The sequence below is a fragment of the Actinomycetota bacterium genome (assembly GCA_030682655.1).
GTDB lineage: Bacteria > Actinomycetota > Coriobacteriia > Anaerosomatales > JAUXNU01 > JAUXNU01.
This window is the reverse complement of sequence record JAUXNU010000174.1, coordinates 1-57,671: the sequence shown is the minus strand read 5'-3', so window position 1 is coordinate 57,671 and position 57,671 is coordinate 1. Positions and strand designations below refer to the sequence as shown.

Sequence of the window (57,671 nt, the reverse complement as noted above, 5' to 3'; positions counted from 1 at the left end):
ACTCGGCCGGGTCGGATCGTCCGTCACGCGACTCGCTCATAGACGACCTTCCCCGACTCCAGAGCGGTCGCCAGCACAGTGCCAGAAACGTGACCGCGACTCGCGATCTCGGCGGGGTCGGTGGGAACCGCATCGACCGGCACTGCGAAATGACCCAGGGCCAGTAGCATCGCAACCATAGTCGCGTGCTTGTCGGTCACCTCAGGCAGAACCACGAGCAGGTCGAAGTCGCTGGACTCATCTCCCTCTCCGGTCGCACGAGAACCGAACAGGATGATCTGCAGCGGGTCAAAACCGGACACAAGGCACTCGATGATCTCGGGTGGCACGTCGGACGACGGCCTGGCAGCCCTGGCGGCCGCGATTCGGTCCTCGGCTTCGAGAGCTGGCAGCACCAACGTCCGCACGATTTCGTGCTCGCGGTCGAGGGAATTGAGCACCGCTCGTCCAGCCGCTACGCGCACGATCACACCAAGTTCGAAGAGGTGATCTAGTGCACGGGCCGCTCCGCCGGGGCTGAGTCCTGTGGCTTGTGCGATCTGCCTGCCACTGAGTGGTTCTTCGCTACGCGCGAGCAACCGCAGCACGGCGTTGCGCCCAGGACCCCCGAACAACGAATCGATGATGTCAGTGTCGGCGTTCACGCTATGTATACTGTGGTATACATAGCGGACTCGTCAACCTGCGCCGCCCCTAGTCCTCCACGAGTCCCATGCCGTGCTGCTCGTCGCGCGCTTCGCGGCCCATGAGCGCGTCGCCGGCATCTGCCAGCCGCCCGCCCTCGTGAAGTATCGAGTGCACCTGCTCGGTGATAGGAAGCTCCACGCCCTCGCGCTCGCCAAGCGCCTTGATCGAGATACAGGCCACGGCACCTTCGGCGACCATGTGCGTCTCGGCTTCGTAGCTGGCGACGGTGCCGCCGCGGGCCACGTGCTCGCCGAGTCCTCGGTTGCGACTGTGCTGGGAGGTGCAGGTGGCGATCAGGTCGCCCACGCCCGCAAGCCCCATGTATGTGAGCGACTTCGCGCCCAGCCGCTCGCCCAGCCGCGCCATCTCCGCAAGACCGCGCGTCATGAGTGTCGCCTTGGTGTTGTCGCCGTAGCCAAGGCCGTCGGACATGCCTGCGGCCACCGCGATCACGTTCTTGGACGCGCCGCAGAGCTCGACGCCGACCACGTCCGGGTTCGTGTACACGCGAAACGTCGGAGCCATGAAGATGTCCTGGAACAGCTGGCCGATGCTCTCCTCATACGCCGCCACGACCGTCGCCGACGGGATCCCTCGGCTGACTTCCTCGGCGTGGTTGGGTCCGGAAAGACCCGCAAGGCGCTTCTCGTTGCCAAGGACGTCGGCAAGCACCTCGGTCATGAGCATGAAGGTACCGTTCTCGAGACCTTTGGAGAGGATGACGGCGGGCGTGTCGCTCGGCAGGTACGGCCGCATCGCCTCGGCTGTGGAGCGTACGCCCATGCTCGGCGTCACCATGACAACGGCCTCCGCGCCGCGAAGCGCCTCTTCGATGTCGGGGGTGGCAAACGTCGTGTCCGGAAGCACGACGTCGGGCAGGTAGATCGGGTTGTGGTGTTCGGCGTTGATTCCCTCGGCGATCTCGGGTTCGCGCGACCACAGCCGCACCGCATGACCCTTGTTGCCAAGGAGCCACGACACTCCCGTTCCCCACGAACCCGCACCGATGACCGAGATGCGCACCCTAGCCCCTGTCCTCCGTGGCAGGTGTCTCCCGCCGCCTGTAGCTGATCTTGGCTTCCTCGCGTCGCCAGATACGTACCATGTTACCCCGATGGCGCCATAGAACGATCGCGGCCGCGAAGAAGGACATCGCCACGAGGGCGGTCCGGTCGCCGTAGAGGGCGATCGTGAGCGCGGGATACGCAGCGGCAACAACGATCGAAGCAAGCGAGACCATCCGTGAAGCGGCGATCACGCCGGCGAACACGAGGAGAAGGATCAGCAGCGCGAGCGGCTCGATCACCAGCAGTCCGCCGGCCGCAGCTGCGACACCCTTCCCGCCTCGGAACTTGATGTAGGGCGAGTACGAGTGCCCGAGGACCGCCGCGATCATCGCACCGATCAACACCCAATCGTGGACCATCGCGCCCATGTGCGTCGGATGCAGCAACATCGCGATGGCGACGGCCGCAGCGCCCTTGGCGATATCGAGGACCACGACCGCCAGGCCCGCCTTCCACCCGAGCACCCGGTAGACGTTGGTTCCACCGAGGTTCCCGGACCCGTGTTCCCGCAGGTCGGTCTTGTAGAAGACCTTGCCCACAATCAGGGCGAACGGAATCGCGCCGAGGAGGTAGGCCAAGACATACGCCGCCCAGAATCGGAGTACCAGTCCGATCATCGCTAGTCCTTCTGACGGAACTTGAGTATCACCGGTGTGCCGGTCAGGTCGAAGGCCGCACGAAGTCTGTTCTCAACGTACCGCTTGAAGTTATCATCCGCGAGTCTCGGATGATTGGCAAAGAAGGTGAATCCGGGCGGCGATGTGCGCGTCTGGGTCACATAGTGCACACGCAGTGTCTTGCCCCCCTTGTTCACGGTGTGGCCAAAGTCGCGCATCTCGGTAAGGACCCTGTTCAGTGCACTCGTCGTGAGCTCGCAGGTGTAGTTCGCGTACACCTTCTCGATGGCCTGGTAGACGCGCGGGACCTTGGAACCGGTAAGTGCGCTGAGTCGAAGCATTGGCGCATAGCCGACGAAGCCGAGTCGTGTCTCGACCTGGTCCGCCAGGTCGTCGCGTTCCTCGACGCTACCAACGGTGTCCCACTTGTTCAAGATCACGATGAGCCCGCAGCCGCGCTCCTCGGCGAATCGCGCGATGCGCTGGTCCTGGTCGGTCACCCCGACCGTGCAGTCAACCATGAGCAGCGCAACGTCTGCACGATCGATAGCGCGCATGGCGCGCACGAACCCGTAGTACTCGACGTCCTCCTCGATCAGCGATTTGCGGCGGAGTCCCGCAGTGTCCACGAACCGGTACGCGCGTCCATCGGTCTCCACGAGAACGTCCAGGGCGTCGCGAGTCGTGCCCGCGACGTCACTTACGATCGCGCGTTCAGTCCCAACGAGGCGGTTGAGCAGCGAGGACTTCCCGGCATTCGGGCGACCGATGATCGCGACGTCGATCGCGTCGGACTCGACGTGCGGCTCCGTCTCCGGAAGTGCGGCAACGACCGCGTCAAGCAGATCGCCCGTCCCGTGGCCGTGTGTTGCCGACACCGGCCACGGCTCGCCGATCCCTAGCGCCCAGAACTCGTGTGCGGCGGTATCGTCATTGGGCGTGTCCATCTTGTTGACCACGAGGAAGATCGGCTTCTTCGCGCGCTTGAGCTTGCGCGCGACCTCTTCATCGGCGGCCATCACACCTGTCTTGCCGTCCACAAGGACGATCACGACGTCCGCTTCCTCGGCCGCTACCATCGCCTGGGCGGTGATGGACTCGGAGAACGGATCGTCCTTGCCGGTCTCGATCCCGCCGGTGTCGATGAGCATGAAATCGCGACCGTTCCAGTCCGAACGGTGGTAGCTGCGATCGCGCGTCACGCCACGCTCCTCATGCACGATGGCATCTGAGCCCTGTACAAGGCGGTTCACAAGCGTCGACTTGCCGACATTCGGTCGGCCAACGACAGCGACTATAGGAAGGGCCATGGGGGTGTCACCGGGTTTCGTGTTCAGGCTTTGGACTGCCAAGGAGAACCCCGGCCAGTCCCGCAGCGTCACAGGATACCACGCATATGTTCGCGCCGGAGTCCTGTATGAGGTCGTCCAGAGTGACGTCGTCGAGCGTGAGACCATCCGCGTTGAAGATCACGTCGGGTAGCAGGTAGGCTCTGCCGCCGGTGGCGTCTGCACGAATCGCCGCAACGATGTCGGACGCTGCGAGCAGCCCGGCCACACTGACGTTCCCGCCGAAGAAGTCGTTTCGCACCTCGATCACGATGACATCGGCGACAGGTTCGCCCAGCGAGGCGACGGCGTCGCGCAGAAGAGGCGCGGCAAGCTCGCCGGTGAGGATCCGGGTGCCGGCGAGGTCGGGCTGCGCGCAGGATGCAGCAGCGGCGGCCTCCGCGAACTCGTCGACGAACGCTCGTGCCAGACCGATGCCGTTCTCGTACTGCGGGAACTCGTCGTAGACCTCCCACGCGGGCAACGTGTGTCCTGCGTTCAAGAAGAACTCGTCGGCTGCGTACACGTGGCCCACGCCGTCTCGCTTGCGGAAAGCCGCCTGCCAGCGCTCGATCTGCTCGATCACGGCGGCAGCGGCCGACGCGCTTTCGAATGACTCCGTGTAGCGGGTCTGGTGGCGCGTGTAGCCAAGTGGTACCACGCCCACCGAGGCCACGCCCTCGCGCTCGGCAAGCCACGTGAGGGTCTGCTCCAGAATCTCGCCGTCGTTGACGTCGGGAACGAGCACGATCTGCACGTGCAGGTCGATTCCGGCATCGAGCAGCTCGTCGAAGCGCGCTAGCGCGCTGTCGCTGCGCGCACCCATAAGCCGCGCACGCACGCCAGCGCCGATCGCGTGGAGCGACACGTACAGCGGCGACAGGTGCTGCCCGGCAATGCGCTCGACGTCTGCGTCGGTGAGGTTCGTGAGCGTGATGAAGTTGCCGTGCAGGAACGACAGGCGGTAGTCGTCGTCGCGAACGTAGAGGGCGGGTCGCAGCCCGCCTGGAAGCTGTGTCATGAAGCAGAACTCGCACCGGTTGTCGCACGTGCGGACGGCGTCGAAGATCTCCTCGGCGAAGTGGATACCCCACGGAGCGGCGGCGGCGCGCGAGAGGGCCGTGTCGATGCGGCCTGCGCCCGCTCGCTCAAGTGTCACGCGGACGGCCGGGCCGTCGGTGAGCCACTGCCACTCGATGATGTCGGTGATGGGCGTGCCGTCAACTGCGAGGAGCACGTCATCGGGCTGAATGCTTGCCCGATCGGCCGGTGAGTCTGCGGCCACGCGGTCGACGCAACCACCCTGCGCGGCGTGGGCGCCGCCGCCGTAGTCCGCGCGCCGAGACATCGCTACCCGAGTTTCTCGATCGCGGCGATGACACCGGCCATCTGGACGTCCGGTGTCGACGCTCCCGCGGTCACGCCCACCGACTCCGCTTTCTCGAACCACGAAGCTTCGAGCTCATCGGCGGTTTCGACGTGATAGGTTCGGGGGTTGACGGCCATACAAATCTCCGCGAGTCGGCTGGTGTTGCCCGAGTTGTGCCCGCCGACTACAACGGTCACGTCGACGGTGAGTGCGAGCTCCTCGGCGGACAGCTGTCGCTTGGCGGTGGCGCTGCAGATCGTGTTGCACACGCGCAGCTCGTTCACGCGCGGAAGAAGCGCCATCACGACGCCTTCGAGGCGCGCGAGCGACTGCGTGGTCTGCACGACGACCCCGACCTTGCGCGACGGCAACCGTTCGGGCAGGTCGGCGGCGGACTGGACGATCAGGGCCGTGCCTCCGGCGTGCGCCATGATCCCCTCGACTTCGGGATGATCCTCTTCCCCCACGATGATGACGCTGTAGCCGTCCTCGGCCAGCTCGCGGGCACACGTGTGGGCGGCGGACACGAACGGGCATGTCGCATCCACGACGTCGAGCCCGCGCTCCTCGGCCTCGCGGATGATCGCAGGATCGACGCCGTGCGAACGCACTACGAGGATGCCCTCGGTGACCTCGTCGAGAGTGGCGGCAACCTCCACGCCCTGCTCTCGAAGCGCGGCAACAGCCTGGGGATTGTGGATGAGCGGGCCCAGGGTCTTGACGTGAGTGCCCTTGGCTGCCGCCTCGCCCGCCAGACGCAGCGCGCGTTCGACCCCGTAGCACACTCCCGCATGCCGGGCGACTTCCACCCGCATCGTCTACAACCTCCTCGCGCGCTCGAGCTCGACTGTGATGCGTCGCATCGTTTCGGCCGTCATGGCTTCGATGCGCTCCTTGCGTCCCGCCTCGGCAAACTCCTCGGCCGAAACGGGCTGTCCGAGACTCATGGTAACGCGTGGGAAGCGAATCATGCGCGTTCCGCGCGGTCTGATGGCGTCCGTGCCTGCGATACCGACCGGCACGATCGGCACGCCCGCGCGCATCGCGATGAACGCGGCGCCGCCCTGGACGGTGGCGTCCCCGCTGGTGTTTCGGGTGCCCTCGGGGAAGATGCCCACCAGCTCGCCACGGGTCAGCAGCTCGGTTGCGTTGCTGATGGCCTCGCGGTCGGAGCGTCCGCGTCTGACCGGAAAGGCCCAAACGCGCGGGGTAGCCCAAGCGAGCAGCGGGTTCGACCACAGCTCGCTCTTTGCCATGAAGTGCAATGGGCGCCGCATGGCGCACCAGAGCAGGACGGGATCGCCGTATGAGATGTGGTTCCCGGCAAGCACCGCTCCCCCATCCGGGAGGTTCTCCCGGCCAAGGACCCGAACGCGGAACATCGCAAGCAATAGTCTCCCGACCGTGGCGTGCAGACACCGTCCGAACAAGAATGTCCGCGGATCTGCGAGCGGAGACGGCGCACTCACGAGCGGGCCTCGACAAGCGCAGCGATGAGTTCGACCACGTCATCGACTGACATTCCGGTGGTGTCGATGACGGTCGCGTCCTCGGCCACGGTGAGCGGGCTCGCCGTGCGACCGGTGTCGGCGGTATCTCGAGCCGCGATTCCCTGGTGCACGTCCTCGCGGGCGATGGTCGCGCCGCGATCGACGAGCTCCAGGTGCCTGCGGCCTGCGCGCTCGTCTTCGGAGGCGGTCAGGTAGACCTTCACGGCCGCATCGGGAAAGACGACGCTTCCGATGTCTCGCCCCTCGGCGATGATGTCCTGGCCGGCGGCGATCTCGCGCTGGCGGGAAACCATCGCCTCGCGAACGCGTAACATGCGCGCGACCGCGCTCACCGCGGCGTCCGTTGCGGGCGTGCGGATCGCCAGCGTGACGTCGACGCCGTTGGCCAGCACGCGCGTGGCCAGAGGCGAGTCGCCCTCGTGTTCGAACCGGATATCGGCGCGCTCGGCGATCGTCGCTACGGCATTCTCGTCGCCAAGTGCGAGACCGCGGCTGAGCGCCACGTGCGCGACCGCTCGGTACATCGCGCCGGTGTCGAGGTAGTGCATCCGGAGTCTCTGCGCGAGGGCCCGGGCGACGGTTGACTTGCCTGAACCCGCTGGGCCGTCGATAGCGACGATCATGCGTCCTCACCTGGTCGGGCGTCCGGTACTTCGCACTCACGAACTCGCCGCGTGCCGGCACATGATATCACGCACCCAAGCCACACCGCGCTGCCCCGGCACCACCTGCGATGTCTACCTGGAGCCCAAAGCAGCCAGGTCTTCCAGGAACCGCGGATAGGACACGTCAACGGCCTCGAAGCGATTCACCGTCACGCCACTCTCGCTGACAAGCCCGGCGACCGTCCACGCCATCGCAAGCCGGTGGTCCCCGCTCGAATCGACCTCCGCCTGCCCGAACGCACCAGGACCGATGACCTCAAGCGCATCACGCTCTATCGACACGCCTACGCCAAGGAGACCGAAGGTGTCGTATATCGCCTGCAACCTGTCGGACTCCTTCACGCGGAGCTCTGCGACACCTTCGAACCGGGTCGTCCCGCTCGCACGTGCGGCCACAACCGCGAGTATCGGCACCTCATCTACCAGGGACGGAACCTCCTCGGCGGTCACGGTGGTCGACTGCAGGTCCGGCGTGTGGCGCACGGTCAGCGTGCCCGCGAGCTCGCTGCCCGACGACTCGTCGCCCGCGACGTCGATGTCGGCACCCATGCGCTCGAGCACGCGCAGGAAGCCCGTCCGCGTCGGGTTCAGCGCCACCCCGGTCAGCACTACCTCGCTGCCCGGCACGAGCAACGCAGCTGCCACAAGAAACGCCGCCGAGGACGGATCGCCCGGCACGGCCAAATCTGACGCGCGAAGCACGACAGGGCCGTTCACGGTCGCGGAATGAGCGACAGCGTCGACATCCACCGCCACACCGAAGTCGCCCAGCATGCGCTCGGTATGGTCGCGGCTCGGAGCGGGCTCCCGGACCGTGGTGTGCCCGGGCGCGCACAGCCCGGCAAGCAGCACCGCCGTCTTGACCTGCGCGCTTGCGACCGGGCTCTCAAACGAGATGGGGGCCAGTCCTCCACCCGTCACCGTGACGGGCAGCATGCCGTCGCGCGTCGTGAACACCGCGCCCATTCTCGAAAGCGGCTCGGTCACTCGCAGCATAGGACGCTTCGACAGCGACTCGTCGCCGTACAGCGTCGCGGTCATGGGCCAACCGGCCAGCATGCCAAGGAGAAGTCTGGCGGTCGTACCGCTGTTGCCGCAGTCGATCGGCGTCGTTGGCTCCACGGGACCCAACTCTCCCCAACCCGTCACGGTCACACTGAGACTTCCGTCCTCGGCAGTGACCGCGCCGACCTCTGCGCCAAGCGCTTGGACGGCACCGATCGTGGAACGCACGTCAGCGCTGTCGAGTACCCCGGAAAGGCGACTTCTTCCCTCCGCCATCGCAGCAAACAGCACGGCGCGGTGCGAGATGGACTTGTCGCCGGGAACGCGCACCGTTCCGCGAAGCGGCGCGGCGGACTCTCGGGCGTTGTGCTTCATCGTCGTCTACCTCTCTGTGCCGGCGTCTAGTGGCCGGAGGCGCGGGTCGTAGCCCCGCGAACGCAGATCCTCAGTGAGCGCAAGCATGTCGCCCTCGTCCGTCAGGACCAGCACGAGCACCGCACTGTCCTCGGACTGGTGGTCGATCTCGATCGCCTCGATGTTGCAGCGCGCACGGCCCACCGCCGAGGTCACCTCGCTGATGACGCCGGGCCGGTCGATCACCGGGATGAGCAGCTCAGACAGGGCCTCCGTAGCCGGGACCCACTGCGCCGGCAGCGAACGCCGCACGTCGGCGGCCCGGGCAAGCCAATCACGTATCGCCTCGGTATCGGCCGTACGCAGCATCTCCGCAAACTCGCCAAGGACCTCGCGAAGCTCGTCGATGCCGGCAGACAGCGCGGGCGCATTGTCGATGCAGATCCCCGTCCACAGGTCCGCGCTTCCCGCAGCTATGCGCGTCGTGTCCTTGAAGCCACCCGCGGCCAGACGCAGGAGCTCGTCGCCCTCACCGGCATGAGCCTTGGCAAGCTCAACCAGTGCCGACGCCGTGACATGTGGCACGTGGCTGATGATCGCAACCGCCTCGTCGTGTTCACGGGCGTCAACGGACACCACGCGCGCGCCGAGGGACGCGACGTACGAGTGCAGGCGCCGGTACGCGTCCATGTCGGTCGTGGGCGTGGGCGTCAGCACGTAGTACGCACCCGCGAACAGGTCGGCGCGCGCAGCTTCGACTCCGCTGCGCTCCGAACCCGCCATCGGGTGCCCGCCGACGAACGCCGCCGCATCGCCAAGGAATCTCTCTGCAGCGTCTATGACATGCCCCTTGGTGGACGACACGTCCGTGACGACCCCATCGAACTCGTTCTCGCCAAGGATGCGGAGCCACTCCTCGGCCACGCGGGCAGGAGTCGCCAGTACGACGAGGTCCACTCCACCCGGGCCGAACCATCCCTGTTCGATCGCCTCCTGAGGAGTCGCAGCGTCATCGATGATGTGCTGGCCCCGGGCGTACGACAGCGACTCCGTGTCCGGATCCACGCCAAACACCTGCGGAGGCGACGGCAAAGCTTTCGAGGCCGCGGCGAACGACCCGCCCATCAGGCCAACGCCGACTATCGCGATCCGCCGAAAGCCCATCAGTTCCACCCGAAGTGCGCGCCCTGCAACTCGACGAGCGGCGCGAGATCGCCCATCAGTGCTGCGAAGTCTTCCGGGACCAGCGACTGCGGGCCGTCACATTTGGCATGCTCGGGGTCGGGATGCACCTCGACCATGAGTCCATCGGCTCCAGCGACGATAGCCGCCCGGCACATGACCGCTACCAGGTCGCGGCGTCCCGTGGCATGGGACGGATCGGCGATGACCGGCAGATGCGTGAGCTGTTTGAGGGCGGCGACAGCGGCAAGGTCGAGGGTGTTACGCGTGTACGTCTCGAAGGTGCGGATTCCTCGCTCACACAGGATGAGGTCGCGGTTGCCTCCCTTGAGGACGTACTCGGCAGCCGAGAGAACCTCTTCGATCGTGGCAGACAGGCCCCGCTTCATCAGCACCGGCTTTCCCATGGTGCCAAGCTCGTCGAGCATCATGAAGTTCTGCATGTTGCGTGCACCGACCTGCAGCACGTCGGCGTATTCGGCAACGGTGGACGCATCGCGCACGTCGAGAACCTCGGTGACGACGGGCAAGTCAACCTCGTCGCCGGCCGCGCGCAGCAGCTTCAGGCCTTCGACGCCCATTCCTTGGAATGCATACGGACTGGTACGCGGCTTGTATGCACCGCCGCGCAGCATGGTCGCCCCAGCAGCCTTCGCCGCTCGCGCGACGGTCATCATCTGGTCTTCCGACTCGACCGAGCACGGACCCGCGATCACCGCAATGGCTCCGCCCCCGATGGAGGCGTGCGGGCCGACCCGGACCACCGTGTCCTCGGGCTGGAAGTCACGGCTGACGAGCTTGTAGGGCTTGAGGACCCGGATGACTTCCTCTACGCCGGGCAGGCCCTGAAGATCGAGCGCATAGACGGTCTCGCGGTCGCCGATAACGCCGATGATCGTCTTGACCTTGCCACCGGACAGGTGGGCTTGAGCGCCGGCCTCTTCCAGGAGTTCGACGACGTGATCGATCTCTTGCCGGGACGCGTGGTCCCGCATGACTACCAGCATGATCTACCCCTCACTCAACCAACGGACGTCCGGACAGGTCCGCCGCGCGAGCGCCAGGGTCAGAACCCGCCCAGCCGCTCGGCCACGGCCTCGAAGGCAGCAATCGTGATCTCCGTGTCCTCCGGAGTACCTACCCCGAGTCGCAGAGCAGGAGCGGTTCCGAAGTCGCGCGCGATCACGCCCTCCTCGAGGAGAGCCTGGAACACCTCGACCGGCCGCTCCGTCATGAAGTAGACGAAGTTCGTCTCCGACGGCACGTATGACATGCCGAGCCGGTCGAAGCACGAATAGAGGTAGGTCTTCTGTTCCTGGTTCTCCTGACGGCGACGCTCCACTTCCGCGGCGTCCGCGAGAGAGTAGTAGGCGGCGATCTGCGCGACAATGCTCACATTGAATGGCTCGCGGATCTTGTCGATGGCCGCACGAAGAGGAGCCGGGACCGCGCCGTACCCGATGCGCAGGCCGGCGAGGGAGTAGATCTTGCTGAACGTGCGCAGAACTGCAAGCGGGCTGTGGCCGTCGAAGTCCTCAAGCGCGTTGGGGTAGTGTTCATCGGTAACGAACTCGAAGTACGCCTCGTCCACGACCACCAGCACATGGTCGGGGACTTCGCGCAGGAACCGGTCGAACGACAGCCGGTGATAGATGGTCCCGGTCGGGTTGTTGGGGTTGCACAGGAAGAGAAGCCGGGTCTTGTCGGTGATAGCCGCGAGCATCGCGTCCAGATCGTGTACCTGGTCCTCGGTCAGCGGCACCTTGACGGCGGTTGCGCCGAACATCTGGGTGACCATCGGGTAGACCACGAAGCTCGGCCAGGCGAATACGACCTCGTCGCCAGGGCGCAGGACGGCCTGGGCGATCAGGCGGATGAGCTCGTTGGATCCGCTGCCGATCACGAGATTGCAGTCATCGAGACCGACCTTGGCGCAGAGCCGTTCGCGAAGAGCGCGCGCCGACCCGTCGGGGTAGCGGTTGAGCTTCGGGAGCACCGCTTCCATCGCCCGAACGGCGCTCGGAAACGGTCCGCACGGGTGCTCGTTGCTGGAGAGCTTGAGGATGTGGTCCTTGCCGGAGCGTTCCCGGACCTCACTCGCGCGCAGGCCAGCGGAGTACGGCACCATGCCGTCCAGCTCGCTGCGTATGAGCGCTTCCCATTCCACGGGGCCCTCCCGGCGTCGCGTCACCTCATGCCGGAGCACGAGGGTTGCCGAGGATTGTCGCAGGTCGCGATGTTGCGGGCAAGGGCTCGAGGCCAACGAGTCGGGACGCTCAGCCCTGCAGGAACCGCACGAGCATCCCGTGACCGTCCACGACACGCACTTCGGCGACCTGCGCGTTGCGGATGTCGAAGGCCCAGATGCCGGCGATCGGGAGTCCGAGAAGTATCACAAGCGCCGACCGGAACACGCCACCGTGGGTGACAACGGCGATCCGGCTGCTCGAGGCCATCGCATCGGCGAGCACCTCGTCCGTGCGGCGCAGGATGTCGCGGCGAGACTCGCCCCCGGGGGCGACCGGATGATCCTCGCACTTGAACTCGAACGGGATGCCGCGCTCGACGGCCTCTTCGTATGTGAGGCCTTCCGCATCGCCGAAATCGAGCTCGGTCAGGCGCTCGTCGATGGTCAGCTCGAGACCCACAGTACGCGCGGCCTCCTCGGCCACCGCAAGGGTCCTGCCCAGAGGGCTCGACCAAATCGCGTCGGGCTCGAAGCGCACTATCTCCCCCACAAGCCGGGGTACCTGCTCGTGACCGACCGCGGTGAGAGGCGCGTTTCCTCGGCCAACCCAGCGACCGGTCACGTTCGCCTCGGTCTCGGGATGACGCACGAGCAGAATGCGGGTCTCCTTCACCACTACCAACTTCCTATCAACGCAGCCAGTACCAGCGAGAATGTCTCGACGAGCAAGATGCTCGCACCCATGACATCTCCGGTCACGCCGCCGAACCGCTTCGAGATGAGGTGCGGGATCACGAGGGCCGCGAGCAGGCTCGCTCCACCCCAGGCCAGCGCGACAAGGCCCCACTGCCACGTGCAGACCGCCAGAGCCACAGTGACCGCGGCACCTGCGGCGATCCCACCCGAAGCCGTCGACATGCCCATGACACGGCTCCCCAACCCGTCCGGACGCGCAGGCTTCCCCAGCCACGAGGCGAACGTCGCGGCCATCCGCCCCATGACAGGCGCCCCCAGAATCACCATGCCAGCTCCGGTCGGTCGCCCGAGGATCGTGGCGATCGCCGCCACCTGAGCGATGGCGACGAGGGTCACCGCAATTGCGCCGAACGCGCCGGTCGCACTGTCGGCCATAATCTCGAGACGGCGCCCAATGTCGTGGCCTCCCCAGTAGCCGTCGGCGACGTCGGCCAGCCCGTCCCAGTGCAGAAACCGGGTAACGAGCGCCCACCCGGCAACGACGCACACCGCGAACACGAGCGCTCCACGCTCGAGAAGCTCTCCATCGCCCCAGGCCACCGAGGCCGAGTTCACGACCGCGAGGGCTCCAAGCGTAGTTCCGCCAAGGACGAAACCGACGACTGGGAACCAACCAGCAGCACCGGTGCCGGTGCGACGGGTAGGATCGCCCGCGTCCGGCAGCACGGTCAGCATGGCGAATGCTTCGCGGATGTCGTCGATGACGCTCACGCGGGGGTTGGTCCCTCCTCGGCGAGGTCCGAGTCGGACACTCCGGTCTCCTCGGCTACACCGGCCTCGGCGAAGGTCGCCATTCCCGACAGCATGCGGCATGCAGCATCCATGATGCCGATCGCCAGAGCCGCTCCCGTCCCCTCACCGAGTCTCATATCGAGTTCGAGCACGGGCTGTAGGCCGAGTGCCTCCAGAACCACTCTGTGTCCCGGCTCCGCCGAACGGTGCGACGCGAACAGGTAGTCTGCGGCGGCGGGGCACATGCGCACGGCTACAAGAGCCGCCGCCCCTGAGATGAAACCGTCAGCGACAACGCAAACGCCTTCGGAGGCGCAGCCGATGACAACACCCGCGAGCCCCGCGATCTCCAGTCCCCCCACCGCTGCAAGCACGCCAAGGACGTCCAGCGTCTCGACGGCGTTCGCGCGCAGCGCGCGCTCGACCACTTCCATCTTTCGCGCGACTCCGTCCGCGTCGAGACCCGTCCCGGGGCCGACGACCGCTTCGGGGTCCGCGCCCGTGAGAGCACACGTCAGCGCTGCGGCGGACGTGGTGTTGCCGATACCCATCTCACCGGTTCCGACGATCGCGTACCCTTCCGCGATAGCCTCGCGCGCAACACGCATGCCTTCGCGAACCGCCCTCGCGGCAATCTCGCGGCTCATCGCCGGCCCCAGGGCCATGTTCGCGGTGCCACGCTGCACGTTGCGGTCGATGACGCCGGCGAAGCCGGAGATGTCCTTGGCCACGCCCATGTCCACGAGCCTGATATCGGCCCCGACCGACGCAGCCAGCTGATTGATCGCCGCCCCCCCTGCCGCGAAGTTGGCCACCATCTGCCAGGTGACGTCCTGCGGGTAGGGCGATACTCCCTCGGCCACAACGCCGTGATCCCCGGCCATCAGCACAATCGCCTTGCGGCTCACGGAGGGATGGTCGGTGCCTTGAACGCGCGCCAGACGCGCCGCGATGTCCTCGAGGCGGCCGAGCGAGCCAGGGGGTTTGGTCAGCTGATCCAAGCGAAGCCGCGCCGCCGCTTCGGCCGACTCGTCGGTGCGCGCGATGCCCACGCATTCCCCGGAGAGCAATGCTTCTTCGGTCACGTCTTGCGGCCCTTCACGCCGGGCCACCGCGGCTCGCACGGTAGCGTTGTCAGTTGGATACAGCGGCCGGCTACGACAAGGTATGCCGCATCCGCCCGGTCGGTGAGCGAGCGGTTCGCCCGCCCCAGCACGTCGCGGAACACCCGTCCGCTCACGTGCGCCGGCACCACGCCGGCACCGACTTCGTTCGTGACGATCAACGTGTGGTTCCACCGCTTGACCATCCAGCCGACCAGCGCCGCGAATCGGTGCTCGACCTCGTCCTCGAAGGCTGCCGAGGAGAGTGTCTCGCTACCGGACTCGCCCGAACCCAGGTCGATAGCGACCTCGGCCATCACATGCGAAAGCAACGTCCCAAGGCAGTCAACCACCAGGAGACCGTCCTCGGGGACACGACCGGTCCACTCGACGGAGTCCGTCGCCTCCACGGTGACCCAGCCCTCAGGCCGGTCCGCGCGATGGCGTTCGATCCTGCGCGCCATCTCGGGATCGCTCTCGCCGGAGCCAAAGACGACGACCGTCGGACGATTGGCGACCTGCTTCGCAAGCCGCTGTGCCACGGACGACTTGCCGCTTCGCGCACCACCTGTGATCACGACGAGTGCCACTACGCTTCCTTCCCAGCCACAGAGCGCAAGGACTCGATCTCCTCGGCACTCAAGGTCCGTGTCTGTCCCTCGGGGAGATCTCCCAGGTCGATGGGCCCGAACCGCGTGCGATGCAACTGGAGGACCGGATTCCCGATGGCCGAAAGCATGCGCTTGACCTGCCGCTTTCGACCTTCGCTAAGGACGATCTCCACTACCGCACCGCCGTCGCGCTCCTCCACCAGCCTCACGCCGGCCGGCTTTGTGGGACCGTCGTCGAGGTCTATCCCCTGCCGAAGCCGCTCCAGGTCCTCCTCGGCGGGGCTGCCATCCACCTCGGCCAGGTAGGCCTTCTCGACGTGGAAGCTCGGGTGCAGAAGCCTGAACCCGAGCTCGCCGTCGGTCGTGAACAGAAGCAGGCCCGTCGTATCGCGATCCAGACGCCCCACGGGAAAGAGCGCTGGCTCGTCGGGTGGGATAAGCTCTGCAACCGTGGCACGGCCCTGCGGGTCGTCCATGGTGGTGACGTATCCCGCCGGCTTGTTCAGCACGAGGTACACCGGTTCGTCGCCAAGGGACACGACCCTGCCGTCAACGGTCACGACGTCGCATGCCGGATCCACCTTCGCACCCAGCGACGTCACCGGCTCGCCGTTCACCTGCACGCGTCCCGCAGTCATGAGGTCCTCAGACCCGCGTCGAGACGCCACGCCGGCGCGGGCAAGGAACTTCTGCACGCGCATGGGGACTATCTGCTCAGGCGGTTGCGCCATCCTCGTCTTCCTGCTCCTCGGAGGCGGTGTCTTCGGATGTCTCCTCGGCGTAGTCGTCTTCACCATCGGCGAGGGATGACCCGTCCAGTGCGCCGAGTCGCTCACGAATCGCGCGCTCCGTGTGGGGGTTCGGCGCGAACTCCTCCAGCGGCGGTAGCTCGCCGAGGTCCTTCAGGCCGAACTTCTCGAGGAAGCTCCGCGTGGTTCCGTACAAGATCGCGTTGCCCTGGTTCTTGTCGCGGCCGGTCTCGCGAACGAGCCCTTTGTCCACGAGCGAGCTGATCACGCCCTCACTGTTCACTCCGCGAATGGCATTCACCCCGGCGCGCGTCACAGGTTGGTGATACGCGACCACGGAGAGCGCCTCAAGAGACGCCTGCGACAGGCGCCTCGTGTCCCACGACAGCACATACTGTTCGATACATTCGTGGTAGGCGGGATGCGTGTAGAGGCGCCACCCACCTGCGACCTCGCGAAGCTGGAATCCGCGCTCGCCGGCCTGGTACTCCTCGGCAAGAGCTTCGAGCCCCGAACCGACCATCGCTTCGTTCTCATCGAGAATGCGCGCTATGCGTGCCGCAGAGACCGGCTCGTCGGAAACGAATAGCAGCGCCTCTATGGCTCCTCTCAGGCTCACGGGTACTTCCACGCTACTGCCCACCCTCTTGGTCGAGTGCTGTCACGATGATGTCGTCAAAGACGCTGTCCTGCTGGACGCCTGCGAATGCGCGCTTGTAGAGCTCGAGAATCGCCAGGAGCGTGACGACAACGACTTCGGGACGCTGGTCCTCGGCCACCAGTTCGCGGAAGGATATGCGGCGGCGCTGGGCCAGGGTGCGGGCGACGCTTTCTGTATGCAGCTCGAGCGAGATCAGAACCGTAGCAATGTGCTCCGATTGCAGCAGGAAGAACTCCTCGCGGCGGTACATCAGGTCAGCACAAATGACCGCGAGCCCGCGCAACGTAACGTCTTCCAGGAAGTCGGGCATCAGTTTGAGGAAGCGCTCTTCGAGCCCTGCCTGCCGAGGATGCATCCTCGACTCCGCCTCCATACGTGCGTTGATCTCTCCGGCGGCGTTCTTGAATTGCTTGTATGCGAGAAGGCGTGCGACCAGCAGTTCGCGGGCCTCCTCAGGAGACAGGTCGTCCATCTCGTCGCCGAAGTACTCGACATCCTGGGGAAGCAGGCTTGCCGCCTTGATCTCGAGCAGTGTCGCCGCTACCAGGAGAAAGTCGCTTGCAACATCGAGATCGAGGTCCTGCATGCGATCGACATGCTCCAGATACTGGTCTGTGACCTCGGTGACCGAGATCGAGTTCACATCCAGCTTCTGGCGCGAGACCAGATGCAGCAGAAGATCGAACGGACCTTCGAACGCTTGTGTCTTTACCCGGTAGCCCATCGGGCGCGCTGCCCCTACTCCGCAGCGTCGACGTGCAACTCGCGGCGAACGTTCGCCATGAGCTCGTCGATCGCCGGACGCACGCGTGCAGCTCCTGCCGACAGGACTTCCCACGCGTAGCCGGGGCGAGCGGCAAGTTCCGCTCGCTTCTCGCGGAAGTCACGCAGGTAGGCGTTCAGGTCCTCGGCGAACGCCTTCTTGTGCGCCACACAGCCACAGTCGGCCACGCGACAACACCGGTCCCACTCCGCGATGTCACCTGTGTCGCCAACGAGCTTGTGGACTTGGTGCAGCGGACAGATGTCCGGGTCGCCCGGGTCGGTCTTGAGCTTGCGAGCGGGATCCGTGACGAAGCCCATCACCTTCTTGGTGGTCTCCTCCTCGGACTCCGAGAGGTAGATTGCGTTGCCGTAGCTCTTGGACATCTTGCGACCGTCGGTGCCGGGGACGCGCGCGCCTTCCTTGGCGATCTTGGCGGCGGGCTCGACGAGAAGGTCGCCGTAGGTGGTGTTGAACCGGCGCACCACCTCGCGCGTGAGCTCTAGATGCGGGAGCTGGTCCTCGCCCACCGGCACGATGTCGCCCTTGACGATGGCGATGTCGGCGGCCTGGAGCAGCGGATACATGAAGAAGCCAACGTTGCTGAGGTCCTTGTCGGTGATCTGCTCGCGCTGCTCCTTGTAGCTCGGAACCCGCTCGAGCCACGACATCGGCGTGACCATCGTGAGGTAGAGCGTCAGTTCCGCGACTTCGGGAACGTCGGACTGCCGGTATATGGTGGCCTTCTCGGGATCGATACCTGCGGCGACCCAGTCAAGGATCATCTCCTCGGTGTAGCGCCTGATGCCGGAGGTGTCCTGCCAATCACTGGTGAGCGCGTGCCAGTCGGCCACGAAGTAGTATGCCTCGTACTCCTCCTGGAGCTCGCGCATGTTGAGCAGGTTGCCGAACCAGTGCCCAAGCGTGAGGCGGCCGGTAGGGCGGTACCCGGTCAGAATGCGCTTCTTGGGCATGGACAGACGACTCCTTCTCGCGACAGATGGGCCTGCGAAGTGGTTCGTATGATACCGCAACCGGCGGCTGGCGCGACGGATGACCGGCCTAGAAGCCGGCCCCCGCGAACAGGCGCAGCAGTGGTTCGACGGTCCATGCGAAGTAGACGCCGATCGGGTCGAAGCCAAAGAGCCGCGGGCCGAAGAATATCAGGCCGAACACGATCACGAACCCGTAGCGTTCCCACTTCGCATACGCGCGCATAGCGCGATCCGAAAGAAACAACGGCACCACGCGCGAGCCGTCCAGAGGCGGTATGGGGATGAGGTTGAAGAACATCAACACGAGGTTCATGAGGCAGAAGTAGAAGAAGAACAGCCACGCGTAGCCACCGACTGCGCCCAGCGCACCACCGAACAGGTCCAGCGCCCGCGCCGCGATTCCGGCCACCATCGCAAGCAGGAGGTTGGCCGCCGGCCCTGCGATGCCGGTCAGGAACATGCCTTTGCGGTAGTCCTTGAACCGGTGTGGGTTCACAGGCACGGGCTTGGCGTACCCGAAGCCGAAGCCGAACATCACTACCATGAGCAGCGGCATGAGGATCGTGCCGAACGGGTCGATATGCTTGACCGGATTCAGCGACAGACGGCCCCGGTCCTTGGCCGTCGTGTCGCCAAGGAGATACGCCGCATACCCGTGGGCCACCTCGTGAAAGACGATCGCGGGAACGAGCACGACAAAGCGAATCACCAACATGGTCAGGTCGGATCCGGACACGCTCAGTTCTCCTTGGCAGTGATGCGCTCGTGTTTCGTGACGAGACGCTGCAGGTTTGCTCTCTCGGCCTCGCGCCCGACCGCCTTGCCATCCAGCCGGTCGTCAAGGGCCTGCGCAAGTATAGCCGAGAAGCGCGCTGACGGAGTCAGTCCCATCTCGATGAGGTCTTTGCCTGAGACTTCGGGCTTGATGCGCGACACGACGTCGACATAGTGCTCGACTCGCTCGCGGACCAGCGTGCCTCCTGTGGCCCACACCCAGACGACCGCCTCGTCCGGCACCGTCGAGAGCAGATGGTACAGGCGGCTGTCACGCATACCGCGGCCATCGCGAAGTCGCCGCACGGTCGCAGGCCCCCGTTCCGCGAGCGCGATCGCAGGCTCGCCATACTCGCGACCAAACCGCATGTGACGCAGCCAGCGCTCCGCAGGTCCATGTCCGGCGCCGGCCAACAGGGCGGCCACAAGCGTCACACGTCTGCGGGGCTCCCGGCCAAACATCGGGCTCAACCGCTTGTATGCACGCTCGACAGCGAACAGGCCCTCGATGACAGCGGACGAACTGACACCCTCGGGAAGCAGGACATCCAGGACGCCCAGCTCCCGCAACCGCTCGAACACCTCGGATGGTGCGTCCTCGTCTATGATGTCGAGCATCTCCTCGCGCAGACGTGCACCGCTGACCTCGTCGAGCATGTTCATCTCGACGGCGCGACGTGCAAGCGCTTCGGTCGAAGAGTCCATCGAAAAGCCGTAGCGCCTCTCGAACCTCGCGCCGCGGAGCACCCGTGTGGGGTCCTCGACGAACGAGAGCGAATGCAGCACACGCAGCGTCTGCCGCTCCAGATCGCGCAGTCCGCCGAACGGATCGGCGATCTGGCCGAAGCAATCGGGATTGAGGCAGGCAGCCATCGCATTCACGGAGAAGTCGCGGCGGAACAGGTCCTGCCTAAGAGACGACCTCTCCACCGTCGGCAAGGCTCCGGGGCGCGTGTAGTACTCGGTCCGTGCGCTCGTGATGTCCACGTGAAGGGTCTTGCTCAGCACGAGGACCGCCGTCCCGAACCGCCGGTGCACCTTCACCCGCCCCCCGAGGGTCTGCGCGGCCTTCTCCGCGAACGCCACCCCGTCACCTTCGACCACGACATCCATGTCGAGGTTCTTCCTGCCAAGGAGCATGTCGCGCACGAATCCGCCCACCACATGCAGCCGCAAGCCCTCCTCCTCGGCCAGCGCTCCAAGATCGTGCAGGGCTGCGTAGGCCTCCTCGGGCAGGAGAGACTCGACCGAGGACAGGAACCGCTGGGTTGAGCGCCCGCGCGCCTGGGGGACCCTGCGGTCGAGGTACTTGTCGCCGAATTCGGCGCTCAGGAGGTCCTTTCGGGTCACGATTCCCACGATCCGCTGGTCCTCCACAACCGGCAAGCGACCGATTCCTTGGCTAGCTAGAAGGTGCTCGAGCGTGATCAAGTCGGTGCCGGGCGATACAGTAATGACGTCGCGAGCCATGAACCCGGTGACCGGCGCATGGTCGAGCTGGTGGCGCACCGCCTTGTCCACGTCCTTGCGCGTCACGAGACCGGCGAGCGTGCCATCTTCGACGACCGGCAGCCCGCCGTGTCCCCACCTCGCCATCAGTTCACCCGCATCGTGCATGCTGGCACCGGGTGTCACCGTCCGCACGGGAGAAGACGCGATGTCGCGCGCCGTGAGCGGCTGCCGGACTTCCGCGTCTAGGGCGCGCGCAATGCGGTCGAGCAATTCCTGGATCTCTATGTCCCGGAAGCCGGCAGAAGCCGCCTGCGTATGTCCGCCCCCACCGATCCGCGTCATGACCGCACCGACATCCACGCCATGGACGCGGCTCCTGGCCACGACCTGGACACGCGTCGGCATCCGCACGACGGCTATCGCTACGCGGTAGCCCATGTCCTCAACGATGTAGTGCGTCAGCACGCTCGCAGAGTCCACATACTGGTCGGCCTCGGCAACGCCGATCGCGATCTCCTGACCGTGGATGCTCCAAATCTCGAGCGACCCAACGAGCCGCTCGAGCAGTTCTTGCTGGGCACTATCAAGCGCCCGGCTCAGAAACTGGTTCAGGACCTCCATATCGGCCCCCGAAGCCATCAGGTATGCAGCAGCCTCGGCATCGTACGCGGTCGCCCCCGGGTACGTGAGCGATCCCGTGTCCTCGTGTATGCCAAGGAGAAGCACGGACGCCTCGAGCGGCGTCAGCGCGATACCCCGACGGTTGATCTCGTGGACCAGTATCGATGTCGTCGATCCGACATCGAGAGACCGGTCGTCGACGCCGGTGAGATCACCCTCCGCCGGAGGGTGATGATCGTAGACGATGACCTCGACATCAGGCCGCAAGGCCACGGACCCGATCTCACCGATTCGACTGGCGTCTCGCGTGTCGACCATCACCAGCCGTGTCACCGCAGAGAGGTCCAGCCCCCTCAGATCCACGAAGTCGAGGAACTCCTCGTGCAGGTTGTGGAAGGCCCGGACATTGGCATTTTGCGAGCCAAGGTACACTCCCCGGGCACCGGGAAACACCTTCGTAGCCGCCACCGTCGCGGCGTAGGCGTCGAAGTCGGGGTTCGCATGTCCGACGACGATCTGCACGTGTGCTCCTAGAGCTCGTGGAACAGTGGCGGCGCGACTACCGTGACGTCGCCGATACGCACGGACGTCCCGAATCGCTCTTCACCCGCATCGAGCAGCGCCTCAGAGGCCGCATACGCTGTCGCGAGAAGGTCACCGGACGCGATCTCATCGCCGGTGCGCACCGCAAGCAGCAGACCCGCGCCCGGATCGATCGCGTCCTCCTTGCGCGCGCGACCTGCGCCAAGGAGCATCGCCGCACGTCCCACGCCCTCGGCATCGAAACCGGCGACGAAGCCCGCCGATGTGGCTCTGATCTCGCGCGCACAGGGCGACAGCCCGAGCAGCGACGTGTCCGCCGCGATCCTCGGATCGCCGCCCTGTGCGGCAATCCACCGCGCGAACGTCTGAAGCGCTCTGCCGGACTGGATGGACTCGGCCAGCATCACCCGCGCTTCACTTTCATCGTGAGCCCGCTTGCCCAACACAAGCATCTTTGCGCCGAACACCATGCACAGCTCCGTGAGCGCCTCAGGACCCTCGCCCTGGAGCGTATCGATCGCCTCGATGACTTCCAGCGCGTTGCCGACAGCCATGCCAAGCGGCTGTTCCATGTCGCTCATCAGGCAGACGACTTCACGCCCGAGCGCCCGCCCGACACGTGTGAGCTCGGTTGCGAGCGCTCGCGCCTCGGCTTCGGTCTTCATGAACGCGCCAGTCCCGACCTTGACATCGAGCACGATGGCGTCGGCGCCGCCCGCGATCTTCTTGGAGATGATGCTGCCGACAATGAGCGGTATCGACGGCACAGTGGCGGTGACATCGCGCAGCGCATACATCTTCTTGTCCGCCGGGTCGATATCAGGAGACTGCGCGATCACAGCGACCCCGACATCGCGTACCTGGGCGAGGAACTCCTCGGCAGTCAGCTCGACGCGGAAGCCGGGAATCGACTCCAGCTTGTCGAGAGTGCCGCCCGTATGCCCCAGACCGCGCCCGCTCATCTTCGCGACCGGCACGCCGCAGGACGCCACAAGCGGCGCGAGAACGAGGGTCGTAGTGTCGGCAACGCCGCCGGTGGAGTGCTTGTCGACCTTCACACCGGGGACGCTCGACAGGTCGAGCACGGCCCCCGATCGAACCATGGCGTCGGTCAGCCAGACGGTCTCCTCGGCATCGAGGCCCTGCAGGTACGCCGCCATCAGCCACGCGGCCATCTGGTAGTCCGGCATCTCCCCCGAAGCATAGCCAAGGACGATGCGATCGACTTCCTCCGCTGTGTGACGTTTGCCGTCACGCTTGACCTCGATGAGCTCCTCGAAGCTCGCGCCGCTCATGCGCCGGCCACCTCCGCCAGGAAGGACGTCCCGCGGCCGCAACTACCGGAGATTCCGTAGAAGTCGAGTACCGTCTCCCCTATGTCGGAGAATGTCGCCCGCGCTCCCAGCGCCACGCCGCGGTCTACGCCCTTCATCTTTGCGATGAGCGGTGTGTACTCCCGGCTATGGTCGGTAGAGCCGGTGGTAGGGTCGCAGCCGTGGTCGGCCGTGATCACGAGCAAGTCGCCGTCGACCATGGCATCGAGAAGTTCGGGCATGCGGGCGTCAACTGCCTCAAGCCCGCGCGCGTAGCCCTCTACGTCGTTACGATGTCCCCAGATCATGTCGAAATCCACCAGATTGGCGAACACGAACCCGGGACCGTCGGAGGCCACGCGCTCCACCAGCTTGGTGAATCCGTCCATGTTGTCCGTGACGTGCGGCGATTCGCATATACCCTGCCAGGCGAAGATCTCGCCGATCTTGCCGATGCCATAGCTGGTGACGGCGATCTTGGCCAGCCGGTCGAGAACCGTCGGTTCGCTCGGCTTGACCGCGAAGTCACGGCGCCGATGTGTGCGAGTGTAGACACCCTCGGCATCCGGGCCAAGGAAGGGACGCGCGATTATTCGGCCCACGGCATGCTCGCCGACGCACACCCTCTCGCGGGCGATGGTGCAGATCCGGTAGAGCTCTTCGATCGGGACGACTTCTTCGTGCGCGGCGATCTGAAAGACAGAATCGGCGCTCGTGTAGACGATGAGCTTCCCCGTAGCCACGTGCTCATCTCCGAGATCCTGGATGATCACGGTTCCGCTCGCCGGGAAGTTGCCCAGCCATCCGTATCCGCTTTCGCGCACGAACGCATCCATGAGCTCGGGCGGAAAACCGTCAGGATACGTCGGGAATGCGCTCGTCAGCTGAAGCCCCATCATCTCCCAGTGCCCGGTCGTGGTGTCCTTCCCCGCGCTCGCCTCCGCATTCTTGCCCCAGGACGCCTCGGGCGCCTCGGTCGGATCCACGCCAAGGATCTCGGTCACGTTGCCCAGACCCATGCGGCCCAGATTCGGCATCGCGAGACCGCCTACCGCGCGCGCGGTGTTCCCAAGCGTATTGGATCCCGCATCGCCGTACGCGGCAGCATCCGGCAACTCCCCAACCCCCACACTGTCCAGCACCACAACGATGGCGCGCGGTGCGCGCGGGCTCACCTAGATCACCACCCGGTCGATCTCCTGAAGACTGGTTGTGCCAGCAGCGACCTTCGCTAGGGCGTCTTCCCTCAGCGGGACCATGCCTGCTTCCAGAGCCAGCTCTCGCATGCGCTCCGTCGGCGCCTCCTCCAGGTAGGCGCGCGTGAGGTCTTCATTCATCGGCATGATCTCGAAGATCCCTACGCGCCCGCGGTATCCGGCATTGCCGCACCGCGCGCAACCCACGGGCCCGTGGACTTTCACCTTCTTTGCTTCTGCCGCACTGAAGCCCGCGGCGACGAGCGCCGGCCCCGAGACCTTGACGACCTCCTTGCAGTCGTCACACAAACGCCGCACCAGCCTCTGAGCGATCACGCCAAGGAGACCCGACGACGTGATGTATGGCGGCACACCCATGTCAGTGAGACGCGTCAGCGTTCCCGGAGCGTCGTTGGTGTGAATCGACGACAGCACGACGTGTCCGGTCAGCGCGGCGCGAACTGCGATCTCAGCGGTCTCGGGATCGCGAATCTCGCCCACCATGACGATGTCGGGGTCGGAGCGCAGGATCGTCCGCAGTCCGCTGGCGAACGTAAGCCCGATCCGCGCATTGACAGCCATCTGCGTGATTCCGGACATCTGATACTCGATCGGGTCTTCGACCGTGATGATCTTGCGGGTCGGAAGGTTCAGCTTCTGCAACGTGGCGTAAAGCGTCGTCGACTTCCCGGAGCCTGTTGGCCCGGCAACCAGGACTGCACCGTATGGCTTCGCAACCATCGCGTCGAGCGCTTTGAGGTGCTCGGCATTCATGCCAAGGTCGGTCAGGGATCGGAAGGTCAGCTCCGCATTCAAGATGCGCAGCGTCAGTCCCTCTCCGAACGGTGTCGGAAGGGAGGCGACGCGGATGTCTACCGGCATGCTCTCTACACGAAGCGCGATTCTACCGTCTTGCGGTCGGCGCCGCTCGGCGATGTCCATCTCTGACATGATCTTTATCCTGCTCGTGATGCCCGCACGAGCGGCAATCGGCAACTCCATGATCTCGTTCATGACACCGTCGACTCGATATCTCACGTTGACCGTCTTCGCGGAGGGTTCGATGTGGATGTCGCTTGCCCCCTCGCGCACCGCCTCGCGGATCAGGCTGTTGACGAGTCGCACCACGGGTACGTCTTCACCCGCTGCGATCTCCTCCTCGCTCAGGGTGTCCTCGGCGGCTGTGACCACATCGCTGAACGCGTCTGACGACGCGAGGTACTTGTCGATGGCGTAAATGATCTGAGACCTGCTCGATACGACTGGAGTCACTCTGCGACCGGTTCTCACTTCCACGTCGTCGATGGTCTCGATGTCGAGAGGGTCGGACATGGCAAGTACGAGCTCGTCGTCGGTCACCGATATTGGGATCACTTCTCGCAGGCGGGCAATCCGTTCTGAGACAAGGCTCGCTGCACCGCGATCGATTGTGATCGAGGTCAGATTGACGTGCTCGAGACCCTTCTGCTTCGCTAGTGCGCCAGCTATCTGTTCCTCGGAGAGAATGAGCTGGTTGACGAGAATCTCCCCCAGCTTCCCTCCAAACTTGTTCTGGTCTTCGAGAACCTTCGCCAATTCCTCGTCAGAGAGCAGGCCCGAGCTGACAAGCAGCTCACCCAGGCGCTCGCGGGTGTAGGTCACGTTACCTCCTCGGCAGGTCCGATTCGAGCACGTCCTAGTTATCCCCTATTTCGTGCAACGCTCAGAAGCCATTCGGCCATGAGCAGGGCGACGACCGTCACGGCAGCGTCCACATCGAACCCGCCACCATACGGGGTCTTGATCGCCGCCGCCCCCAGGGGAAACACGGTGTATGCGGTCACTTTGATGAGCGCCGCTCCCCATGCGGTAGCAGCAAGCGCGCCGAAGAACGACACCACGATCCTGGCGGTGTCTATGACTGCGACAATCACCAGCAGGTTCATGAGGACAGTGATGACGGGGCGAAGCGGGCGGGCGCTCACACGGCCTCCTCGGCTAGGTTCTCCACCCATTATTGCTGCAAACACAAAGGGTACGCCACTCGTGGCGCACCCGGGACGGCAAACGCGTTGCGTCCTACCTCAGAGAATCGGAGACGATGCGGCCAATCATCTTCGACGCAACCTCGCCGGAAGACAGCAGGCCCTTGGCAAGAGAGACTCGCGCAGACTCGATTCGGTCCTCTCGCACGTCCGGCTCGGCCGTCATCCGCTGCTTCACGCGCTCGATGAGCTCGGGCGGGCAGCTAGGCGGGCAACCTGCATTCATCGCCTCGGGCCATTCTGCTTCTGATGTCTGCAGGTACTCGACGGCTCGCCGAACCTGCTCGTCTGAGATAATCATTCTGGCCTGTGTATCGGCCCAGAACCCAACGGACTTAACGCACATACAGCGCAGATCGGCCAAGATCGCCTCGGCCCGTCCAGTCACTGCAAGACGGTCCCTGGAAAAGGGGGAGCCCCAAGGCCGGCACCTTGAGGCTCAGGGGTAAGGCGCTGCACTTGCGTGCAGCTACTAGGTGTATTGTATCGCCGTCACGCGCGCGTTCGCAAGACTCTTGTGAAAGTCTTCCTAAGACCCCATCGCCCTCAGGCGAACCCGAAGAAGCTCTGCATGAAGCCCAGTCCTACGAACAGCGGCACGACCCCTGCTGCGACCACGCAAGCCGCCACGGCGATGACCATCGCACGCGCGGCGCGGGATCGTGATCTCACCTGTCCGGCCTCGTCATCATCGACATCTGGCGTCTCAGACCGATCGTCGAAGAACACCGCCCGCAGTACTCCGCCGTAGTACCCGAACGAGACCACCGACCCTACCACAGCGACGACGACGAGCCAGGTCTTCCCTGCCGCAACGGCAGCAACAAAGACGAGCAGCTTGCCCCAGAAGCCAACGGTCAACGGAATGCCGGTCAACGAGAACATCACTGCGGCCAACGCAACTGCAAGACCCGGATAGTCGCGGGCTATTCCCGCCATGCCGGATATGGACCCGTCCCATCCAGGCCGCACGACACGAATGGCCTCCGCCGCAAGGAACGCTCCGAGAACGGCAACCGCGTATGCAGAAGCCAGCACCAGCGTCTGGTAGACCGCAGGACCGCCGAGGGACAACCCGACAAGCGCGTACCCGATCTGCGCTATGCCGGAGTACGCCAACATCCTCCCGTAGGAAGTCTGTCGCAACCCTGACAGGTTGCCGAAGGCGATCGACGCGACGGCGAGCACGATCCACAGCACCTCGATGCGCTCGATGAAGCCCGGATCAGCGTATACGGTGCCGAAGATCAGAAGCGCTGCGAGCACCGCTCCTAGCTTCGGCGCGCCGGCCATGAACGAACTGGCTGCAGGAGGGGCGGCCTCGAAAGCATCCGGCGCCCAGGAATGGAACGGAAACGCGCCCATCTTGAACGCGATAGCGGCCAGAATGAGGCCCATCGATGTGGCCGCCGGCCAGAAGAGGGCCCCGCCGACGATCTGACTTAGGGCAACGTACGAAGACTGGCCGCCGTGCAGCCCAAACACGATCGCGGCACCCATTAGGAACAGCCCGGTGGCCACTGCACCCTGGATGAGATACTTCATCCCCGCCTCGGCTGATCTCGACGATCCGGCTGAGGCCACCAACGCATACGCACAGATCGCGATCGTCTCCATCGCGATCAGCGTCATGAAGAGGTCGATCGAGGAAGCAAGTGCAGCGCACGCCGCTGCAGAGAATGCCATCAGCGCCACCGCACCAGCACCCATCCGGCGCTCAACGAAATACGTCCATCCGCCTATGACCGCGCACGTAGCGCAGAACAGGATGACGGACTGCACGGCTGCATACGTTGAACCGCCAAGGATGACGCCCTGTATCCCGCCAGCCTCCAGAGTCAAAGCCTCCCACACCGCAACGGCGGTAGCCGCTGCGAGCAGAGCAGCAGCCACCGCGGTCGCACCTTTCCGCGAGCCCACTGCGTCGACGACCATCGCGGCGATTCCCGCACCGACGGCGAGCAGGATGGGCAGCAACAGTTGCAGCTCCTGGCTCATCGGCTACACTCCCCCGCCCACGATAGGTGCAAGGAGCTTGAGTGCGACCTGCGAGATATCGAGCACGGCTCGCGGCCACACACCGAGCACAAGGATGGCGACACATAGGATGCTCACGGGAATCCACTCGGTGGGGTTCAGGTCGTTCATGCCGCGCCACTCCTCGGCAACGGGGCCATGATTGACGCTGCCGACGGCCCGTAGGTTGTATGCGGCAGAAAGCACGAGACCGACAGTCGCAGGGGCGATCCACCAACCCACCGCGCGGTACCCTTCAAGAATCGCTCCGAACTCCCCGGGGAATCCGGAGAGGCCCGGCAACCCAAGGCTCGCCAGCGCTCCGAACGTCAGCACGGCGGCCCAGCGTGGGATCAAACGGCCCATGCCTCCGAAACGGTCGATCTCTCTCGTGTGGGTTCTCTCGTAGAGCAGTCCCACCAGCAGGAACAGCAGACCGGCAACCACCCCGTGACTAACCATGCCGAGCATGGCAGCGCCATATGCAGCGGGCGTTCCCGAGCCGATCGCCAGAACGACGAATCCCATGTGAGCAACGGACGAGAAGGCCACGAGTCGTTTCAAGTCGCTCTGGGCGAGCGCCATCGCAGCGCCATAGACGATTCCGATGATTCCCAGCGCCACCAGCACCGTGCGAGAAGCCTCGTACGCAGACGGGGCGAAGGGAATCGCCACTCGCATCAGGCCATAACCGCCCATCTTGAGCAGCACTCCCGCAAGCATGATCGACCCTGCTGTCGGTGCTTCGACATGTGCGTCAGGCAGCCAGGTATGCAGCGGCACGACCGGCACTTTCACGAGCATCCCGGCGAGAAGAAGCCAGAACACGAGGGTCGCGGGGAACGTCGCATTCGCGCCCACGAGATCGGGAATCCGCTGCGCCTGTGCCGATGTCACTGCAACAAGTATCCCGGCGAGCATGAGCGCGCTGCCAAGGAAGGTGTAGATGAAGAATTTCTGTGCGGCATGTTTGCGGTTCTCGTGGCCCCAGATTCCGATAAGGAAGTACATCGGTATCAGGACAGCCTCCCAGAAGACATAGAAAAGGATGATGTCCTCGGCAAGGAAGACACCCATCACTGCAGCCTCAAGCGCGATGAGCAGCGCATGATGTGCCGCCGGCCGGTCTTTGACGTTCCAGGATGCGAGTACCGCGACGATCGAGAGGAACGCGGTCAAAGCGACAAGCGGCGTCGACAACCCGTCGAGCTTCATCGCCCAGAAGGGAACGAACCGCTCGAGCACTATCGCGCCTCTGACCTCGGCTCCACCGAAAACGCCGGATCCAGAGAGGGTCACTAGCGTGGTGGCCGTCGCCAGCGTGCCGAGGAGAGCCACAACGCGCGCATGACGTCCCGAGAAGGCCGCGACGATCGCCGCCGCGATGGGGAGAAGCACGAGCAGGTCGACTGCGGTCATCCCCATCACCTCCCCACCCAGTACATAAGCGCCACGAGCATCGCGGCGCCCGCGCCCAGAAGCGCGGCATACCACTGGCCGTCACCGTTCTGCAGCAGAGTGAGCACGCGCCCGACGCTCCGCGCCAGGCCTCCGACACCCTCGGCCACACCGTCCACGACCACGCGGTCGACAGCGCGGTACAGCGCGCCCGAAACGCGCTGCGTCGGCTCGACGATCGTACGTCCCACGAAGCCGTCGTACCCGTACCCGTTCCTGAGCACGGTCCAGAGTGACGACATTCGCTCTTCGAGATCGATGTCGGAGATGGCTCCCCCACGGAACACGTACCAGGCAAACGCGATGGACACCAGGGCAATCGTCCCCGAGATCGCCGCCGTCACCGGATCGAGCGCCTCCCCGTGCTCACCCAGAAGCTTTGCGATGTTCCCGCCCAGGAAGCCCGCCGCAACCGCCGGCACGGCAAGGACGATGAGAGGCAGACGCATCTGCCAGCCGCCTTCATGTGGATGCCCGTCGCCCCTGTATTCGCCGAAGAAGGTGAGTCTCGTCGCACGCGTGATGTAGAACGCCGTCAGTGCGCTCGCGGCGAACAGCGCAGCCCCGGCTATGGTGTTTGAACTCCATACGGCGTGAAGGACTTCGTCCTTGCTGAAGAACCCGGACAAGAGCGGGACACCGGCGAGCGCCGCAGAACCGGCCACCCAGGTGGCGGCCGTGACCGGCATCTTCTTCGCCAACCCGCCCATCTGGCGCATGTCCTGCGTTCCCGAACCGTGAATCACACTCCCTGAACCTAGGAAGAGCAAGGCCTTGAAGCCGGCGTGGGTCACGAGGTGGAAGACCGCCGCCACCCAAGCGCCGGCGCCCAGAGCCGCGAACATGAAGCCGAGCTGGCTGATCGTCGAGTACGCGAGCACCTTCTTGATGTCGGTCTGCGCGACCGCGATAGTGGCGGCTCCAAGCGCCGTGAACGCACCTATCGCCAGCACTATCATGCGCGCAGGCTCGGATGCTTCGAACACAGGCCAGGTGCGCGCGACCAGGAAGACGCCTGCTGCGACCATAGTCGCGGCGTGTATGAGCGCTGAAACAGGAGTTGGGCCCTCCATGGCGTCCGGCAACCAGATATGGAGCGGGAACTGAGCCGACTTCCCGGCAGCACCGATGAAGAGAAGCACCGCTACTGCTGTGACAAGCGTCGGCGTCAACATGTCGATGTTCGCAAAGACCGCCTCGTAGCTCAGCGCGCCCGTCTCCCGCCAGAGCAGCGCCAGTCCGAGCAACAGCCCCACGTCGCCGACACGGGTGGTCAGGAACGCTTTGACTGCGGCGGCAGCGGCTGAAGGCTTATGGAACCAGAAGCCGATCAGCAGGTACGAGCAGGCGCCCACAAGCTCCCACCCTACGAACAGTCCAACGAGACCGTCCGCAACGACGAGTAAAGTCATCGCACCCGTGAACAGCGAAAGCAACGCGAAGTATCTGGGAAGTCCGTCCTCGCCGTGCATGTACCCGATCGAGAAGATCATGACCATTAGAGCAACGAGCCCCACGACGGTGAGCATCACGCATGTCAGCCCGTCAAATGCCCATCCCACGTGGAGAGCGGACTCACCCGCGGGGATCCAGGCGACACTGTCGGCGAAGACCGAGGACTCCATGAAGGGCTTTGGCGTACCCTCCGACAGGATTCGGGCCATGCCGCCGACCCCATAGACCATGACGAGCACCGGCGACACCATGGCTATCCACGGCGCGCTGGCCTTCATCCGGGAACCGAGTACACCCACGAGGGCTGCGACAACAACCGGCACCACGAACACCAGCCAGGCGTTGTCGGCGAACACGGAAGGTATCATCCCTTCACCTCCGTGAGTTCGTCCGAGCGCGTTGTGCCGACGCGTCGCGCGACGCACACGACGAGCGCAAGTCCGACCGCCGCCTCAGCAGCCGCAAGCGCGATGACGAACAAGCCGACCCCCTCGACAACGCCGGGAACCGGGCCACCCGAAGGGGCGACAACGGTCGTCGCCAGGCCAACAAGAAGCACCGTCGCCGACCCAAGAACGAGCTCCACGCAAGCCAGCACGCCGATGAGGTCGCGCCGCGTGAGTACCCCGTACAGACCGAGCGCGAAGATCGCGCAACTCATGAAGATGAGGATCATTCGCGCTCACCCCCCATCACGACTACGACCGCGACCAAAGCGGCAAGCAGAAGCACGCCCACCGCCTCGAACTGGGGCAGCATCGGCCCTGTCAGAATGGCGGCCAGATCCGGCATGGCGCCGGTGTCGCGCACAGGTCCAACCGCCGAGGCGACCCCGATCAGCGGCATGAAAGTCAACACGAACACGGCCAGCGCCACCGAAACAGAGCCAATGTCGTGGCGGGAGGTCAGGCCCGGCTTCTCCTGGTCTTCCCGGTGAAGCAGCATGATCGCGAAGATGAACAGGATCAGCACGCCGCCGACGTAGACGAACACCTGTGCGACTGCCAGGAACGACGCACTCAGATACGCGAACCAACCGGCCACACAGAGCAGAAACAGACCCAGCCCCGCCGCCATGCGCGTAACGTCTTTGGCGAAGACCACGGTGGATGCGCCCAGGAGCGCGGCTATGGCCAAAGCCGCCTGAACCGCGGTGGCAGTGTCAAACGTCATGACTTGTCACCCCCGGAGGAACGCGGGCCATGCTCACCATCGCGGCCGGTAGCGCGGGTGCCTTCACCGGAGCGAAGCATCTCATCTCTGTCGAAGAAGGTGAGGTCTCGGTGGTAGAAGGACAGCTCGTACTGCCCGGTGTGGCTCAGTGCATCGGTGGGACACTGCTCGGCGCACAGCCCACAGAAGCAGCACTTCGCCAGATCGAGATCGTATCGCGTCACTCGTCGATCGCCGGGATCGTCGACGCGTTCGACCTGTATCGCGTAGTCGGGGCATGTTCGGGCACAGAAGGTGCATCCGACGCACACTTCCGACTGACATCGCAGACAGCGTGCTGCCTCGTTCAGCCCTTCCAGGTGGGTCAGGCCAAGCTCGACCTGGCGGAAGTCGCGAGAGCGTTCCTCGGGGCGGGCCATCGGCATCTCCACGCGACGCCTGGCCTCCTCCACGCCGTCGACCGAGGCCACGGCGTACTTGTCGTAGATGGGGACAGGCCGCGCGACTCTGCCCTCGGCAAGATCCTGGCCGGAGAGGTATCGGTGGATGGAAGTCGCGGCCTCATGTCCTGTCGCTATCGAGCCAATGGCGCTGCCGGGGCCGGTGACGACCTCGCCACATGCAAAGACCATGGGCATCGCCGTCGTGAACAACGTTCCGTCCACGGGAAGCAGTCCGCGTTCTTCGAGCGCGAGGTCCGTCCCCGCGACCACTTCGCGCAGGACCGGCGCCTGGCCGATTGCGAAACAGACGACATCCAGTGCCAGGTCCGTCAACTCATCGCTGAACTTGGGTGAGAAGCGGCCGCTCTCGTCGAACACGGAAAGGCACTCGCGCATGCGCATGCCGATGACCTTGCCGTTCTCGACCAGCACTTCCTCCGGGCCAAGACCGCACATGGCGATGACGCCCTCGTCGATTGCCTCTTCAATCTCCCAGGGATGGCAGGGCATCTCGTCATCGCCCTCTAGACATGCAAGTCGTACCTCGGAAGCCCCGAGGCGAAGCGCGCATCGTGCTACGTCGACCGCGACGTTTCCGCCACCGATCACGAGCACGCGCTTGTTCTTCACGCCGGCGTCGCCCTTCCAGTTCGCGGCGCGCAGGAACTCCAGTGCACCGATGACGCCGTCGCCGTCGTTTCCGGGGATCGGCAGTATGCGGCTCTGCTGCAGACCGGCGGCGATGAGAACGGCATTGTATTCGCCAATGAGGTGATCCGTAGGGATATCGCGACCGACTTCGACGCCGAGCCGCAGGTCGAGGCCGAGCTTCACCAGATTGTCGATCTCACCGTGCAGGACTTCGCGAGGGAGTCGATACGACGGCACACCGGAATACAGCGCGCCGCCGGGCTTCTCCTCCTTCTCGTACGCCGTGACCCGATACCCGAGGCTCATCAGGTCAAATGCGGCCGCGAGACCGGATGGACCCGATCCGATGATGGCGACGGTCTCATCCCTCGTAACCTCGAACGGTCTCAGGTGCTCGTCTTGAACCTTCACATACTCCTCGTACGTGACACGGTGCAGCGGACGAATCGAGATCGGCTCGTCGTAGAAGTTGCGACGGCAGGCCGTCTCGCACGGGTTGTGGCAGATCCTGCCAAGAACGCCCGGCATGATGTTACGGCGCCTGACGAGCTCATATGCTTCAACTGTCTTGCCCTCGGCCACGTAGTAGTTCTGCCCGCGGACATCGACGTTCGCAGGGCAGTTCCCCACACATGGCGGCAGCCGATCCCCGTCGTAGAGGTCCTGGATGCTCGCGTTGTACTCCGGCGATGGTCCGAGGAGAATCGGCACCTCGTCGCGTCCGAGTAGACCCCTCAGTCGCAACGCCCCACGCCAGCGCTGCGATATCGTGACCTTCTCGGCCGGGTAGCGCAGCGTCGTGTTCTTCTCCATGGCACGGCGGCCGGTGATGCTCAGGCCGACCAGCAGCGAGCGCCATTTTTCCAGGAAGCCCGTGACCCCGGGTGAGAAGTCATCGGTCACGGTGACCGTCAGCGGCACCGATGTCGGAACGTCCTTCACTGCCTGTACTTCCACTTCGCCAGACTCGTTGTCTACAGCCACGCGATCACCACCCCCACGATCGCAAGCTGCAGGAGAGCCATCGGCGTCAGAACCTTCCATGCGACCGCCATCAGCTGGTCAGAGCGCATGCGCGGGAAGGTCCACTTCACCCAGATCATCGACATGCCAAGGAGGATCGTCACCGCAACGAAGAGCGGGATGCCCAGCCAGCTCGGTAGCCACGAGAGCGTCCCCAGGTAGATGGCTGCGGCGAACAGAGACGCCGACAGAACGGTGCCGTACTCGGTCATCATGAAGATGCCCCAGCGGATGCCCGAGTAGTCGGCGAAGTAGCCCGCCACCAGCTCGGACTCCGCCTCCGGAATGTCGAAAGGTCCACGATTGCACTCGGCGATCGATGCGATGTAGTAGACGAGAAACCCGATAGCGTTGAGCGGGATCCACCACCAACGCCAGGCATTGACCACGTCCACTGGACGCAGCGATCCCGCGAGCACAACGATGCTAAGGACTGAAAGCGTCCTTGGCAGTTCGTAGGAGATCATCTGAGCCGCGCCGCGTAGCCCGCCGATGGTGGCGTAGGTGTTGCCCGACGACCAGCCGGCAACCAGCACCCCAAGGACAGACAGGGACGGGACAGCGAGGAAGAACAGCATCCCGACCGACGTGTCCAGCGGCGCCCACCCACGCGCGAACGGGATCACCACGACCGCCATCGCAACGGGAGCGAACACCAGGAACGGAGCGAGCCTGAACGGACGCACGTCGGCACGCCGCGGGGTTATGTCCTCTTTGAGCAGCAACTTCAGCAGGTCGGCAATGAGCTGAAGCGATCCCGCGGGTCCGGTCTCCTGAGGACCGATACGCATCTGGATCCAGGCCGCCACCTTGCGTTCGCCGTAGACGCCCAGAATCGTCGCTATGGCAATCAGCACACCGCTGGCCAGGCCGAACACGACTCCGCCAAGGTAGCCTGTCACCGGTCCACCTCCCCGAACACCGGGTCGAGGCTGCCGAGGATGACGACGAGATCGGACAACAAGTGGCCCTCGGCGAGCTGCGGTAGCAGGGCCAGATTGCAGAATGCGGGGGACCTGAACTTCACCCGGTACGGACGGGGACTCCCGTCGGAGACGATGAAGACGCCGAGAGAACCACGGGCGCTCTCGATGTGGTCGTACGCTTCGCCGGGCCGCGGTGCGAGCAGACGCGGCAGGCCCTCGGCCATGACCGGCCCGCTGGTCATCTGCTCGACTGCCTGCTCGATGATCTTGCACGACTCGTAGCACTCGTACAGGCGCACGCGCGCACGGTCATACGCGTCGCCAGCCGATCCGGTGGGGACATCGAACTCGAAGAGCGGATAGACCGAGTAGGGGTCATGCTTGCGAAGGTCCCAGTTCACGCCCGAGCCGCGCGCCACAGGACCCGACGCGCCCCATGCGACCGCGTCCTCGGCGGAGAGAACGCCTATGCCCTTCATCCGGCCACGCAGGATCACGTTGCCAAAGAAGAGCTTGTCCATCTCGGCGACCGCTGCCGGATGCGCACGCGTGAACTCAAGAAGCGTGTCGACCCAACCCTCGGGAAGGTCGAAGCTCACGCCTCCGGGCCGCACGTAGCTGTAGGTCAGTCGCGCGCCACACAGCTCCTCGAAGAGCTCGATGATACGCTCGCGCTCGTCGAACGCGTAGATGAACACGGTGGCCGCGCCGGTGTCCGCAGCCGATGATCCAACCGCCATCATGTGGCTCGCGATGCGCTGGAGTTCGCATACGATCACACGCAGGTACTCAGCCCGCTCTGGAACGCGAATCCCCGCGAGCCGTTCGACAGCCCGGCAGTACGCCCAGTTGGCGTACATGGAGCCTACGTAATCGAGACGGTCGGTCAGCGGCACGATCTGCGCATACGTGCGGTTCTCGCACATCTTCTCGATACCGCGATGGAGGTACCCGATGACAGGCTCGGCTTTCGTAACGACCTCGCCGTCCAGGTGGGCGATCACGCGGCAGACACCGTGAGTGGAGGGGTGGGACGGGCCGATGTTGACTACCAACTCCCCGACCGGGGTTCCGTCCTCGGTCGAGTACCGTGTGTTGGTCACCTCATACACTGTCGTCCACCCCCTCTCGCGCCTTGGGTCATCTAGATGTAGTCAGGCCGTTTGATCATGCGGTCGTCGACGTAGTCTTTGCGAAGCGGGTGACCCACCCAGTCCTCGGGCAGAAAGATCCTTCGCAAGTCCGGGTGCCCTTCGAAATGGATTCCGAACAGGTCAAAGACCTCCCGCTCCTGCCACAATGCAGCGGGCCAAAGCGGCACCAGAGAAGCGGTCACCGGGTTGGATCGCGGTACATGGCACTTCAGGAAGATGCCGGCCGACATCGAACGCGATGTAAGGCGATACACCATCTCGAAGCTTTCGCCGTGGTCCACGGCAGTGACCATCCCCAAGCGGTCGAACCCGAGGTCCTTCAAGTCACCTGCCGCCTTGAACACCAGATCGCATTCGACCGTGAGCACACCATCGCCGAATTCGATGGAGAACAGCGGACACAGTTCCGGGTACTCGGCACACAGGTGCTCTCTTAGCTCGTTGATGTTCACGACTCGTCAGCCTCCTCGACGCCCGGACGCGTCCCGAAGGACACGTCGCCGGGCATTGGAAGCGTGAATCGGCCCTCGCGACGAACACCGGGGGCGATTGATTCCGTCTCGATCTTCTCTCGCAGGCGCAGGACCGCGTCCTGCAAGGCCTCAGGTCTTGGCGGGCATCCCGCGATGTACACGTCGACAGGCAGAAACTCGTCCACACCACGAATCACGGAGTACGAGTCGTAGTAGAAGATTCCTCCGGAGACCGCGCAGTTTCCCATCGCGATGACCCACTTGGGTTCGGGCATCTGCTCGTAGAGCCTCTTCACCGCGGGTGCCATCTTCCGCGTGACCGTTCCCGCGACGACCATAACGTCGGTGTGTCGCGGATCCGGCCGAGGAAATGTCCCATGGCGGTCGAAGTCGAACTTGTTGAAGGATGCGGCTATGAGTTCCATCGCGCAACAGGCCGTACCCATAGGCATCGCCCACAGCGAATGCCCCCGCCCCCAGTCGATCAGAGCATCGAGCGAGGTGAGGATGATGCCGCTTGGGTTGCGTTCGAGCCTATCGCCGACGCGATCTGCTAGCGCCACTCGAGTGCCCCCTTGCGCCAGGCATACACAAGCCCCAAGGCAAGCAGGCCGGTGAAGATGCCTACTTCAATGACGGCAGCCGGGTTGCCCCTTAGGCCACCGGCGACCGCGAACATGAGCGTCGCTTCGGCGTCGAACACTACGAAGAGGATCGCGATGGCAGCGAACCTGAGCCTGACTGACTCCCAGGGGCCACCAATCGGCTCCATGCCACATTCGTAGGGCTCGTCCTTTTCGGCTGAAGGCTTCGAGGGAGACAGAATGTAGTTCAGAAAGAAGACGAGGGCGATGAACCCGACGCCCGCCGTGGCGAGGCCTAGTACGAACAGGACGCTTTGCGTCGAAGTCCCCTCCATCAGATCCCCCTGCGCATCGTCTCTCTTGTAACTGCCAGTTACAAAGGGCCGGCAGACGACGTATGAATCCCTACCCTACGGACATAGCCATGTCTCTCTGTCCAAGTTACGGCATTCTATGCTGAACAAACGCCCCTTGCAAATATTGTTACAAAGAACGGCTCCATGCGTAGCCACGGATGTGGATGTACTGCCACTCGACTTCGCGGATGCGCCTAGTGGCTGGCCGAACCCCGATCCGAGTCGGACTGGATCACCTCTAACTGCTCGGACACGTCGATCCACTCTGCCTCAAGCGTTCCCAGGCGCTCTCGGACAGACGCATACTCCTCCAGAAGTCCCTCGAAGTGCCCCCTCTCGCCGTACACTCTCTCGTCAGCGAGCTCCTCCGCGATCTCTGCATCGCGTGTCTGGAGCGTCTCGATCTCAGCTTCGACTTCCCGGAGTCGGGCGCGTTTCTCACGCGATGCCCGGTACGCTCTGTTGCGCGCTTCGGCCTCGACACGTTTGTCTTCCTTGCTGCGACGCAGTCGACCTGCATCCGCCGCCTCACGCGCACTCGGCGCCCGGATGCCTGTCGGCTGCTCGACCTGCTCCCGTTTCCATAGGTAGTAGTCGAAGTCACCCGCATAGACGACGATCCCGCCGTCCCGCACCTCCACGATCTTGTTCGCAACCGATCGGATGAGGTGCCTGTCGTGCGTGATAAGCACGATCGTCCCACCAAACCCCTGCAGTGCGCGTTCCAACACATCTGACGAGACTATGTCGAGGTGGTTGGTCGGCTCGTCGAGACAGAGCAACGGGGCGGGCTTCACAAGCATCTTCGCAAGCGCCAGACGGCACCTCTCCCCGCCCGACAGGACGCTTACCTTCTTCAGAACGTCGTCCCCGCCGAAGAGGAACGCCCCGAGCAGCCGACGCCCCTCTTGCGGCGTCCAGCCGGGCGCCGCTGCGTCCAGTTCTTCCAGAACCGTTCGCGTAGGAGTCAGCGCCTCCAACTGATGCTGCGCGAAGTAGGCGACTTCCGCATGATGGCCAAGCCGTCGCTCTCCGCGATCGGAAGCAAGCACCCCCGCGATCATCTTCAGAAGCGTCGACTTCCCTGCGCCGTTCGGCCCAACAAGAGCTACACGGTCTCCGCGATACAGCGTCAGATCAAGGTCGTTGTAGACGACGTTGTCGCCGAACGCCTTCGCGACACCTCTCAGCACCACGACCTCTTCGCCCGTACGTACGGGCTGCGGGAACTCGAACCGCACCTGTTTCTTGGCCTCGGGCAGCTCAATGCGCTCGAGCTTCTCCAGCATCTTCACGCGGCTCTGCACCTGACGTGCCTTGGACTCCTTGTATCGAAAGCGCTCGATGAAGCGCTCCGTTTCAACGATCTTGCGTTGCTGGTTGGCGAACGCCGCTCTCAGCTGCTCGGCCTCGAGCTCGCGTGTTCCAAGGTAGCGTGCGTAGCTACCCGTGTATGTCTTGAGTCCGCGCTGATCGATCTCTGCGACGTGGTCCACAAGTCCCTCGAGAAACGCGCGGTCGTGGCTCACCAGGACCACGGCGCCCTCATAGCTCTTGAGGAAGCCCTCGAACCAGATCACGCTCTCGAGATCGAGGTGGTTCGTAGGTTCGTCGAGAAGCAGAACGTCGGGCTGTTGCAGGAGCAGCCGGGCCATCGCGATGCGCATGAGCCCGCCACCCGAGAACTCCTCAACGGGTCGGTTCACCTGTGCCTCCGAGAAGCCCAGACCCGACAGGACGGCACGCGCATCTGACTCGTAGGTGTAGCCACCGGCGTTCTCGAACCGGTCTGTCAGCCTGCCGTACTCGGCCAGGAGGCGTTCCAGCTCCTGCTCCTCGGCCTCGCCCAGCTGGGTCTCCAGCACGGACATCCGATGCTCGAGCGTGGATACCTCATCGCCTACGGCCATGACCTCTTCGAGGGCGGTCCGGCCATGCATCTCGATCGCCTCTTGGCGCAGGTAGCCGATGGTCACGCCCTTTGCGAGCGTGACCGTTCCCGCGTCGATGCCCGCCTGCCCGCAGACGATCTCCAGCAGCGTTGTCTTGCCTGACCCGTTCGGCCCAAGAAGCGCCCATCGGTCACGTAGTCCGACGCGGAGCGTGGCCCCGGCGAACAGGACCCGGTCCCCGAAAGTTTTCGTCACGTTGTCGACGGCAATAATCACAAGGACACAGTCTACCAGTGGAGGCACGATGCCAGACAACGGCAGAGTCCTGGTCCTTGGTTCCGGAGCCGCCGGCACGTCAGCAGCTCGCAGCCTGTCTGACTCAGGCTGGTCCGTAGCCGTGGTGGAGCGAGACAAGGTCGGGGGAACGTGCCTTTGGCACGGTTGCATGCCGAAGAAGGCGCTTGCGACCTCCGCGCATGCCCTGCGTCTCACCGTTGACGCCGAGCAGTTCGGCATCGACTGCGATTCGACCACCTATGACTGGCCTGCCGTGCTCGCGTGGAAATGGCACGCCCAGGAGACCTATGCCGGCGACCAGGAGTCTCTCCTCGAGAGTCGCGGCATCGAGCTGCTCCGCGGGTCCGCCCGGTTCGTCGGCGCTGATGCAGTCGTGGTTGATGGCGAGACACACGTGTTCGACCGGGCGGTCATCGCCACCGGGTCCGAACCGGTGCTCCCGGATATCCCGGGCATCGAGCTGGCCGACACGAGCGCCGATGCCCTCGGCTACGCCGTTCCACCGACGCAGCTGCTGATCGTCGGTGGTGGTTTCGTCGGCCTGGAATTCGCGGGAATCTACGCATCGTTCGGCTCCCGCGTGACGGTGGTAGCCTCCGGCGACCGCCCTCTGTCGGCGGCCGACCCCGATATCGTCGCCGTCGCCGTGCGCCACCTCGACCGCCTTGGCGTGCGGTTCGTCACCGGCCAACGCGTCACTGCCCTCAGCGGTCAACCTGGATCGATCACCGCCGTCTCCTCGGCAGGGTCGCAAGATCCACCGATGGGGCCGTTCGACCGTGTGCTCATGGCCACCGGCAGACGCCCGGCTGTGAGTACGCTGGATCTTGATGCAGCCGGTGTGGAGCTCGATGCCCGCGGTCGCCTTGTGGTGAACGCCGCCGGGCGTACGACCAACGACCGCATCTGGGCTGCAGGCGATGCCGCCGGAGGTCTCATGCAGACTCCCGTGGCGTCCTACGAAGGCCGCACTGTTGCCGCAAGCATCGCGACCGGGAACGACGTGCCGTTCGACACGACGGCGGTGCCGACCACGACGTTCACCGTCCCCCACCTCGCGCAGGTAGGCATGACAGAGTCCGCCGCTGCGGCTGCGGGTATCGCATATCGCATCGCTTCTACACCGTTCGAGTTCCTTGGAGCGGCCATCATCGATGACGAACGCGACGGGCTCATCAAACTCATCTTCGCCAAGGACGACGGCAGGCTTCTCGGCGCACATATCGCCGGCCCGACCGCCAGCGACCTGATCTACGCACTCGCGCTCGCCGTGCGCTACGCCCACACGGCGCAGGACCTGCAGGAGGTCCTTGGCATCCATCCTTCGTACTGCGAGGCGATAAACTGGACAGCGTTCGGATAGCGTCCCGGGAAGGGGGCTCCCTGTGTGTGGAGATAGCGGACCTTTGCCCGACGCTTTTCGGCGCAACCTCGCTGTCGATATGCCACTGCCGCGGAAGGTCTATCTCGTGACCCTGAATTCGCTGCGCAAGATCCTCCGGCTTCGCACGTGCTGCGGGCATCCCGGAGAGCCGGGCTGTTGACGCTAGTGCGACGCCGCCGGTCGGCGGCCATCGGGTCCGCCGCGCAGACAGCTTTCGATCTTGCGCAGCTCGCCGATGTGGTGCTCCAACACGTGCACGGGAGTGCCCCAGATCTCCGCTTCGCGCGTGAGTTCGTCTGCAATCGTCCCGATGCAGTCGGCCGTGGGGTTCTCGAAGTCTAGTCCGAGGTCCTCGAAGCGCAGTCTCAGGGCCACACACATGGTGTCGCGTAGTTCCCTGTCGCGGACGTCGCGGTGCCGTTCAGAGGACACGCGCAGCGCCTGACTCTGGGTCCTGAAGAAGCATTCGATGATGAGATCCCGTGCGCGCACCGGGTTCATGTCTCTGAGTTCGTCCTCGGAGACACGCCATAGCGCGTCTTGCGAGCGCGACATGCCGGTACCGCCTCCTTTGCAGCTAGCACACCTGAGAGTACGCCCGGCAGAGGCGTTGCACTGTGATGCGCATCACGTCGTCGGACGGGCGTCCCGAGGAGCCCCCGGGAACGAAAGAACCCCGACCGAAGCCGGGGTTCGGAGTATCTGGTGGGCGATGTTGGATTTGAACCAACGACCTCTTCCGTGTGAAGGAAGCGCTCTCCCCCTGAGCCAATCGCCCGCAGTGCCGTCATGGACGGCGACGGCTATTCTACCATCTTCGCCAAGGAGTGGTAGCCCGAGGGATGCGCCTCATGCCAGCGCCACGCATCCGCCACGATCGTCTCGATCCCGGGATGCGCCGGGCACCATTCCAGTGCGTCGCGAGCCCGGGTCGCCGATGCCACGAGAGTCGCCGGATCGCCGCTGCGCCGGGGGCCGAATGTGATGTCGACTTCCTCGCCGCACGCCTCGCCGCACGCTCGCACGACTTCGAGGTTCGTGAAGCCCTGCCCGTTGCCAAGGTTGAAGACACCGGTTCCGCCCGAGACTGCGTGCTCTAGAGCCCGCCGGTGCGCGTCGGCCAGGTCGCAGACGTGGATGTAGTCCCTTACGCACGTCCCGTCGCGCGTGGGATAGTCGTTCCCGTACACCTCGAACGTGCGCGTGCCCCGGGCGATCGAGCCGAGGATCCTTGGCACGATGTGTGTCTCCGGTTCGTGAGCTTCGCCCAGAGACCCGTCTGGCCAGGCGCCCGCTACGTTGAAGTACCGCAGTCGAACTGAACGGACTCCATGGGCGGTTCCGTACCAATCGAGTACCCGCTCGAACGCCAGCTTGGTGGCACCGTAGACGTTCACAGGATTCGTGCGAGCGTCCTCGGCGATCGGGATGCTTTCGGGCTCGCCGTACGTGGCAGCGGTCGACGAGAACACGATCGTCCCCACTCCGGCCTCAACCAGGGCGTCCATCATCGCGACCGGGCGCCTCAGGTTGTTCTCGACATAGAGCGCAGGGTCAGCCTGTGACTCCGCGACCTCGATGTAGCCGGCACAGTGCAAGACGGCGTCGCATCCGTCCGCCGCATCGCGAACCGCGGGCGCGTCCGACACGTCCGCCTCAACGAACCTCGCACGATCGTCTACGGCCTCCCGGTGGCCCCGCACGAGAGAGTCGAGCACGACAACAGTGAAGCCGGCATCCAGCAACCACCGTGTAGTGATGGATCCGATGTAGCCGGCACCACCAGTGACGAGAACGCGCACGCGGCCTCCCTTTCGCCGGGGTCCTTGGCGAGTATAGCCAAGAGGCTACACGAGTGGAGGCAGTCCGCGCTTCAGCTCCCGGACGATCCGGCTCGAGACACCCTTGTCCCAGCGTTTCGGCGTGGTCCACCTAGCGCGTGACACGGCGGCCTCCGCAACCGCGACTGCAATCGCGTGCCGGGTGGCGTCGACGAGCCGGTTAGCACCGACTTCGACAGTGGCGCTGTGTTCGGTCGTCTTCCTCACGCTCACGCACGGCGTGCCGATCACGCACGACTCCTCCTGGATGCCGCTCGAGTCCGTCACGATGACGCGAGCGTCCCGCTGAAGCGCGAGCATGTCAGAGTAGGCTGTCGCCGGTACCACCCGCACATTGGAGGGAATATCGATGCCGGACGCCTCAAGCGCCGATCGGAATCCGTTCGTGTCTGGCACCAGCACCTTCAAGTCGAGGCCCCCCAGCCCGTCGATGATCCCGCGGAGTCTGTCCGCGTACTCGACATTCTCTGCCCTGTGGAAGAAGGCGAGAGCGTAGGCCTTCAGCGCAAGCCCATATCCCGCCGCAGCGTCCAGCTTGCGTATCCCGTCCATGTGCCGAAGAACAGACTCCGCCATCAGGCTTCCAACGAAATGCACCCGGTCGGGCTGGATCCCCTCCCGCACCAGATTCGCCATCGCCTCCTCGGTGCAGACCATGTGCACGCTGGCGACACGCGAGATCAACACCCGGTTGACCTCTTCCGGCGCGCGCATGTCACCGCAACGGAGTCCCGCCTCGAGATGCACGATCGGAACACCATGCTTCGCCGCGGCGATGGCGGCCGCAAGCGTCGAGTTCGCGTCACCCACGACAAGAACCGCGTCAGGGCATTCCGAGTCAAGGAGTTCCTCGAGCACTGTGAGGGCGCGGCCAGTCTGAACCGCATGCGTCCCATCACCAACGTCCAGGAACCACCGCGGTGTCGGGACTTCGACACCGTAGAAGTAGACCTCACCAGAGCTGGGTTCCTCGCGACTCGAAGAGCGCGAGCCAGTGAACGCCAACGCTACATCGTGCCCTGCCGCCTGGAGCGCAGGAATAAGGGGCCCGACCTTCACGAAGTTCGGACGGGTACCCACAACCACTATCAATCGCACGCGATCAACACCCCCTGGGTGTCACGCGCCCCTCTCAAGGATTCTTACTACCCATACAACGCGCCTAGTATGCGCCTCGCGCGAATACGACTGCCGGAATCGTCCTGAACAGGAGCGACGTGTCGAGCCCAACGGACCAGTTCTCGATGTAGAAGAGGTCCAGACGGACCATCTCGTCAAATGTCAGCGCCGACCTTCCGGAGACCTGCCAAAGACCCGTCATCCCCGGCACAACCTCCAGACGCCTCCAGTGGTGCTCTGTGTACTCGTTGACCTCACGTGGAAGTGGAGGTCTGGGCCCCACAAGGCTCATTTCGCCCATGAGAACGTTCAGAAGCTGTGGGAACTCATCAATCGAGTGACCGCGCATCCAATGCCCTATCTTCGTCACGCGCGGGTCGTCCTTCATCTTGAATAGCGGCCCGGAAGCCTCGTTCGCAGCGCGAAGCTCGGCAAGCAGCTGGTCGGCGTTGGCCACCATCGACCGGAATTTCAGCATCTTGAACGGACGGCCGCCCTTGCCGATTCGCTCCTGACCATAGAACACCGGACCGGGACTCGTCGCCTTGATGATTGCCACAATTGTCAGCCAGATCGGCATGCCGACAAGCACGATCAACAGCGCCACAACGATGTCGAACACTCGTTTCGTAAGCAGATTGCGACGCGAGAGCGACAGTCCTTTGACGGTAATCAGCGGCACTCCCCCGACCTCGCGAACGAGCACCCTTCGGGTAAGAATCTCGAACAGTCCCGAGGAGACGTGCACATCAACGTCTTGATCTCGAAGCTCCGCCAGCATGCGTGCGAGCACGTCGTGATCGAACGCGGAAGAGGCAATCACGACGGTGTCGATCCTGTGTACCCCTATGACGTCTCGCAGTTCGCGGGCCGACCCAAGGCATGGAATCTCCGGACTGCAGAAGTCCAGCGAGAGACGCTCGGATTGCGAAGATGAGAGACACCCGGCGGGAACCAGTCCGGAAGTCGGGTTCGCACTCAGGACCCGAATGATGGCGGCTCCTTCCGCGTTCGATCCCACGACGAGCGTCGGCTTTGCGAAGTCGCCGCGCACGCGCCTGCGCATGATCACAGCCCGCACGATAACGCGACCCGCGAGGACCAGCGCCACGGAAAACGCCCAAACCAGCAAAAGCCATGCGCGCGAAAGGCCGGCAAGCTTCAAGACATACGTGAAGACTATGAATCCGACGACTCCCAGCGACAGGGCACGGCTTACGCTCCCGAGCTCGCCCATCCCCCACGACAGTCGATCGAGGTCGTAGAGCCCTTCTGTGGCCAGAAAAGACAGCCAGAGCGGCACAGCCATGATCGACAGCGCGACAAAGGTTACGTAGATGTCCCTGTTTTCGAACGTGACAGGCACTGCGAGATTCCCGAAACGAACGTACGTTGCCAGGTATCCCGAAGCCACCAGGGCAACGATATCGGAGGCGAACAGCATTAGCCGGACAGTCTTCCGACGGATCCGTCGCGAAAGTGCGGCACAGCTATGGAGACCGGATGTGCTTTCGACCGGTGAAGAGGTCACATCATCTCCTTGCGGGGGTCGCGACGGAACAAGTATATGCGTTCGAAGTGATTCTGGTTGGCCGCTCGCGCCAAGAAGTGTCGTCACCATCGTCGACGGTTCTTGCCACTTCCGCGGTTGCCTAGCGCGAATCCACGGAGTCATTCCCGCGTCTCACAAAGACTCCATTCAGTGCTCTCGCTCGTCGCCGTTCCATAGTCCCTAGCCCGCACCACCGCCCAAAGAAGAGACGATTCCCTCCGGTAGCTGGTTTCACAGGGCGTCGCGACTACGAAGACGCATCCTCATCCATTCTCGCGCCACCAATCGGATGAATGTCGCGTTGCCCACCACGTATCTGCGCCACATTCGCCTCGGCTCCTGCACCAGCCGATAGAACCATTCGAGTCCCACTCCCTGCATCCATAGCGGCGCACGACGCACGTGACCGCAAACGACATCGAAACTCCCTCCCACACCCATACAGAACGGTACTTCAAGCCGGGTGAGGTTCTCCGCCAGCCAGTACTCCTTGCGTGGCGTAGGCATGCCAACGAAGAGCATGCGCGCGCCGGAACCGCGTATCGCATCAACCACCTCGGCGCTACCTGCATCACCGAAGTAGCCATTCCTCCACCCGGCGATGATCAGATTGGGATGCGTCAGATTCAGCACCACAAGCAGTTGGGATAGGACTTCATCCGTCGCCCCGAGCAGGTAGATGGGGATTCCCAGGTCCTCACACCGTTTCAGGAGACCTTGAAACATGTCGATGCCCGTGACACGCTCGGGCAAAGGTCGCCCCAGCACACGAGCCGCCCACACAACAGCCATGCCGTCGGCATTCACGAATCCGGCACTGCGCACAATACACGCCAGATGCTGGTCCTTCTCCATTTGAACGTACTTGCCGGCATTCACAACCACATGTTGCGTAGCCCCACCGACTTGGGCGATGCGCACAGCGCGCTCGATCGACTCTCGGAGTGTCAGCGCGTTGAGTGAACAACCTAAGACTTCCACTACATCGTCCCTAGACTCATGTGTCATCCGACAGCTCCCCGCTCATGCTGCGGTCGACCCAGAGAGCCCGCGTCCGTCTCATCGGCCCGCTTCGCCGTCGGAACCCGAGTCACTACCGCCCCGACAACGGGTCGACCGTAGTTGGTCGTTCCACTTCCTTCCACTTCACGTCTCCAAGTGTAGTGGGCGCTGACCTGTGCCCAATCTCACCAAACCCTAATGTATATGGCTTCGCGAGACGAAAACACACCTAGACACGCTTTTTCGTGTCTCGTGGCGTATGCGGTCGTGTCGCTCTTCGGGAGAGCGACCTGACGGAGGTGACCAGAGTGTTGTTCTGCAAGAGGCGTCTGCGATGGACAAGCTTCCTCCTTGGAATGCTTGTTGTGGCTCAGTCGGCACTGCTCGCACCAGTACCCGCGACGGCCATCTTCCCGTCCGCAGCCGACAGCTACTCGTGGGAAGCGGACATAGCAGCTGGTAGAGAGGGCTATCCCGAAGCTCTCGTCCTTGCCGACGACGACACCCTCCTGGTCACGGAGACCGACTACGCCGTCACAGCCGAGCCCTACGAATCCGTTCTAGACGGAATCGCCAAGTACGACCTTGCTGTCAGTACAAGCACGCCCACTGCCGTCTACGGTACTGCGGGCAGCTCAACCACTCCTCCGCAGTTCATCTGGCCGGCAGGCATGGCCGTCGATTCCACGGGGCGGATAGTCGTCGCGGACTCCTGGAACGACCGCATCATGATTCTTGCAGCAGACGGGACGTTCGATTCCACGTTCGGATCCTACGGCGAAGGAACAGGTGGGTACGAGTTCGGCTGCCCGCTGGATGTCGCTGTTGATGCGAGCGACAACATCTACGTCTCGGACTCGGACAATGGCCGCATCCAGGTCTACTCCTCGAGCGGGACCTACCAGGATCTGTACTGGAATCTGCCCATACCTTCTCCCAACACCGCGCCTGCCTGGCCGGATGGTATTCAGATTGGACCGGATGGCTACCTCTACGTTGTGGACGCCCTCTATCACAAGCTCTACAAGTACAGCACTTCAGGTGGAGCTCCGATTGCCACGGTCGACACGTTCGGCAACTCCGACTCGTTCGACGGCCCGCAGGGCCTCGCAATCGACTCAGATGGTACGGTCTACGTTGCTGACACACAGAATTCCAGAATCGTGCGGTTCGACAGCAACCTTGCGTATGTTGACACCGTCGGAACGTACGGTAGCGGCCCCGGACAGTTCAAATCGCCCGAGGACCTGGCAATCGACTCTGACGGGAACCTATACGTCGCAGATACCCTCAACGACCGCGTCCAGAAGCTCAAGCTGAATCCCGCAGCCCCGGACACGGTGCCGCCGGTAACGACTTTCCAACATCTCCCCCAACTGGGTCAAGAACAACGTCCTGGTCACACTGAGCGCGCTTGACGCCAGCTCAACCGTCAACGGCACGTACTGCACAGCCGATGGAACGACTCCGACACTGGAGACCCCATACCTTGCGCCATTCGAGGTGTCGACCGAGGGGACCACAACGGTCAAGTACTACTCGGTCGATCGACCTGGCAACGTCGAGCCCGTCAAGACCCAGTACGTCAAACTGGACAAGACCCCGCCGACCACCTCATCAAACGCGACAACGACCCCGTACTACGGTTCGGCGACTGTCCAGCTGACCCCGGCAGACAGCCTCTCCCGTGTTCAGGAGACGTGGTACTGGTGGAACAACGGCCAAGCCCAGTTCGGCACCACGGCGACTATGTCGTTCCTCGGCACGTATGACCTCTATTGGTACTCGACCGACTACGCAGGAAACTCCCAGGCCTTGCAGCACGCGGTGATTATCGTCGAGCCGGTCGATGACAACCCACCGGTGACAACGCCCAACTTCTCGGATCAGACGTGGTTCAAAACCAACTTCCAGGTGTCGCTGAATGCGATCGACGCCGTGACGACGGTCACGGCCACGTTCTACTCCACAAACGGCACCCAGCCCACGACGCCGTACTTGGCGCCATTCACGGTGACTGCCGAGGGAATCACGCCGATCAAGTACTACTCCGTGGACAGCCGGGGCAACACCGAACTCACGAAGACAACGGGGCTGAAGATCGACAAGACGCCTCCCACAACGACTTCGGATGCCCAAGCCAGCTACATCGGAACGGCCACGGTGACTATCTCTGCGACCGACAACTGGGCTGGCGGGCCACCCGACGTGTCCGGTGTCCAGCGCATACAGTACAAGCTCGACGGCGACATATGGCGAGACTACAGCGCCCCCATCGAAGTCAGCGGCGAGATTCTCCACACGCTCTACTACAAGTCGATCGACTTCGCAGGCAACGAAGAGAACTCTCAGCTCAAGCTCATCAGCATCTTGCCGGTCGATGATCGACCCCCCGTGACTGACTCCAACATCCCGGGCGGCTGGACCAAGGGACCCTTCTACATCAACCTGTACGCCGAGGACGATGTCACCGGAGTGGCGGCTACCTACTACTACCTCAGTAGCGAGGAAGAGACGCCGACCCTGTACGAAGGGCCAATCCTGGTTGCCGAGGCGGGCATCTACCCAGTCCGCTTCTACTCCGTGGACAACCGCGGCAACGTGGAGCCTGTGCGCGAGAGAGTGCTCCAGCTCGACAACACCGCCCCCAGCACGTTGATGGTCAATCCACAGCCCTACTATGTCGAGACAGCGCTCATCACTCTCGCCGCCAGCGACTCCGGCGGTTCGGGTATCTCCTTCACCAAGTACAGCTTGAATGGCGGATCGTGGATCACAGGACTGAGCGTTCCCATCAGCACATTCGGCGAGCATACGCTCGCGTTCTACTCGGCCGACGGTGCCGGCAACGTGGAAACACCTACCGTCGCAAACATCTCGGTTCTTCCGCCGGATACCGAACCCCCTGTGTCCACGTTCAATGGTCCCACAGGTTGGGTAACGGCGCCGGTCCAGGTTTCGATCACCGCGACAGATACCGCCTCTCAGATCGATGCGATCTTCTACTCAACCAACGGCGGACAGACATACAACATCTACGGAAGCCCATGGACCGTGTCAGCCGAGGGCACCACGACAGTCAAGTACTACGCGCGAGACACGCGCAACAACACGGAGGCCGAGAAGACCGCCTACGTGAAGATCGACTACACAGCCCCGGTCACCACCTCGGACTGCGGCGACACCTACGCCGGCGATGCGCTGATCAACTTCTTCCCCACCGACGCACACTCGGGCGTTGACAGGACGTACTACAAGTTCGACAACGGCGCTTGGCAACAAGGCACGTCGGCATACATCAACGCGTGGGGCTGGCATACCGTCTACTGGTACTCAGTGGACAAGGCCGGGCATGTCGAGACGACGAAGAGCAAGCTCTTCCGGGTCCGTCTGGCGACCAACACGTACCAGCAGGACAACTCGAACATCGTTTTGAAGGGGCCGTGGACGACTGTCACGGGATCCGGCAGCGGCGGCTCGTGGGCACACACGGACGCCAGTGGCGCCCAGGCGCATGTCTATTTCAACGGCGAGAAGATGACCTGGTACGGCGAACTCGGGCCGAACTTCGGAAAGGCGAATGTCTATCTCGATGGCGTCTACAAGACCACCGTGGACCTGTACTCTGCGGCTACTCAGTACGACAAGGCCCTCTGGGACTCCGGGACCATCACGTACAGCTATCACTATCTGCTTATTGAGTGGACCGGGACGAAGAACGCGTCCTCGTCGGGAACGCGAATTGCTGCGGACCGATTCACAATCGATGGCAACATAGCGCTCGTACCCGATAGCGTACCTCCGGTCACCACGTGCGATGCGCCTGTGGGCTGGCAGAGCGGGACTGTCCTGGTTTCCTTGGCAAGTACAGATGCGACGACGGGCGTGGCGGCGACCTACTACTCCACGAATGGGTCGTATCCCACCGTGCCGTACGCGGGGGCATTTGCGGTCTCGAGCGAGGGCACGAACCTCGTCAAGTACTACTCCGTGGACGTGCGCGGCAATGCTGAGACGGTCAAGAACGCGTACGTCTACATCGACAAGACAGCGCCGGTGACGACGAGCAACGCGGTCCCGAGCTACCTCGACGGCGGGCAGACGATCACGCTCTCCCCCACCGACCCGCTCTCCGGGGTCGCGTCCACGAAGTGGCGCCTCAACGGCGGCGGCTGGAACACCGGCACGGGCGTGACTGTGCCCACCGTCTCCGCTTCGCATCTGCTCGAGTGGTACTCGACCGATGCGGCCGGCAACACCGAGACGACCAAACAGGCCGTCTTCGACGTGGTCAAGCGCTTCGACCAGACGGACTCCAACATTCTCTATACCGGCAGCTGGGTCACGTACTCGAACGCAAACCTCTACGCGGGCAACTACTCCTACACCAATGCGTCGTCCTCGGTCGCACATATCACGTTCTCGGGAACATCGTTCGATTGGTACACCTACAAGGCGCCCGAGTGCGGCATCGCGCAGATAAGCATCGACAACGGCGCGCCCGTCGATGTCGATCTGTACTCGTCGGGGTACTACTTCCAGCAGAAGGTCTTCAGTCGCTCCGCACTTGCGAACGGGTCTCACACGGTCAAGATCTCCTGGACGGGTCGCAAGAACGCGAGCGCCTCGAACACCAAGATCGGCATCGACACCGTGGGCATGATCGGCGAACTCCAGCAGACACGACACATCTATGAAGACGCGGCGGAGAACATCCTGTATCGCGGTGGTTGGGTCGTCTACTCACATCCCAATCACTCAGGCGGCTCCTACCGCTATACGAACAGCTCCGGCGCCTCTGTGATCTTCGCAATCGACGGCACGGAGTTCTCCTGGATCACCGCGAAGGCTCCGGACTTCGGTATCGCCCAGGTCTCGATTGACAACGGCGCACCAGTCGATGTCGATCTATTCTCCGGCGGCTACTACTTCCAGCAGCAGGTCTACAACGTCACCGGCCTCACGCGCGGCCCCCATACGGTTCGCATCGACTGGACGGGCCGCAAGAACCCCAGCGCCACGAACACCAAGGTCGGACTCGACATTGCCAACATACGCGGCATCATCACACCGTATCCGGACACTACGCCACCAGTGACGAACACGAATGCAACTGACAAGTACGCAGCCTCGGCGACGATCAAGCTCTCCGCCTCCGATGGTGCTGGTGTGGGTGTGTCCACAACAAAGTGGCGACTCGACGGCGGCACGTGGACAACAGGCGGCACAATGACGACCTCCATCCCCGGGTCACACACCCTGAGCTACTACTCAACGGACTACGCCGGCAACGATGAAGCCCCGAAGACGGCCGCATTCACGGTGTTCACCCGATACGACAACCTGGATTCCCGTGTCGTGTACAACAGCTCGTGGAGCTCTTTTACACAATCCAGTCTCTACGCCGGAGCCTACAAGTACTCCTATGCCACAAGCGCGTCGGTCGAGGTCGCCTTCAACGGCACCGCTGTCGACTGGATCGCATCGCGCACACCGGATTCCGGAATCGCCCGTGTGTCTGTGGACGGCGGGGCACCGACACTCATCGATATCTACGCGTCCAACTATCCAAGCCAGCAACGAGTCTGGAGCATCTCGGGTCTTGCTGAGACGACTCATACCGTCACCATTGCCTGGACTGGCACCAAGAACGTGTCGTCCACGGGAACGAGGATCAACATCGATGCCATCGATCTCGTCGGCACACTCACGGCCCCACTCGACACCACTCCGCCCACCACCACCGCTGCCGCGAAGGCGACGTACGCGGACTCGGCGACAATCACTCTAACGGCAACCGACGTCAACAGCGGAGTCGCCCACACGAAGTGGCGCCTCAACTCCGGCTCGTGGCAGACTGGCACAACCGCATCAACAACCGCAACGGGAACGTACTCCCTCGAGTACTACTCTGTGGACAAGGCTGGCAACGTCGAGCAAACACGCTCGGTGTCGTTCGTAGTGTTCGCACGCTACGATCAACAGGGCCCAGCGATCACCTTCACTGGCGGCTGGACGACCTACTCGCATTCATCGGCCTTTGGAGGCAACTACACGTATAGCGTCAACGCAGGAGCGACGGCGACCATCACCTTCCGCGGTACGGACTTCATCTGGATAGCGAACCAGGCGCCCGACTTCGGCATCGCCTCGGTCTCGGTGGACGGCAGCGCTCCGGTCTTGGTGGATCTCTACGCTCCCAACTGGCCATTCCAGCAGCAAGTCTGGAGCGCGCGTGGCCTGACTGACACGACGCACACGGTCGTCATCCGTCCCACGGGCACCAAGAACGCGAGCGCCTCCAACACCAAGGTAGGTGTAGACGCTGTCGATCTGCTGGGGAGCTTGCCATAGGGGCCGTCCCCCAGACCGGATCATCTCACCCACGACCTCCTCGGCCCTCTCAGAGAGCCGAGGAGGTCGCCGTGTTTCCATCGGTCCGCACGAACGAGCGCCGACGATACGCGCACCTGGCACAGGCGACTGGATGATAAGCTAGCCACATAGACAACGCGGCCGATTCTCGGAGCCCATGGAACATGTTCTTTCCAACACATCGCAGCCCGCGGCCATGAGAGTCATGATCGTCTGCAACATGTACCCGAGCGCCGGACGTCCAACCGCTGGCGTCTTCATTGCTCGGGAGGTCGAAGCCTTGCGCTCCCTGAGACCGGAATGGGACATTCACGTCAGCTACATAGACACGGTCACGCGAACCAGCAGGTATCTCACCGGAGCCGCGACAGTGCGACACGCAGCACGCACATTCCGCCCGGACGTCACGCACGTACACTTCGGCCTCGCCCAAATCCTGGCCCGTGGTGTCACTGGCCCACGCGTAGTCACCTTTCACGGCAGCGACCTGGCCATTCCTTGGAAACGGAGGATCTCCCTCGCGTTCCTGTCCGATGACGACGTTCCCGTGGTCGTTTCTCCCGCTATGAAGCGCGCACTCCCATCCACTGTCGAATCGCGCGCGCGCGTTGTGCCTTGTGGTGTGGACACGACCAGATTCCAGCCGCGGTCCCAGGCTGACGCCCGCGCCGAGCTTGGGTGGGACACTCACGCGACGTACATTGGCTTCCCCGCGGCTCCTTCACGGCCCGAAAAGAGATACCCTCTTTTCTGCGAGACGATCGAGCACCTTCGGGACCTCATCGGCGATGTCCGTATCATCGAGTTCGACGGGGTCGATCCCACTCTCATGCCCGTCATGCTCGCCGGACTCGATCTGCTCCTTGTGACCAGCGCCCGCGAAGGAAGCCCCGTTGTCGTTCGCGAGGCGCTCTGCGTTGGCACGCGCGTCGTCAGCACCGACGTGGGAGACGTGGCAGACTACCTCCCGCCCCTCTCCGGCTGCCGCGTGGTTGCCTGCGAGGAGCCCCAGACGATCGCTCTGGAATGCACGAGGGCGCTTTCAGACCCGGCGCCCGATGCGATACCGCTCTGCGCAGCCCTCTCAACTGCCAAGGAGGCGGACGCCATCGCCCGTATCTACGAGGAACTGGTGAGCTGAGGTGAGAGTCTGCCTCGTCGTGCTCGAGGACTTCCCGGGATCCGAGAACCGTGTCCAACGACAGGCTGCCGCTCTCTCCGAAGCAGGCCACGATGTGCGCATATATGCGGCATCTGGCAGAAGCACGCAGTCCACATGGCGAGGCGTGCAAATCGAGCGCTCGCCCCTTCGCCGAGAGAAGGTCAGCAGCACGGGTGCCCGGTTGCGCGAGTACGGCCTGTTTCCTCTTCATGTACTGCGTTGGGTATCACGATGCCGATCGTGGCCCACCGACGTGGTCCAGGTCGCCAACCCGCCAGACTGGCTCGCGCTCGCAGCCCATTACGGAGATAGACGGGCCAAGTCAGTCCTGGACATCCATGATGTCATGCCCGAGCTCGCCATCGCTCAGGATCGCAGTCGGACGACTGTCCGGGCGCTGGAGTTTCTGGAGGGACTCAGCGTCCGCACAGCGAACCTCGTCATCACCACCTCCCCGTACATGCGTGACGCACTGGCCTCACGCCACGGTGTCCACGCAGAGATCGTCTTGAACGGAGTCGACGAGTCCGTCTTCACGCGCCGGGAACCTGAGTTCCGTGCGCTACGGTCAGCCCACGTCAAGCTTGTCTATCACGGCACGCTTTCCGAACGCTTCGGTCTCGGCACTCTGCTGCGCGCTCTCGCTACACTGAACGGACACGGGACCGAAGCCTCGCTGGATATCTACGGAGACGGGGATGCCCGATCGTCACTCGAGCAGATGACTGACTCGCTCGGACTCCGGGGCGCAGTCACCTTCCATGGACAGGTGCCATCAGAGGAACTGCCCCGTGATCTCCCCCAGTATGACATCGGCGTCATCCCGTATGAGGACTCCCCCTTCATACGAACGGCATATTCCATGAAGGCTTTCGAATACGCAGCTCTTGGGATTCCGGTCGTTGCCTCCGACCTCAGAACCATCCGCGATCAGCTAAGGGGGTGACGGGGCGCAGTACTTCATTCCGGGGGATGCCGAATCCCTCTCCAGCGCCGTTCGCGAACTCATCGCCGACCCGGGCAGGGGTCTCGACGCATCTCGCGCGGCACAAGCCCGTCTCAGCCACTTCTCGTGGACACGCCTCGCGCCCGCTACGTCGAACTGATCGAGTCTCTCGGAGGCCCCTGAACCTGCGTCAGTGCGACCGTCGAGAGGCAGCGCGTCTCGCCGCGATTCGAAGAACCCGTTCGTATCCGTCAACCATTGACGCGAGCGAGCGCTCTTGCCGCACCCACCGCTCGCCCTCGCGACCCATAGCCTCACGCAGTGGGAATTCGGAGATCAGTCTCCTTGTCTCCATCGCAAATGCCTCGACATCACCCTCAGCCACGATCAATCCCGTCTCACCCGGCACCATAGTCTCGATGACGCCCCCGATATCCATCGACACGACCGGCGTACCGCACGCCTGGGATTCCATCAGACTTAGCGGCAGAGTCTCGACGGCATCGGAGCACAACACGCAGACGTCGCAAGCGTTGTAGGCCGCACGTGGATCGTCAACACCGCCTGTGAATACAGTGCTGTCTTCAAGTCCCGCCTGCCTGGCCTTGGCAATGTTCGCTTCCAGCAGCGGCCCCGCACCGACAGCAATTCCTACCACAGGCAGCCCCATCCTACGCAGCGCTGCGACCAGCTCCAGAAAGCGATCGTGCCGCTTCTCCATCCTGTGGGCGGCGACGATGCCGACGGTCATGACGTCAGAAGGCACTCCAAACCGCTCCCTGAACGCGATGCCCTCTTCCGGTGACCTATGGAATCGTTCAGCGTCCACCCCGTTCCTGACGACCGAAATGAGATCAGCCGGGGAGCCCTCATCCACGAGAGACGGTATCTGTGCCTCCGCACATGCGATCACAGCGTCCGTCCATCTTCCAAGCAGTCGATTCCCGAGTACCACCTTGACGGGACGCCCTCGGTTGGTACTGTGCTCTGCGATCACTGCTCCGATCCCGCAGGAATGGGCAGCGACCCTAGCCCAGAATGTTGCATTGAAGTTCACGCCAACCATCACATCGGCAGACGTCCGCGCGACCACGCGCTTCAGACTTGCGAGCACAGCGTAGTCCAACTGCTTCGTCGAACCGAGTTCAACCAATTCCACGCCGCCGCTGCCCAGCTCGTCGGAATACGCTGTCGCCGCCTTGTTCACTACCACCGTCACGCCGTGTCCGCGAACTCTGAGGCCCGACGCAACGTCGATGAGTTGCCGCTCCATGCCTCCTTGAGCAAGAGCGGCGATGTCGAAGACCACATTCAGCGTTCGCCGATTCGTGGATGCGGTAGCGCTGTCATCCGCCGCGGACGTGAACTGATTCATCTTGGGCTTCCGCCTCCCGCCGTGAGTCGTTCACGCGTCCTACGGTATGCATCGATGTGAGCTGCTGCAATGGCTCCTCGGGAGAGCCGTCCCGCCGTGATCTCCTCCAGCGCAGCATCGCTCATGGCATCGAGCTTCGCTCGGTTCGACAAGACTTCGCACAGCACATCCGCGAGGACCCCAGGATCCTCCGGCGGGACGAGAGCGCCCGTCACGCCATCACGGATCGCCTCCGGGAGCGCCCCCACTCGACTGGCGACAACCGCCCGCCGGTTGGAGAACGCGAGGGCGGCAACAGCGCTCTGACTCGCCTCACGATACGGCAGAACACTCACGCTCGCACGCGCAAAGAGATCCGGGATGTCCTCGTCGGCAATGAACCGATCGTGCCACTCGAATCGGGGATTCCCGTGCGCCAACGCCCTACACCTCTCGAGATCCGCGCCCGTCCCCGCGACGATGACCTTCAGTCCCGATAGCCTCGATTCACAAAGCGGAACCGCATCTACGAGAACGTCCAGGCCTTTGTAGTATTCGACCCGTCCGAAGAACAGAATCGTTGGTTCATCGGGGAGAGGTGCGGCCCCCGACGGCTGAGCCAGCATTCCCTGTCGGATTCTGAAGACTGGCGCCCCCGGCCTGTACCACGCTTGCTCGACCGCCTGCTCCGCAAGAAGCTCGCCGTGAACGACGTACGCGTCCGCCTGTCGAAGGAGCCGCCATTCCACCAGTCGCTGAACGGCGTTTC

At 63.8% G+C, this 57,671-nt stretch carries 52 protein-coding genes and 1 tRNA gene (1 of these 53 running past the window's edge); 5 read left to right on the top strand and 48 right to left on the bottom strand.

Annotated features, from left to right (window positions below; all coding sequences use genetic code 11):
* From Q8K99_11735 to Q8K99_11540, 40 genes are all read right to left on the bottom strand, one after another.
* A protein-coding gene (locus Q8K99_11735) for a HEPN domain-containing protein (GenBank protein ID MDP2183224.1) crosses the window boundary here: on the bottom strand, nt 1–40 show its 5' end (the start). The gene continues 359 nt to the left of window position 1, outside the view; the window shows 40 of its 399 coding nt (coding positions 1–40); the start codon lies at nt 38–40; the stop codon falls past the left edge of the window.
* Nucleotides 24–644, bottom strand: a complete 621-nt coding sequence (locus Q8K99_11730) for a nucleotidyltransferase domain-containing protein (GenBank protein ID MDP2183223.1) — start codon at nt 642–644, stop codon at nt 24–26. Before Q8K99_11730 ends, Q8K99_11735 begins: the two co-directional genes overlap by 17 nt.
* Nucleotides 645–693: 49 nt before the next feature.
* A complete protein-coding gene (locus Q8K99_11725) occupies nt 694–1,710 on the bottom strand; it encodes an NAD(P)H-dependent glycerol-3-phosphate dehydrogenase (GenBank protein MDP2183222.1) in 1,017 nt (338 codons plus the stop codon).
* A 1-nt stretch (nt 1,711) separates the two neighbouring features.
* Complete coding sequence (gene plsY, locus Q8K99_11720; protein MDP2183221.1) at nt 1,712–2,371, bottom strand: glycerol-3-phosphate 1-O-acyltransferase PlsY; 660 nt, start codon at nt 2,369–2,371, stop codon at nt 1,712–1,714.
* A 2-nt stretch (nt 2,372–2,373) separates the two neighbouring features.
* On the bottom strand, nt 2,374–3,681 hold the full coding sequence (gene der / locus Q8K99_11715; protein ID MDP2183220.1) for a ribosome biogenesis GTPase Der: 1,308 nt from the start codon (nt 3,679–3,681) through the stop codon (nt 2,374–2,376).
* Between the two features lie 7 nt (nt 3,682–3,688).
* Nucleotides 3,689–5,047, bottom strand: a complete 1,359-nt coding sequence (locus Q8K99_11710; GenBank protein ID MDP2183219.1) for a DUF512 domain-containing protein — start codon at nt 5,045–5,047, stop codon at nt 3,689–3,691.
* 2 nt (nt 5,048–5,049) lie between these two features.
* Nucleotides 5,050–5,883, bottom strand: coding sequence for a 4-hydroxy-3-methylbut-2-enyl diphosphate reductase (gene ispH / locus Q8K99_11705; GenBank protein MDP2183218.1), 834 nt, complete (start codon nt 5,881–5,883; stop codon nt 5,050–5,052).
* Nucleotides 5,884–5,886: 3 nt separating this feature from the next.
* On the bottom strand, nt 5,887–6,450 hold the full coding sequence (locus Q8K99_11700; protein MDP2183217.1) for a lysophospholipid acyltransferase family protein: 564 nt from the start codon (nt 6,448–6,450) through the stop codon (nt 5,887–5,889).
* An 83-nt stretch (nt 6,451–6,533) separates the two neighbouring features.
* Nucleotides 6,534–7,202: a (d)CMP kinase gene (gene cmk / locus Q8K99_11695; protein MDP2183216.1), complete on the bottom strand. Its 669-nt coding sequence runs from the start codon at nt 7,200–7,202 to the stop codon at nt 6,534–6,536.
* Nucleotides 7,203–7,316: 114 nt separating this feature from the next.
* Nucleotides 7,317–8,624 (bottom strand): 3-phosphoshikimate 1-carboxyvinyltransferase, encoded by a 1,308-nt coding sequence (gene aroA, locus Q8K99_11690; GenBank protein ID MDP2183215.1) that lies wholly within the window; start codon nt 8,622–8,624, stop codon nt 7,317–7,319.
* A 6-nt stretch (nt 8,625–8,630) separates the two neighbouring features.
* The gene (locus Q8K99_11685; GenBank protein ID MDP2183214.1) at nt 8,631–9,767 is read right to left on the bottom strand and encodes a prephenate dehydrogenase; all 1,137 of its coding nucleotides are present in this window, start codon (nt 9,765–9,767) and stop codon (nt 8,631–8,633) included.
* Nucleotides 9,767–10,792, bottom strand: a complete 1,026-nt coding sequence (gene aroF / locus Q8K99_11680; protein MDP2183213.1) for a 3-deoxy-7-phosphoheptulonate synthase — start codon at nt 10,790–10,792, stop codon at nt 9,767–9,769. Before aroF ends, Q8K99_11685 begins: the two co-directional genes overlap by 1 nt.
* A 59-nt stretch (nt 10,793–10,851) precedes the next feature.
* Nucleotides 10,852–11,952, bottom strand: coding sequence for a histidinol-phosphate transaminase (gene hisC, locus Q8K99_11675; GenBank protein MDP2183212.1), 1,101 nt, complete (start codon nt 11,950–11,952; stop codon nt 10,852–10,854).
* A gap of 109 nt (nt 11,953–12,061) precedes the next feature.
* Nucleotides 12,062–12,646 (bottom strand): histidine phosphatase family protein, encoded by a 585-nt coding sequence (locus Q8K99_11670; GenBank protein ID MDP2183211.1) that lies wholly within the window; start codon nt 12,644–12,646, stop codon nt 12,062–12,064.
* A 2-nt stretch (nt 12,647–12,648) separates the two neighbouring features.
* Nucleotides 12,649–13,440 carry an adenosylcobinamide-GDP ribazoletransferase gene (locus Q8K99_11665; GenBank protein ID MDP2183210.1) on the bottom strand — a complete coding sequence of 264 codons (792 nt, stop codon included), beginning with the start codon at nt 13,438–13,440 and terminating at the stop codon, nt 12,649–12,651.
* Nucleotides 13,437–14,546, bottom strand: a complete 1,110-nt coding sequence (cobT, locus tag Q8K99_11660; protein MDP2183209.1) for a nicotinate-nucleotide--dimethylbenzimidazole phosphoribosyltransferase — start codon at nt 14,544–14,546, stop codon at nt 13,437–13,439. The genes Q8K99_11665 and cobT overlap by 4 nt, the downstream gene beginning before the upstream one ends.
* Entirely contained in the window at nt 14,543–15,154 is a 612-nt protein-coding gene (locus Q8K99_11655) for a bifunctional adenosylcobinamide kinase/adenosylcobinamide-phosphate guanylyltransferase (GenBank protein ID MDP2183208.1), read from the bottom strand. The genes cobT and Q8K99_11655 overlap by 4 nt, the downstream gene beginning before the upstream one ends.
* Nucleotides 15,154–15,906, bottom strand: coding sequence for a pseudouridine synthase (locus tag Q8K99_11650; protein MDP2183207.1), 753 nt, complete (start codon nt 15,904–15,906; stop codon nt 15,154–15,156). The genes Q8K99_11655 and Q8K99_11650 overlap by 1 nt, the downstream gene beginning before the upstream one ends.
* Nucleotides 15,890–16,543, bottom strand: coding sequence for an SMC-Scp complex subunit ScpB (gene scpB, locus Q8K99_11645; protein ID MDP2183206.1), 654 nt, complete (start codon nt 16,541–16,543; stop codon nt 15,890–15,892). Before scpB ends, Q8K99_11650 begins: the two co-directional genes overlap by 17 nt.
* A gap of 13 nt (nt 16,544–16,556) precedes the next feature.
* Complete coding sequence (locus tag Q8K99_11640; GenBank protein ID MDP2183205.1) at nt 16,557–17,309, bottom strand: segregation/condensation protein A; 753 nt, start codon at nt 17,307–17,309, stop codon at nt 16,557–16,559.
* A gap of 14 nt (nt 17,310–17,323) precedes the next feature.
* The gene (trpS, locus tag Q8K99_11635) at nt 17,324–18,322 is read right to left on the bottom strand and encodes a tryptophan--tRNA ligase (protein ID MDP2183204.1); all 999 of its coding nucleotides are present in this window, start codon (nt 18,320–18,322) and stop codon (nt 17,324–17,326) included.
* 88 nt (nt 18,323–18,410) lie between these two features.
* Nucleotides 18,411–19,079, bottom strand: coding sequence for a site-2 protease family protein (locus Q8K99_11630; protein MDP2183203.1), 669 nt, complete (start codon nt 19,077–19,079; stop codon nt 18,411–18,413).
* A gap of 2 nt (nt 19,080–19,081) precedes the next feature.
* Nucleotides 19,082–21,712, bottom strand: a complete 2,631-nt coding sequence (locus Q8K99_11625; protein MDP2183202.1) for a CBS domain-containing protein — start codon at nt 21,710–21,712, stop codon at nt 19,082–19,084.
* Nucleotides 21,713–21,720: 8 nt separating this feature from the next.
* Entirely contained in the window at nt 21,721–23,028 is a 1,308-nt protein-coding gene (locus Q8K99_11620) for a thymidine phosphorylase (GenBank protein MDP2183201.1), read from the bottom strand.
* Complete coding sequence (locus tag Q8K99_11615; protein MDP2183200.1) at nt 23,025–24,221, bottom strand: phosphopentomutase; 1,197 nt, start codon at nt 24,219–24,221, stop codon at nt 23,025–23,027. The genes Q8K99_11620 and Q8K99_11615 overlap by 4 nt, the downstream gene beginning before the upstream one ends.
* Nucleotides 24,222–25,883: an ATPase, T2SS/T4P/T4SS family gene (locus Q8K99_11610; GenBank protein MDP2183199.1), complete on the bottom strand. Its 1,662-nt coding sequence runs from the start codon at nt 25,881–25,883 to the stop codon at nt 24,222–24,224.
* Between the two features lie 38 nt (nt 25,884–25,921).
* Nucleotides 25,922–26,206 (bottom strand): hypothetical protein, encoded by a 285-nt coding sequence (locus Q8K99_11605; GenBank protein MDP2183198.1) that lies wholly within the window; start codon nt 26,204–26,206, stop codon nt 25,922–25,924.
* A 94-nt stretch (nt 26,207–26,300) separates the two neighbouring features.
* A complete protein-coding gene (locus Q8K99_11600) occupies nt 26,301–26,654 on the bottom strand; it encodes a flagellar biosynthesis anti-sigma factor FlgM (protein ID MDP2183197.1) in 354 nt (117 codons plus the stop codon).
* A 158-nt stretch (nt 26,655–26,812) separates the two neighbouring features.
* Nucleotides 26,813–28,264, bottom strand: coding sequence for a proton-conducting transporter membrane subunit (locus Q8K99_11595; GenBank protein MDP2183196.1), 1,452 nt, complete (start codon nt 28,262–28,264; stop codon nt 26,813–26,815).
* 3 nt (nt 28,265–28,267) lie between these two features.
* Nucleotides 28,268–29,701, bottom strand: a complete 1,434-nt coding sequence (locus Q8K99_11590; GenBank protein ID MDP2183195.1) for an NADH-quinone oxidoreductase subunit M — start codon at nt 29,699–29,701, stop codon at nt 28,268–28,270.
* 5 nt (nt 29,702–29,706) lie between these two features.
* Nucleotides 29,707–31,563 (bottom strand): NADH-quinone oxidoreductase subunit L, encoded by a 1,857-nt coding sequence (gene nuoL, locus Q8K99_11585; protein MDP2183194.1) that lies wholly within the window; start codon nt 31,561–31,563, stop codon nt 29,707–29,709.
* Nucleotides 31,560–31,871 carry an NADH-quinone oxidoreductase subunit NuoK gene (gene nuoK, locus Q8K99_11580; protein MDP2183193.1) on the bottom strand — a complete coding sequence of 104 codons (312 nt, stop codon included), beginning with the start codon at nt 31,869–31,871 and terminating at the stop codon, nt 31,560–31,562. The genes nuoL and nuoK overlap by 4 nt, the downstream gene beginning before the upstream one ends.
* A complete protein-coding gene (locus tag Q8K99_11575; protein MDP2183192.1) occupies nt 31,868–32,368 on the bottom strand; it encodes an NADH-quinone oxidoreductase subunit J in 501 nt (166 codons plus the stop codon). The genes nuoK and Q8K99_11575 overlap by 4 nt, the downstream gene beginning before the upstream one ends.
* Nucleotides 32,365–34,446, bottom strand: coding sequence for an FAD-dependent oxidoreductase (locus Q8K99_11570; protein MDP2183191.1), 2,082 nt, complete (start codon nt 34,444–34,446; stop codon nt 32,365–32,367). Before Q8K99_11570 ends, Q8K99_11575 begins: the two co-directional genes overlap by 4 nt.
* Nucleotides 34,437–35,387 (bottom strand): NADH-quinone oxidoreductase subunit NuoH, encoded by a 951-nt coding sequence (nuoH, locus tag Q8K99_11565; GenBank protein ID MDP2183190.1) that lies wholly within the window; start codon nt 35,385–35,387, stop codon nt 34,437–34,439. The genes Q8K99_11570 and nuoH overlap by 10 nt, the downstream gene beginning before the upstream one ends.
* Complete coding sequence (locus Q8K99_11560) at nt 35,384–36,514, bottom strand: NADH-quinone oxidoreductase subunit D (protein ID MDP2183189.1); 1,131 nt, start codon at nt 36,512–36,514, stop codon at nt 35,384–35,386. Before Q8K99_11560 ends, nuoH begins: the two co-directional genes overlap by 4 nt.
* A 41-nt stretch (nt 36,515–36,555) precedes the next feature.
* A complete protein-coding gene (locus Q8K99_11555; protein MDP2183188.1) occupies nt 36,556–37,017 on the bottom strand; it encodes an NADH-quinone oxidoreductase subunit C in 462 nt (153 codons plus the stop codon).
* Nucleotides 37,014–37,601, bottom strand: a complete 588-nt coding sequence (locus Q8K99_11550) for an NADH-quinone oxidoreductase subunit B family protein (protein ID MDP2183187.1) — start codon at nt 37,599–37,601, stop codon at nt 37,014–37,016. Before Q8K99_11550 ends, Q8K99_11555 begins: the two co-directional genes overlap by 4 nt.
* Entirely contained in the window at nt 37,592–37,957 is a 366-nt protein-coding gene (locus Q8K99_11545; GenBank protein MDP2183186.1) for an NADH-quinone oxidoreductase subunit A, read from the bottom strand. The genes Q8K99_11550 and Q8K99_11545 overlap by 10 nt, the downstream gene beginning before the upstream one ends.
* A 215-nt stretch (nt 37,958–38,172) precedes the next feature.
* Nucleotides 38,173–40,146 carry an ABC-F family ATP-binding cassette domain-containing protein gene (locus tag Q8K99_11540; protein MDP2183185.1) on the bottom strand — a complete coding sequence of 658 codons (1,974 nt, stop codon included), beginning with the start codon at nt 40,144–40,146 and terminating at the stop codon, nt 38,173–38,175.
* Nucleotides 40,147–40,174: 28 nt separating this feature from the next.
* Here Q8K99_11540 and Q8K99_11535 point away from each other — a divergent pair, with 28 nt between their 5' ends.
* Nucleotides 40,175–41,530, top strand: a complete 1,356-nt coding sequence (locus Q8K99_11535) for an NAD(P)/FAD-dependent oxidoreductase (protein MDP2183184.1) — start codon at nt 40,175–40,177, stop codon at nt 41,528–41,530.
* A 183-nt stretch (nt 41,531–41,713) separates the two neighbouring features.
* Here the strand turns inward: Q8K99_11535 and Q8K99_11530 are convergent, their stop codons facing one another.
* From Q8K99_11530 to Q8K99_11505, 6 genes are all read right to left on the bottom strand, one after another.
* On the bottom strand, nt 41,714–42,106 hold the full coding sequence (locus tag Q8K99_11530; GenBank protein ID MDP2183183.1) for a hypothetical protein: 393 nt from the start codon (nt 42,104–42,106) through the stop codon (nt 41,714–41,716).
* Nucleotides 42,107–42,254: 148 nt separating this feature from the next.
* Nucleotides 42,255–42,329, bottom strand: a tRNA-Val gene (locus Q8K99_11525).
* A 25-nt stretch (nt 42,330–42,354) separates the two neighbouring features.
* Nucleotides 42,355–43,353 (bottom strand): UDP-glucose 4-epimerase GalE, encoded by a 999-nt coding sequence (galE, locus tag Q8K99_11520; protein ID MDP2183182.1) that lies wholly within the window; start codon nt 43,351–43,353, stop codon nt 42,355–42,357.
* Nucleotides 43,354–43,398: 45 nt separating this feature from the next.
* Nucleotides 43,399–44,490, bottom strand: a complete 1,092-nt coding sequence (wecB, locus tag Q8K99_11515; GenBank protein MDP2183181.1) for a UDP-N-acetylglucosamine 2-epimerase (non-hydrolyzing) — start codon at nt 44,488–44,490, stop codon at nt 43,399–43,401.
* 64 nt (nt 44,491–44,554) lie between these two features.
* Entirely contained in the window at nt 44,555–45,955 is a 1,401-nt protein-coding gene (locus tag Q8K99_11510; GenBank protein MDP2183180.1) for a sugar transferase, read from the bottom strand.
* A 339-nt stretch (nt 45,956–46,294) separates the two neighbouring features.
* Nucleotides 46,295–47,044: a WecB/TagA/CpsF family glycosyltransferase gene (locus Q8K99_11505; GenBank protein MDP2183179.1), complete on the bottom strand. Its 750-nt coding sequence runs from the start codon at nt 47,042–47,044 to the stop codon at nt 46,295–46,297.
* A gap of 329 nt (nt 47,045–47,373) precedes the next feature.
* Here Q8K99_11505 and Q8K99_11500 point away from each other — a divergent pair, with 329 nt between their 5' ends.
* From Q8K99_11500 to Q8K99_11485, 4 genes are all read left to right on the top strand, one after another.
* On the top strand, nt 47,374–48,483 hold the full coding sequence (locus tag Q8K99_11500; GenBank protein ID MDP2183178.1) for an NHL repeat-containing protein: 1,110 nt from the start codon (nt 47,374–47,376) through the stop codon (nt 48,481–48,483).
* Nucleotides 48,470–53,419: a chitobiase/beta-hexosaminidase C-terminal domain-containing protein gene (locus Q8K99_11495; GenBank protein ID MDP2183177.1), complete on the top strand. Its 4,950-nt coding sequence runs from the start codon at nt 48,470–48,472 to the stop codon at nt 53,417–53,419. The genes Q8K99_11500 and Q8K99_11495 overlap by 14 nt, the downstream gene beginning before the upstream one ends.
* Nucleotides 53,420–53,720: 301 nt before the next feature.
* On the top strand, nt 53,721–54,581 hold the full coding sequence (locus Q8K99_11490) for a glycosyltransferase family 4 protein (GenBank protein MDP2183176.1): 861 nt from the start codon (nt 53,721–53,723) through the stop codon (nt 54,579–54,581).
* 1 nt (nt 54,582) lies between these two features.
* Nucleotides 54,583–55,548, top strand: a complete 966-nt coding sequence (locus Q8K99_11485) for a glycosyltransferase family 4 protein (protein MDP2183175.1) — start codon at nt 54,583–54,585, stop codon at nt 55,546–55,548.
* 190 nt (nt 55,549–55,738) lie between these two features.
* On the opposite strand, the gene Q8K99_11480 is transcribed toward Q8K99_11485, so the two are convergent.
* Together Q8K99_11480 and Q8K99_11475 are read right to left on the bottom strand one after the other, a co-directional pair.
* On the bottom strand, nt 55,739–56,923 hold the full coding sequence (locus Q8K99_11480) for a glycosyltransferase (GenBank protein ID MDP2183174.1): 1,185 nt from the start codon (nt 56,921–56,923) through the stop codon (nt 55,739–55,741).
* Nucleotides 56,920–57,671 (bottom strand): glycosyltransferase family 4 protein (locus tag Q8K99_11475; protein ID MDP2183173.1); only part of this gene is annotated, 752 nt, incomplete at its 5' end. The genes Q8K99_11475 and Q8K99_11480, both read right to left, overlap by 4 nt.

What these genes read in the sequence shown, in the direction of transcription:
- Q8K99_11545 (MDP2183186.1), bottom strand. Translation starts at nt 37,957, where the DNA reads ATGGAGGGGACTTCGACGCAAAGCGTCCTGTTCGTACTAGGCCTCGCC.
- aroF (MDP2183213.1), bottom strand. Translation starts at nt 10,792, where the DNA reads ATGCTGGTAGTCATGCGGGACCACGCGTCCCGGCAAGAGATCGATCAC.
- Q8K99_11700 (MDP2183217.1), bottom strand. Translation starts at nt 6,450, where the DNA reads ATGTTCCGCGTTCGGGTCCTTGGCCGGGAGAACCTCCCGGATGGGGGA.
- cmk (MDP2183216.1), bottom strand. Translation starts at nt 7,202, where the DNA reads ATGATCGTCGCTATCGACGGCCCAGCGGGTTCAGGCAAGTCAACCGTC.
- aroA (MDP2183215.1), bottom strand. Translation starts at nt 8,624, where the DNA reads ATGAAGCACAACGCCCGAGAGTCCGCCGCGCCGCTTCGCGGAACGGTG.
- Q8K99_11650 (MDP2183207.1), bottom strand. Translation starts at nt 15,906, where the DNA reads ATGGCGCAACCGCCTGAGCAGATAGTCCCCATGCGCGTGCAGAAGTTC.
- der (MDP2183220.1), bottom strand. Translation starts at nt 3,681, where the DNA reads ATGGCCCTTCCTATAGTCGCTGTCGTTGGCCGACCGAATGTCGGCAAG.
- Q8K99_11530 (MDP2183183.1), bottom strand. Translation starts at nt 42,106, where the DNA reads ATGTCGCGCTCGCAAGACGCGCTATGGCGTGTCTCCGAGGACGAACTC.
- Q8K99_11510 (MDP2183180.1), bottom strand. Translation starts at nt 45,955, where the DNA reads ATGCTGTTCGCCTCCGATATCGTTGCCCTGGTGGCTTCGGGATACCTG.
- Q8K99_11575 (MDP2183192.1), bottom strand. Translation starts at nt 32,368, where the DNA reads ATGACGTTTGACACTGCCACCGCGGTTCAGGCGGCTTTGGCCATAGCC.
- nuoL (MDP2183194.1), bottom strand. Translation starts at nt 31,563, where the DNA reads ATGATACCTTCCGTGTTCGCCGACAACGCCTGGCTGGTGTTCGTGGTG.
- ispH (MDP2183218.1), bottom strand. Translation starts at nt 5,883, where the DNA reads ATGCGGGTGGAAGTCGCCCGGCATGCGGGAGTGTGCTACGGGGTCGAA.
- Q8K99_11590 (MDP2183195.1), bottom strand. Translation starts at nt 29,701, where the DNA reads ATGACCGCAGTCGACCTGCTCGTGCTTCTCCCCATCGCGGCGGCGATC.
- Q8K99_11620 (MDP2183201.1), bottom strand. Translation starts at nt 23,028, where the DNA reads ATGAGCGGCGCGAGCTTCGAGGAGCTCATCGAGGTCAAGCGTGACGGC.
- Q8K99_11710 (MDP2183219.1), bottom strand. Translation starts at nt 5,047, where the DNA reads ATGTCTCGGCGCGCGGACTACGGCGGCGGCGCCCACGCCGCGCAGGGT.
- nuoK (MDP2183193.1), bottom strand. Translation starts at nt 31,871, where the DNA reads ATGATCCTCATCTTCATGAGTTGCGCGATCTTCGCGCTCGGTCTGTAC.
- plsY (MDP2183221.1), bottom strand. Translation starts at nt 2,371, where the DNA reads ATGATCGGACTGGTACTCCGATTCTGGGCGGCGTATGTCTTGGCCTAC.
- Q8K99_11595 (MDP2183196.1), bottom strand. Translation starts at nt 28,264, where the DNA reads ATGAGCCAGGAGCTGCAACTGTTGCTGCCCATCCTGCTCGCCGTCGGT.
- Q8K99_11685 (MDP2183214.1), bottom strand. Translation starts at nt 9,767, where the DNA reads ATGGGCTTTCGGCGGATCGCGATAGTCGGCGTTGGCCTGATGGGCGGG.
- Q8K99_11480 (MDP2183174.1), bottom strand. Translation starts at nt 56,923, where the DNA reads ATGAATCAGTTCACGTCCGCGGCGGATGACAGCGCTACCGCATCCACG.
- trpS (MDP2183204.1), bottom strand. Translation starts at nt 18,322, where the DNA reads ATGCCCAAGAAGCGCATTCTGACCGGGTACCGCCCTACCGGCCGCCTC.
- Q8K99_11640 (MDP2183205.1), bottom strand. Translation starts at nt 17,309, where the DNA reads ATGGGCTACCGGGTAAAGACACAAGCGTTCGAAGGTCCGTTCGATCTT.
- Q8K99_11535 (MDP2183184.1), top strand. Translation starts at nt 40,175, where the DNA reads ATGCCAGACAACGGCAGAGTCCTGGTCCTTGGTTCCGGAGCCGCCGGC.